The 48,476-nt window shown below is 69.2% G+C and carries 86 protein-coding genes, 1 tRNA gene and 1 pseudogene (2 of these 88 running past the window's edge); 74 read left to right on the top strand and 14 right to left on the bottom strand.

What is annotated here, in order from left to right; all coding sequences use genetic code 11:
• The 5 genes from ACFV1J_RS17385 to fxsA all read left to right on the top strand — a co-directional run.
• Positions 1-27: the 3' portion of an Lrp/AsnC family transcriptional regulator gene (locus tag ACFV1J_RS17385; RefSeq protein WP_030412641.1), read on the top strand. 414 nt of this gene lie to the left of the window's left edge; 27 of the gene's 441 nt are visible here — the last part of the coding sequence; the start codon falls outside the window, past its left edge; it ends in the stop codon at positions 25-27.
• A 66-nt stretch (positions 28-93) separates the two neighbouring features.
• Positions 94-1,764: an amidohydrolase gene (locus tag ACFV1J_RS17390; RefSeq protein WP_385858911.1), complete on the top strand. Its 1,671-nt coding sequence runs from the start codon at positions 94-96 to the stop codon at positions 1,762-1,764.
• Positions 1,765-2,275: 511 nt separating this feature from the next.
• A complete protein-coding gene (lnt, locus tag ACFV1J_RS17395) occupies positions 2,276-3,952 on the top strand; it encodes an apolipoprotein N-acyltransferase (RefSeq protein WP_385859211.1) in 1,677 nt (558 codons plus the stop codon).
• Positions 3,949-4,704 carry a polyprenol monophosphomannose synthase gene (locus tag ACFV1J_RS17400; RefSeq protein ID WP_385858913.1) on the top strand — a complete coding sequence of 252 codons (756 nt, stop codon included), beginning with the start codon at positions 3,949-3,951 and terminating at the stop codon, positions 4,702-4,704. Before lnt ends, ACFV1J_RS17400 begins: the two co-directional genes overlap by 4 nt.
• Positions 4,705-4,784: 80 nt before the next feature.
• Positions 4,785-5,369, top strand: a complete 585-nt coding sequence (fxsA, locus tag ACFV1J_RS17405; protein ID WP_385858915.1) for an FxsA family membrane protein — start codon at positions 4,785-4,787, stop codon at positions 5,367-5,369.
• Between the two features lie 177 nt (positions 5,370-5,546).
• Here fxsA and ACFV1J_RS17410 read toward each other — a convergent pair whose 3' ends face one another.
• The 4 genes from ACFV1J_RS17410 to ACFV1J_RS17425 form a co-directional block, all read right to left on the bottom strand.
• Entirely contained in the window at positions 5,547-5,924 is a 378-nt protein-coding gene (locus ACFV1J_RS17410; protein WP_026170122.1) for an RNA polymerase-binding protein RbpA, read from the bottom strand.
• Between the two features lie 258 nt (positions 5,925-6,182).
• A complete protein-coding gene (locus ACFV1J_RS17415; protein WP_385858919.1) occupies positions 6,183-7,592 on the bottom strand; it encodes an MFS transporter in 1,410 nt (469 codons plus the stop codon).
• Between the two features lie 147 nt (positions 7,593-7,739).
• Complete coding sequence (locus ACFV1J_RS17420; RefSeq protein ID WP_385858921.1) at positions 7,740-9,035, bottom strand: integrase; 1,296 nt, start codon at positions 9,033-9,035, stop codon at positions 7,740-7,742.
• A 417-nt stretch (positions 9,036-9,452) separates the two neighbouring features.
• Positions 9,453-9,815, bottom strand: a complete 363-nt coding sequence (locus tag ACFV1J_RS17425; RefSeq protein WP_385858923.1) for a hypothetical protein — start codon at positions 9,813-9,815, stop codon at positions 9,453-9,455.
• A gap of 249 nt (positions 9,816-10,064) precedes the next feature.
• On the opposite strand from ACFV1J_RS17425, the gene ACFV1J_RS17430 reads away from it, so the two are divergent.
• The 18 genes from ACFV1J_RS17430 to ACFV1J_RS17515 all read left to right on the top strand — a co-directional run bounded on the left by ACFV1J_RS17430 (position 10,065) and on the right by ACFV1J_RS17515 (position 19,072).
• Positions 10,065-10,310 (top strand): helix-turn-helix domain-containing protein, encoded by a 246-nt coding sequence (locus tag ACFV1J_RS17430; protein ID WP_385858924.1) that lies wholly within the window; start codon positions 10,065-10,067, stop codon positions 10,308-10,310.
• A 1-nt stretch (position 10,311) separates the two neighbouring features.
• On the top strand, positions 10,312-10,740 hold the full coding sequence (locus ACFV1J_RS17435; RefSeq protein ID WP_385858925.1) for a hypothetical protein: 429 nt from the start codon (positions 10,312-10,314) through the stop codon (positions 10,738-10,740).
• A gap of 105 nt (positions 10,741-10,845) precedes the next feature.
• Positions 10,846-11,286: a hypothetical protein gene (locus tag ACFV1J_RS17440; protein ID WP_385858926.1), complete on the top strand. Its 441-nt coding sequence runs from the start codon at positions 10,846-10,848 to the stop codon at positions 11,284-11,286.
• Complete coding sequence (locus ACFV1J_RS17445) at positions 11,279-11,884, top strand: hypothetical protein (protein WP_385858927.1); 606 nt, start codon at positions 11,279-11,281, stop codon at positions 11,882-11,884. The genes ACFV1J_RS17440 and ACFV1J_RS17445 overlap by 8 nt, the downstream gene beginning before the upstream one ends.
• Positions 11,881-12,285 carry a hypothetical protein gene (locus ACFV1J_RS17450; RefSeq protein ID WP_385858929.1) on the top strand — a complete coding sequence of 135 codons (405 nt, stop codon included), beginning with the start codon at positions 11,881-11,883 and terminating at the stop codon, positions 12,283-12,285. The genes ACFV1J_RS17445 and ACFV1J_RS17450 overlap by 4 nt, the downstream gene beginning before the upstream one ends.
• A gap of 170 nt (positions 12,286-12,455) precedes the next feature.
• Positions 12,456-12,707, top strand: coding sequence for a hypothetical protein (locus ACFV1J_RS17455; protein WP_385858931.1), 252 nt, complete (start codon positions 12,456-12,458; stop codon positions 12,705-12,707).
• A gap of 35 nt (positions 12,708-12,742) precedes the next feature.
• Complete coding sequence (locus ACFV1J_RS17460) at positions 12,743-13,072, top strand: hypothetical protein (RefSeq protein ID WP_385858933.1); 330 nt, start codon at positions 12,743-12,745, stop codon at positions 13,070-13,072.
• Positions 13,073-13,272: 200 nt separating this feature from the next.
• A complete protein-coding gene (locus ACFV1J_RS17465) occupies positions 13,273-13,626 on the top strand; it encodes a hypothetical protein (protein ID WP_385858935.1) in 354 nt (117 codons plus the stop codon).
• Between the two features lie 69 nt (positions 13,627-13,695).
• Positions 13,696-13,890, top strand: a complete 195-nt coding sequence (locus ACFV1J_RS17470; protein WP_385858937.1) for a hypothetical protein — start codon at positions 13,696-13,698, stop codon at positions 13,888-13,890.
• The gene (gene dnaN, locus ACFV1J_RS17475) at positions 13,890-15,002 is read left to right on the top strand and encodes a DNA polymerase III subunit beta (protein WP_385858939.1); all 1,113 of its coding nucleotides are present in this window, start codon (positions 13,890-13,892) and stop codon (positions 15,000-15,002) included. Before ACFV1J_RS17470 ends, dnaN begins: the two co-directional genes overlap by 1 nt.
• Positions 15,003-15,057: 55 nt before the next feature.
• Positions 15,058-15,384 (top strand): hypothetical protein, encoded by a 327-nt coding sequence (locus ACFV1J_RS17480; RefSeq protein WP_385858941.1) that lies wholly within the window; start codon positions 15,058-15,060, stop codon positions 15,382-15,384.
• A gap of 106 nt (positions 15,385-15,490) precedes the next feature.
• Entirely contained in the window at positions 15,491-16,324 is an 834-nt protein-coding gene (locus ACFV1J_RS17485; RefSeq protein WP_385858943.1) for a PD-(D/E)XK nuclease-like domain-containing protein, read from the top strand.
• A gap of 9 nt (positions 16,325-16,333) precedes the next feature.
• Positions 16,334-17,287, top strand: a complete 954-nt coding sequence (locus tag ACFV1J_RS17490) for an AAA family ATPase (RefSeq protein WP_385858945.1) — start codon at positions 16,334-16,336, stop codon at positions 17,285-17,287.
• A 70-nt stretch (positions 17,288-17,357) separates the two neighbouring features.
• Positions 17,358-17,723, top strand: a complete 366-nt coding sequence (locus ACFV1J_RS17495) for a hypothetical protein (protein WP_385858947.1) — start codon at positions 17,358-17,360, stop codon at positions 17,721-17,723.
• Positions 17,720-17,857, top strand: a complete 138-nt coding sequence (locus ACFV1J_RS17500; RefSeq protein WP_385858949.1) for a hypothetical protein — start codon at positions 17,720-17,722, stop codon at positions 17,855-17,857. The genes ACFV1J_RS17495 and ACFV1J_RS17500 overlap by 4 nt, the downstream gene beginning before the upstream one ends.
• Positions 17,854-18,702, top strand: a complete 849-nt coding sequence (locus ACFV1J_RS17505; RefSeq protein ID WP_385858951.1) for a hypothetical protein — start codon at positions 17,854-17,856, stop codon at positions 18,700-18,702. The genes ACFV1J_RS17500 and ACFV1J_RS17505 overlap by 4 nt, the downstream gene beginning before the upstream one ends.
• Positions 18,699-18,962 (top strand): WhiB family transcriptional regulator, encoded by a 264-nt coding sequence (locus ACFV1J_RS17510; protein WP_385858953.1) that lies wholly within the window; start codon positions 18,699-18,701, stop codon positions 18,960-18,962. The genes ACFV1J_RS17505 and ACFV1J_RS17510 overlap by 4 nt, the downstream gene beginning before the upstream one ends.
• 33 nt (positions 18,963-18,995) lie before the next feature.
• Positions 18,996-19,072: transfer RNA gene (locus tag ACFV1J_RS17515), tRNA-Leu, on the top strand.
• Positions 19,073-19,144: 72 nt separating this feature from the next.
• Here the strand turns inward: ACFV1J_RS17515 and ACFV1J_RS17520 are convergent.
• On the bottom strand, positions 19,145-19,360 hold the full coding sequence (locus tag ACFV1J_RS17520; protein ID WP_385858955.1) for a type II toxin-antitoxin system prevent-host-death family antitoxin: 216 nt from the start codon (positions 19,358-19,360) through the stop codon (positions 19,145-19,147).
• A 155-nt stretch (positions 19,361-19,515) separates the two neighbouring features.
• On the opposite strand from ACFV1J_RS17520, the gene ACFV1J_RS17525 reads away from it, so the two are divergent.
• The 19 genes and pseudogenes from ACFV1J_RS17525 to ACFV1J_RS17615 all read left to right on the top strand — a co-directional run bounded on the left by ACFV1J_RS17525 (position 19,516) and on the right by ACFV1J_RS17615 (position 28,648).
• A complete protein-coding gene (locus tag ACFV1J_RS17525) occupies positions 19,516-20,283 on the top strand; it encodes an HNH endonuclease (protein WP_385858957.1) in 768 nt (255 codons plus the stop codon).
• Positions 20,283-21,107, top strand: a complete 825-nt coding sequence (locus tag ACFV1J_RS17530; RefSeq protein ID WP_385858959.1) for a hypothetical protein — start codon at positions 20,283-20,285, stop codon at positions 21,105-21,107. The genes ACFV1J_RS17525 and ACFV1J_RS17530 overlap by 1 nt, the downstream gene beginning before the upstream one ends.
• On the top strand, positions 21,091-21,708 hold the full coding sequence (locus tag ACFV1J_RS17535) for a DnaA ATPase domain-containing protein (RefSeq protein ID WP_385858961.1): 618 nt from the start codon (positions 21,091-21,093) through the stop codon (positions 21,706-21,708). Before ACFV1J_RS17530 ends, ACFV1J_RS17535 begins: the two co-directional genes overlap by 17 nt.
• Positions 21,705-23,072 (top strand): replicative DNA helicase, encoded by a 1,368-nt coding sequence (locus ACFV1J_RS17540; protein ID WP_385858963.1) that lies wholly within the window; start codon positions 21,705-21,707, stop codon positions 23,070-23,072. The genes ACFV1J_RS17535 and ACFV1J_RS17540 overlap by 4 nt, the downstream gene beginning before the upstream one ends.
• Positions 23,069-23,374 carry a hypothetical protein gene (locus tag ACFV1J_RS17545; RefSeq protein WP_385858965.1) on the top strand — a complete coding sequence of 102 codons (306 nt, stop codon included), beginning with the start codon at positions 23,069-23,071 and terminating at the stop codon, positions 23,372-23,374. The genes ACFV1J_RS17540 and ACFV1J_RS17545 overlap by 4 nt, the downstream gene beginning before the upstream one ends.
• The gene (locus ACFV1J_RS17550) at positions 23,374-23,568 is read left to right on the top strand and encodes a hypothetical protein (protein ID WP_385858967.1); all 195 of its coding nucleotides are present in this window, start codon (positions 23,374-23,376) and stop codon (positions 23,566-23,568) included. The genes ACFV1J_RS17545 and ACFV1J_RS17550 overlap by 1 nt, the downstream gene beginning before the upstream one ends.
• A complete protein-coding gene (locus ACFV1J_RS17555; protein ID WP_385858969.1) occupies positions 23,565-23,870 on the top strand; it encodes a hypothetical protein in 306 nt (101 codons plus the stop codon). The genes ACFV1J_RS17550 and ACFV1J_RS17555 overlap by 4 nt, the downstream gene beginning before the upstream one ends.
• Positions 23,867-24,394, top strand: a pseudogene (locus ACFV1J_RS17560) (DNA cytosine methyltransferase); the annotation flags it as partial. The gene ACFV1J_RS17555 and the pseudogene ACFV1J_RS17560, both read left to right, overlap by 4 nt.
• A gap of 49 nt (positions 24,395-24,443) precedes the next feature.
• Positions 24,444-25,049, top strand: coding sequence for a hypothetical protein (locus ACFV1J_RS17565; protein WP_385859217.1), 606 nt, complete (start codon positions 24,444-24,446; stop codon positions 25,047-25,049).
• A gap of 20 nt (positions 25,050-25,069) precedes the next feature.
• On the top strand, positions 25,070-25,243 hold the full coding sequence (locus ACFV1J_RS17570; RefSeq protein ID WP_385859220.1) for a hypothetical protein: 174 nt from the start codon (positions 25,070-25,072) through the stop codon (positions 25,241-25,243).
• A complete protein-coding gene (locus ACFV1J_RS17575; protein ID WP_385858971.1) occupies positions 25,240-25,644 on the top strand; it encodes a hypothetical protein in 405 nt (134 codons plus the stop codon). Before ACFV1J_RS17570 ends, ACFV1J_RS17575 begins: the two co-directional genes overlap by 4 nt.
• Positions 25,613-25,783, top strand: a complete 171-nt coding sequence (locus tag ACFV1J_RS17580; protein ID WP_385858973.1) for a hypothetical protein — start codon at positions 25,613-25,615, stop codon at positions 25,781-25,783. The genes ACFV1J_RS17575 and ACFV1J_RS17580 overlap by 32 nt, the downstream gene beginning before the upstream one ends.
• Positions 25,780-25,917 carry a hypothetical protein gene (locus tag ACFV1J_RS17585; protein WP_385858974.1) on the top strand — a complete coding sequence of 46 codons (138 nt, stop codon included), beginning with the start codon at positions 25,780-25,782 and terminating at the stop codon, positions 25,915-25,917. The genes ACFV1J_RS17580 and ACFV1J_RS17585 overlap by 4 nt, the downstream gene beginning before the upstream one ends.
• A 100-nt stretch (positions 25,918-26,017) precedes the next feature.
• On the top strand, positions 26,018-26,272 hold the full coding sequence (locus ACFV1J_RS17590; protein WP_385858976.1) for a hypothetical protein: 255 nt from the start codon (positions 26,018-26,020) through the stop codon (positions 26,270-26,272).
• Positions 26,269-26,544 (top strand): hypothetical protein, encoded by a 276-nt coding sequence (locus tag ACFV1J_RS17595; RefSeq protein WP_385858978.1) that lies wholly within the window; start codon positions 26,269-26,271, stop codon positions 26,542-26,544. Before ACFV1J_RS17590 ends, ACFV1J_RS17595 begins: the two co-directional genes overlap by 4 nt.
• Positions 26,545-26,645: 101 nt before the next feature.
• Entirely contained in the window at positions 26,646-26,984 is a 339-nt protein-coding gene (locus ACFV1J_RS17600) for a hypothetical protein (protein ID WP_385858980.1), read from the top strand.
• A gap of 53 nt (positions 26,985-27,037) precedes the next feature.
• A complete protein-coding gene (locus tag ACFV1J_RS17605) occupies positions 27,038-27,367 on the top strand; it encodes a hypothetical protein (RefSeq protein ID WP_385858982.1) in 330 nt (109 codons plus the stop codon).
• Between the two features lie 26 nt (positions 27,368-27,393).
• Positions 27,394-27,564: a hypothetical protein gene (locus tag ACFV1J_RS17610; protein ID WP_385858983.1), complete on the top strand. Its 171-nt coding sequence runs from the start codon at positions 27,394-27,396 to the stop codon at positions 27,562-27,564.
• Positions 27,551-28,648, top strand: a complete 1,098-nt coding sequence (locus tag ACFV1J_RS17615; RefSeq protein ID WP_385858985.1) for a hypothetical protein — start codon at positions 27,551-27,553, stop codon at positions 28,646-28,648. The genes ACFV1J_RS17610 and ACFV1J_RS17615 overlap by 14 nt, the downstream gene beginning before the upstream one ends.
• Before the next feature lie 56 nt (positions 28,649-28,704).
• Here the strand turns inward: ACFV1J_RS17615 and ACFV1J_RS17620 are convergent, their stop codons facing one another.
• Complete coding sequence (locus ACFV1J_RS17620) at positions 28,705-29,184, bottom strand: GIY-YIG nuclease family protein (RefSeq protein WP_385858987.1); 480 nt, start codon at positions 29,182-29,184, stop codon at positions 28,705-28,707.
• A gap of 12 nt (positions 29,185-29,196) precedes the next feature.
• Complete coding sequence (locus ACFV1J_RS17625) at positions 29,197-29,478, bottom strand: hypothetical protein (RefSeq protein WP_385858989.1); 282 nt, start codon at positions 29,476-29,478, stop codon at positions 29,197-29,199.
• 166 nt (positions 29,479-29,644) lie between these two features.
• On the opposite strand from ACFV1J_RS17625, the gene ACFV1J_RS17630 reads away from it, so the two are divergent.
• The 16 genes from ACFV1J_RS17630 (at position 29,645) to ACFV1J_RS17705 (ending at position 35,682) form a co-directional block, all read left to right on the top strand.
• Positions 29,645-30,028 (top strand): hypothetical protein, encoded by a 384-nt coding sequence (locus ACFV1J_RS17630; RefSeq protein ID WP_385858991.1) that lies wholly within the window; start codon positions 29,645-29,647, stop codon positions 30,026-30,028.
• Positions 30,029-30,042: 14 nt separating this feature from the next.
• Positions 30,043-30,399, top strand: coding sequence for a hypothetical protein (locus ACFV1J_RS17635; protein ID WP_385858993.1), 357 nt, complete (start codon positions 30,043-30,045; stop codon positions 30,397-30,399).
• A gap of 78 nt (positions 30,400-30,477) precedes the next feature.
• Entirely contained in the window at positions 30,478-30,744 is a 267-nt protein-coding gene (locus ACFV1J_RS17640) for a hypothetical protein (protein ID WP_385858994.1), read from the top strand.
• Positions 30,741-30,863: a hypothetical protein gene (locus ACFV1J_RS17645; RefSeq protein ID WP_385858996.1), complete on the top strand. Its 123-nt coding sequence runs from the start codon at positions 30,741-30,743 to the stop codon at positions 30,861-30,863. Before ACFV1J_RS17640 ends, ACFV1J_RS17645 begins: the two co-directional genes overlap by 4 nt.
• Before the next feature lie 54 nt (positions 30,864-30,917).
• On the top strand, positions 30,918-31,205 hold the full coding sequence (locus tag ACFV1J_RS17650) for a hypothetical protein (protein ID WP_385858998.1): 288 nt from the start codon (positions 30,918-30,920) through the stop codon (positions 31,203-31,205).
• The gene (locus ACFV1J_RS17655; protein WP_385859000.1) at positions 31,202-31,447 is read left to right on the top strand and encodes a hypothetical protein; all 246 of its coding nucleotides are present in this window, start codon (positions 31,202-31,204) and stop codon (positions 31,445-31,447) included. Before ACFV1J_RS17650 ends, ACFV1J_RS17655 begins: the two co-directional genes overlap by 4 nt.
• 51 nt (positions 31,448-31,498) lie before the next feature.
• Positions 31,499-31,894: a hypothetical protein gene (locus ACFV1J_RS17660; protein ID WP_385859002.1), complete on the top strand. Its 396-nt coding sequence runs from the start codon at positions 31,499-31,501 to the stop codon at positions 31,892-31,894.
• The gene (locus tag ACFV1J_RS17665; RefSeq protein ID WP_385859004.1) at positions 31,891-32,157 is read left to right on the top strand and encodes a hypothetical protein; all 267 of its coding nucleotides are present in this window, start codon (positions 31,891-31,893) and stop codon (positions 32,155-32,157) included. The genes ACFV1J_RS17660 and ACFV1J_RS17665 overlap by 4 nt, the downstream gene beginning before the upstream one ends.
• Positions 32,158-32,159: 2 nt before the next feature.
• Positions 32,160-32,390 (top strand): hypothetical protein, encoded by a 231-nt coding sequence (locus tag ACFV1J_RS17670; protein ID WP_385859006.1) that lies wholly within the window; start codon positions 32,160-32,162, stop codon positions 32,388-32,390.
• Between the two features lie 353 nt (positions 32,391-32,743).
• Entirely contained in the window at positions 32,744-32,959 is a 216-nt protein-coding gene (locus ACFV1J_RS17675; protein ID WP_385859008.1) for a hypothetical protein, read from the top strand.
• Positions 32,956-33,456 (top strand): hypothetical protein, encoded by a 501-nt coding sequence (locus ACFV1J_RS17680; RefSeq protein WP_385859009.1) that lies wholly within the window; start codon positions 32,956-32,958, stop codon positions 33,454-33,456. Before ACFV1J_RS17675 ends, ACFV1J_RS17680 begins: the two co-directional genes overlap by 4 nt.
• Positions 33,453-33,869: a hypothetical protein gene (locus tag ACFV1J_RS17685; RefSeq protein ID WP_385859011.1), complete on the top strand. Its 417-nt coding sequence runs from the start codon at positions 33,453-33,455 to the stop codon at positions 33,867-33,869. The genes ACFV1J_RS17680 and ACFV1J_RS17685 overlap by 4 nt, the downstream gene beginning before the upstream one ends.
• Positions 33,866-34,621, top strand: coding sequence for a 3'-5' exonuclease (locus ACFV1J_RS17690; RefSeq protein ID WP_385859013.1), 756 nt, complete (start codon positions 33,866-33,868; stop codon positions 34,619-34,621). Before ACFV1J_RS17685 ends, ACFV1J_RS17690 begins: the two co-directional genes overlap by 4 nt.
• 131 nt (positions 34,622-34,752) lie before the next feature.
• Complete coding sequence (locus ACFV1J_RS17695) at positions 34,753-35,034, top strand: hypothetical protein (RefSeq protein ID WP_385859015.1); 282 nt, start codon at positions 34,753-34,755, stop codon at positions 35,032-35,034.
• Between the two features lie 17 nt (positions 35,035-35,051).
• Positions 35,052-35,294 (top strand): hypothetical protein, encoded by a 243-nt coding sequence (locus tag ACFV1J_RS17700; protein WP_385859017.1) that lies wholly within the window; start codon positions 35,052-35,054, stop codon positions 35,292-35,294.
• A gap of 52 nt (positions 35,295-35,346) precedes the next feature.
• Positions 35,347-35,682, top strand: coding sequence for a hypothetical protein (locus ACFV1J_RS17705; protein ID WP_385859019.1), 336 nt, complete (start codon positions 35,347-35,349; stop codon positions 35,680-35,682).
• A gap of 57 nt (positions 35,683-35,739) precedes the next feature.
• Here ACFV1J_RS17705 and ACFV1J_RS17710 read toward each other — a convergent pair whose 3' ends face one another.
• The 7 genes from ACFV1J_RS17710 to ACFV1J_RS17740 form a co-directional block, all read right to left on the bottom strand.
• Complete coding sequence (locus ACFV1J_RS17710; RefSeq protein WP_385859021.1) at positions 35,740-36,048, bottom strand: hypothetical protein; 309 nt, start codon at positions 36,046-36,048, stop codon at positions 35,740-35,742.
• Between the two features lie 182 nt (positions 36,049-36,230).
• On the bottom strand, positions 36,231-36,632 hold the full coding sequence (locus ACFV1J_RS17715) for an NUDIX hydrolase (RefSeq protein WP_385859022.1): 402 nt from the start codon (positions 36,630-36,632) through the stop codon (positions 36,231-36,233).
• A 26-nt stretch (positions 36,633-36,658) separates the two neighbouring features.
• The gene (locus ACFV1J_RS17720; protein ID WP_385859024.1) at positions 36,659-37,450 is read right to left on the bottom strand and encodes a phosphotransferase; all 792 of its coding nucleotides are present in this window, start codon (positions 37,448-37,450) and stop codon (positions 36,659-36,661) included.
• A gap of 220 nt (positions 37,451-37,670) precedes the next feature.
• On the bottom strand, positions 37,671-38,486 hold the full coding sequence (locus ACFV1J_RS17725; RefSeq protein WP_385859026.1) for a hypothetical protein: 816 nt from the start codon (positions 38,484-38,486) through the stop codon (positions 37,671-37,673).
• A 134-nt stretch (positions 38,487-38,620) separates the two neighbouring features.
• A complete protein-coding gene (locus ACFV1J_RS17730) occupies positions 38,621-38,977 on the bottom strand; it encodes a DUF6907 domain-containing protein (protein WP_385859028.1) in 357 nt (118 codons plus the stop codon).
• A 105-nt stretch (positions 38,978-39,082) separates the two neighbouring features.
• Positions 39,083-40,285 (bottom strand): helix-turn-helix transcriptional regulator, encoded by a 1,203-nt coding sequence (locus ACFV1J_RS17735; protein ID WP_385859030.1) that lies wholly within the window; start codon positions 40,283-40,285, stop codon positions 39,083-39,085.
• A gap of 136 nt (positions 40,286-40,421) precedes the next feature.
• Positions 40,422-40,712 (bottom strand): hypothetical protein, encoded by a 291-nt coding sequence (locus tag ACFV1J_RS17740; protein ID WP_385859032.1) that lies wholly within the window; start codon positions 40,710-40,712, stop codon positions 40,422-40,424.
• 355 nt (positions 40,713-41,067) lie between these two features.
• Between ACFV1J_RS17740 and ACFV1J_RS17745 the strand changes: the two genes are divergently transcribed.
• The 16 genes from ACFV1J_RS17745 to ACFV1J_RS17820 all read left to right on the top strand — a co-directional run.
• Positions 41,068-41,262: a hypothetical protein gene (locus tag ACFV1J_RS17745; protein ID WP_385859034.1), complete on the top strand. Its 195-nt coding sequence runs from the start codon at positions 41,068-41,070 to the stop codon at positions 41,260-41,262.
• A 65-nt stretch (positions 41,263-41,327) separates the two neighbouring features.
• Positions 41,328-41,507 (top strand): hypothetical protein, encoded by a 180-nt coding sequence (locus tag ACFV1J_RS17750; protein ID WP_385859037.1) that lies wholly within the window; start codon positions 41,328-41,330, stop codon positions 41,505-41,507.
• Positions 41,508-41,521: 14 nt separating this feature from the next.
• Positions 41,522-41,740, top strand: coding sequence for a hypothetical protein (locus ACFV1J_RS17755; RefSeq protein ID WP_385859039.1), 219 nt, complete (start codon positions 41,522-41,524; stop codon positions 41,738-41,740).
• 101 nt (positions 41,741-41,841) lie between these two features.
• Positions 41,842-42,129, top strand: a complete 288-nt coding sequence (locus tag ACFV1J_RS17760) for a hypothetical protein (RefSeq protein ID WP_385859041.1) — start codon at positions 41,842-41,844, stop codon at positions 42,127-42,129.
• 51 nt (positions 42,130-42,180) lie between these two features.
• On the top strand, positions 42,181-42,384 hold the full coding sequence (locus tag ACFV1J_RS17765; protein WP_385859043.1) for a hypothetical protein: 204 nt from the start codon (positions 42,181-42,183) through the stop codon (positions 42,382-42,384).
• Positions 42,385-42,419: 35 nt separating this feature from the next.
• A complete protein-coding gene (locus ACFV1J_RS17770) occupies positions 42,420-42,626 on the top strand; it encodes a hypothetical protein (protein ID WP_385859045.1) in 207 nt (68 codons plus the stop codon).
• Between the two features lie 82 nt (positions 42,627-42,708).
• A complete protein-coding gene (locus ACFV1J_RS17775; protein WP_385859047.1) occupies positions 42,709-42,870 on the top strand; it encodes a hypothetical protein in 162 nt (53 codons plus the stop codon).
• 98 nt (positions 42,871-42,968) lie between these two features.
• Positions 42,969-43,307, top strand: coding sequence for a hypothetical protein (locus ACFV1J_RS17780; RefSeq protein WP_385859048.1), 339 nt, complete (start codon positions 42,969-42,971; stop codon positions 43,305-43,307).
• Positions 43,307-43,519, top strand: coding sequence for a hypothetical protein (locus ACFV1J_RS17785; RefSeq protein ID WP_385859050.1), 213 nt, complete (start codon positions 43,307-43,309; stop codon positions 43,517-43,519). The genes ACFV1J_RS17780 and ACFV1J_RS17785 overlap by 1 nt, the downstream gene beginning before the upstream one ends.
• A gap of 88 nt (positions 43,520-43,607) precedes the next feature.
• A complete protein-coding gene (locus ACFV1J_RS17790) occupies positions 43,608-43,811 on the top strand; it encodes a hypothetical protein (RefSeq protein ID WP_385859052.1) in 204 nt (67 codons plus the stop codon).
• Positions 43,812-43,868: 57 nt separating this feature from the next.
• On the top strand, positions 43,869-44,027 hold the full coding sequence (locus ACFV1J_RS17795) for a hypothetical protein (protein WP_385859054.1): 159 nt from the start codon (positions 43,869-43,871) through the stop codon (positions 44,025-44,027).
• Positions 44,028-44,113: 86 nt separating this feature from the next.
• Positions 44,114-44,275 (top strand): hypothetical protein, encoded by a 162-nt coding sequence (locus ACFV1J_RS17800; protein WP_385859056.1) that lies wholly within the window; start codon positions 44,114-44,116, stop codon positions 44,273-44,275.
• A gap of 99 nt (positions 44,276-44,374) precedes the next feature.
• On the top strand, positions 44,375-44,590 hold the full coding sequence (locus ACFV1J_RS17805) for a hypothetical protein (RefSeq protein WP_385859058.1): 216 nt from the start codon (positions 44,375-44,377) through the stop codon (positions 44,588-44,590).
• 34 nt (positions 44,591-44,624) lie between these two features.
• Entirely contained in the window at positions 44,625-45,932 is a 1,308-nt protein-coding gene (locus ACFV1J_RS17810) for a hypothetical protein (protein WP_385859060.1), read from the top strand.
• Positions 45,933-45,943: 11 nt separating this feature from the next.
• Entirely contained in the window at positions 45,944-48,139 is a 2,196-nt protein-coding gene (locus tag ACFV1J_RS17815) for a hypothetical protein (protein WP_385859062.1), read from the top strand.
• A 213-nt stretch (positions 48,140-48,352) separates the two neighbouring features.
• Positions 48,353-48,476 carry the 5' portion of a hypothetical protein gene (locus ACFV1J_RS17820; RefSeq protein ID WP_385859064.1) on the top strand. It continues 56 nt past the right edge of the window, so only the first 124 of its 180 coding nucleotides appear in the window; the start codon lies at positions 48,353-48,355; its stop codon lies beyond the right edge, outside the window.

Consider the following 48,476-nt stretch of genomic DNA (forward strand, 5'->3'; position numbering starts at 1 on the left):
TACGAGTCCCGTCCGCCGCGCATCTGACCGGACGGCACCCCGGGGCGCCCCCTGCGTGCGGAGCGTGTCCGCGCAGGGGCCAGACTGTCCGGTATGAGCGAGCACACCCCCGATCCGGAGACCGCCCGGCCGGCCTCGTCCCGTCCGGTCGAGCCCCGCACCGTCCTGCTGCGCGGCGGCGAGGTGCACAGCCCCGCCGACCCGTTCGCCACCGCGATGATCGTGGAGGGCGACCGCATCGCCTGGGTCGGTGAGGAGGGCGCGGCCGACTCCTTCGCCGACGGCGTCGACGAGGTCGTCCAGCTGGACGGGGCACTGGTCACCCCGGCGTTCACGGACGCACATGTGCACACCACGGCCACCGGGCTCGCCCTCACCGGCCTCGATCTGCTCGGCGCCACCTCGCTCGCCGACGCGCTGGCCCGGGTCCGGGCCTACGCCGACGCCCGCCCCGCGGACCGGATCCTGCTCGGGCACGGCTGGGACGCCAGCGCCTGGCCCGAGGGCCGCCCGCCGTCCCGCGCCGAACTGGACGCGGCCACCGGCGGCCGGCCGCTCTACCTCACCCGGGTCGACGTGCACTCCGCGGTCGTCACCACCGCCCTGCTGGACCTGGTCCCCGGTATCCGCGACCGCTCCGGGTTCCGCGCGGACGCCCCGCTGACCGGCGACGCCCACCACGCCCTCCGCCGCGCCGCCTTCGCCACCGTCACCCCCGCCCAGCGCGCCGAGGCCCAGGCCGCCACCCTGGCCCGAGCCGCCGCACTCGGCATCGGCAGCATCCACGAATGCGCCGGCCCGGAGATCTCCGGAGAGGAGGACTTCACCGCACTGCTCGCCCTCGCCCGGCAGGGGACCGGCCCCCGCGTGGTCGGCTACTGGGCCGAGGTGGTCGCATCCGCAAAGGGCGCCGAGCGGATCCGCGAGCTCGGCGCGATCGGCGCCGCGGGCGACCTGTTCGCCGACGGCTCGCTCGGCTCGCACACCGCCCATCTGCACGCCCCGTACGCGGACGCCGCCCACACCGGCACCGCGCAGCTCGACGCCGACGCGGTCGCCGCCCACGTCGCCGCCTGCACCGAGGCCGGACTGCAGGCCGGCTTCCACGCCATCGGTGACGCCGCCCTGACCAGCGTCGTCGACGGCGTGCGGGCCGCCGCCGAGCGGGTGGGCACGGACCGGATCCGGGCCGCCCGGCACCGCGTCGAACACGCCGAAATGCTCACCGACGCCACCCTCGCCGGCTTCGCCGAACTGGCCCTCACCGCCTCCGTCCAGCCCGCCTTCGACGCGGCCTGGGGCGGCCCCGACGGGATGTACGCCGCCCGCCTGGGCGCCGAGCGGGCCGCCACCCTCAACCCGTACGCGGCGCTGCTCAAGGCCGGTGTGCCGCTCGCCCTGGGCTCCGACAGCCCGGTCACCGCGCTCGACCCCTGGGGCACCGTGCGCGCCGCGGTCTTCCACCGCACCCCCGCCCACGGCATCTCCGCCCGCGCTGCCTTCACCGCCCACACCCGGGGCGGCTGGCGGGCCATCGGCCGGGACGACGCGGGCGTCCTGGTGCCCGGCGCGCCCGCCGACTACGCGGTCTGGCGCACCGGCGAGCTGATCGTCCAGGCGCCCGACGAGCGGGTGGAGCGCTGGTCCACCGACCCCCGCTCCGGCACCCCCGGCCTGCCCGATCTCACGCCGGGCCGGGACCTCCCGGTGTGCCTGCGCACGGTCGTCGGCGGCCGCACGGTCTTCGGGCCGCCGAACGAGTGACATCGGGCGGGCAGGTCCCCTCGCGGCCCGCGCTTGCCGCTACTTGCCTCATCAGGGGCCGCTCGTTGCTGACCTGGGGCGACGCGAAAACGACGCAGGCGGAGCACCTGTTGACAGCAGGCGGTCGGCGGCCGGTAGGTTCGGCCGAGTCCACCACAGGACGTCCGACCGGGAGACTTCCGCGTAGTCGTCGAACGCAGCTGGGCCATGGGGCGGTGCGCCACCGGCACTCCGCCACTGGGAGCCAGGTCCAGCACCAGCGGTACGGGGCGACGGAGGGTTTCGGCTGGTCGGCAGGTGCGACCCGGGTGGGGCCCGGACGCTCAGTAGACAACGGCTCTCGGTCGACCCGCAGCCAGCGGGTCCCAGGTCGGCCCGAAGGGCGCCCGGGCCCCGATCCGCACCCGTTTCCGTGTTCTTCACGTTGTGCGCACCCCGCACCCACGATTCCGGTCATCCGATGTACGGTCAGCTCACATACGCATGACCTGCTGCAGGAAGGCCCGTGACCGTGCCGTCGGGTTCCGACACCACCCAAGAAGCCGTGCGCGGCCGCTCGCCCGGCGGCGCGGTGCCGCCCACCGCGGCCGACGCCCCGGTCGCCGCCCCCGCACGCCCGGGACGGGCCCGCCGCCTGCTCTCCCTGGCCCGCCGGGAGGCGCTGCGCTCCGGCCTCGCGGTCGTCTCCGGCGTCGCGCTGGGCCTGGCCTTCCCGCCGTACGACCTGTGGCCGCTGTCGCCGGTGGCGGTGGCCGCGCTGGCGCTGCTGACCCGCGGCCGGACCGCCCGCCAGGGCGCCTGGACCGGCCTCGTCTTCGGGCTGCCGTTCTTCCTGATCCTGCTCAAGTGGCTGCACGTGGTCGGCTGGGACGCGGTGGTGGGCCTCTCGATCGCCGAGGCGCTCTTCGTGGCACTGCTCGGTGCCGGGCTCGCGCGCACCTCCCGGCTGCCGGCCTGGCCGTTGTGGGGCGCCTGCCTGTGGGTCGCCGAGGAATGGGCCCGCGACCGGCTGCCGTTCGGCGGCTTCCCCTGGGGCCGGCTGGCCTTCGCCAACACCGGCTCGCCGTTCACCCCGCTCGCCGCGCTCGGCGGCGCCCCGCTGGTGACCTTCGCGGTCGCGCTGGCCGGCACGCTGCTGGCGGCCTGCGCCGCCACCCTGTGGGGCCTGCGCGGCAACGCCTCGGTGCGCCGGGCGGTGCCGGCGCTGGAGGCGTTCGGCCTGGCCGCCGCCATCACCGCGGCCGGGGTGCTGGTGCCGGTCCCCACGAAGGCCGACGACACCGTCGACATCGCCGTCGTCCAGGGCAACGTCCAGCAGGCCGGGATGGACTTCCTGGGCCGCCCCATGAAGATCCTCGACAACCACGCCACGGCCACCGAGAAGCTCGCCGCCGACATCAAGGCCGGCCGCGCGAAGAAGCCGGACCTGGTCATCTGGCCGGAGAACTCCTCCGACCTCGACCCGTTCCAGTACCCGCAGGCGTACGACCGGATCGACGAGGCGGTCAAGGCGATCGGCGTGCCCGTGCTCGTGGGCGCCCTGGTGGACCATCCGTCCAAGAAGGGGTACGTCTTCAACGAGGGCATCGTCTGGGACCCGAAGAAGGGACCGGGTGCCTCGTACACCAAGCAGCACCCGGTGCCGTTCGGCGAGTACGTACCGTTCCGGGAGCAGCTCAGCAAGATCATCACGCGCTTCCAGCGGGTGCCCCGCGACTTCTACCCCGGTGACCACACCGGTCTGCTGCACGTCGGCCCGGCCAGACTCGGCGACGTCATCTGCTTCGAGGTCGCCTACGACGAGATCGTGCACGACACCGTCGGCGCCGGCGCCCGGGCCCTGGTCATCCAGACCAACAACGCCACCTACGGGCGCACCGGCCAGCCCGAGCAGCAACTGGCGATGTCCAAGCTGCGCGCCGTCGAGCACGGCCGCGCGGTGGTCACCGCGGCCACCAGCGGGATCAGCGCGGTGGTCGCCCCGGACGGCACGGTCACCCACCGGATCCCGGAATTCACCCAGGGCGTGGTCTCCGCCCGCATTCCTCTGCGCGACGAAACGACGCTCGCCGACCGCGTCGGCGCCGCACCTGAATGGGTGCTCGCTATCGTGGGCCTTCTGTCCTGTGCCGCCGCGGTGATCGGCGGCCGGCGCGGGCGTACGAAGGACGAGAAGGGGCAGCAGTGACAGACGGTCAGCGGCGGTACGGTCCGCTCGGCACCACCTTGGTGATCATCCCGACGTACAACGAGGCGGAGAACATCAAGCCGGTCGTCTCGCGGCTGCGGGCCGCCGTCCCCGAGGCGCACGTCCTCGTCGCGGACGACAACAGCCCGGACGGGACCGGCAAGCTGGCCGACGAACTGGCCGCCGAGGACGAGCAGGTGCACGTCCTGCACCGCAAGGGCAAGGAAGGGCTCGGCGCCGCCTACCTGGCCGGCTTCCGCTGGGGCATCGACAACGGCTACGGCGTGCTCGTCGAGATGGACGCCGACGGCTCGCACCAGCCCGAGGAACTGCCCCGGCTGCTGACCGCCCTCAAGGGCGCCGATCTGGTCCTCGGCTCGCGCTGGGTGCCCGGCGGCCGGACCGTCAACTGGCCCAAGTACCGCCAGTTCATCTCCCGCGGCGGCAGCACGTACTCCCGGCTGGTGCTGGACCTGCCGCTGCGCGACATCACCGGCGGCTACCGCGCCTTCCGCGCGGAGACCCTCGAAGGGCTCGGGCTCGACGAGGTGGCCTCCCAGGGCTACTGCTTCCAGGTCGACCTCGCGCGGCGCGCCGTGCAGGCCGGCTACCACGTCGTCGAGGTGCCGATCACCTTCGTCGAACGGGAGCACGGCGACAGCAAGATGAGCCGGGACATCGTCGTGGAGGCGCTGTGGCGGGTGACCGCCTGGGGTGTCGGCTCCCGGGTGGACAAGCTCCGCCGCCGCTGAGCCCGGCGCCCGCGTCCGTACCTGATCCGTTCCCGTCGTCCGGGGGCGGTCCGGCGGGACCCGCCAGGCACACTTGAGGCATGACGTTCGGAGCCATGCCCCCGCCGAGTACCCGCCCGCCCCAGCGCTCGCGCGCCCGCAGGTTCGTCCCCTTGGGCATCGCCGTCTGGATGGTGCTGGAGATCTGGCTGCTGACCCTGGTCGCCGGGGCCACCAACGGTCTGACCGTCTTCCTGCTGCTGGTCGCCGGGGTGGTCGCCGGCGGGTACGTGATCAAGCGGGCCGGCCGCCGCGCCTGGCAGAACCTCACCGAGGGCCTGCGGGCGGGCGCCGATCCGGCCGCCGCGCAGCCGGCGTCGCCGGGCAACGACCGCCAGGGTGGCGGCAATACGCTGCCGATGGCCGGCGGTCTGCTGCTGATGATCCCCGGGCTGGTCTCCGATGTCCTGGGGCTGCTCTGCCTCTTCCCGCCGACCGGCCGGCTGATCCGGCGGCGGGCCGAGAAGCTGCTGAACCAGCCGGTCTCCTACACTCCGGGGTCGTTCGGTGACGCGTTCCAGCAGGCCCGGATGCACCGGCCGGACGGCAAGGTCGTCCAGGGCGAGGTCATCCGCGACGACGAGCCGTCGCCCCCGCGCCGCCAGGACCCGCCGCTGACCGGCTGACGGCGACCGGCTGACGGCGACCGGCGCCGCCGACCGGCCGGGGAGCCGATCGCCCGGGGAGCCGATCGCCCGAGGAGCCGACCGGCGCATGCCGGGGAACGCCAAGGGCCGGGGCCACTGCAGTTGCGCAGTGGCCCCGGCCCTTACGTGCTGGTGTTGCGGCCGCAGGTCGTGCCGTCAGGCGGACTTGCGGTTGCTGTCGCGCGGGTGCACCGCGATGTTCATGGTGCCGGAACGAAGGACCGCCAGCCGTTCGGCCAGCACCTCCTCCAGCTCCTCGCGGGTGCGCCGCTCCATGAGCATGTCCCAGTGCGTACGCGCGGGCTTACCCTTCTTTTCCTCAGGGCCGTCGCCATCCACCAGAAGCGAGGGCGCACCGCACACCTTGCACTCCCACTCCGGCGGAATCTCGGCCTCAACCGAGAACGGCATCTCAAATCGATGTCCGTTCTGGCATGCGTACTCCACCGCCTGGCGCGGGGCCAGGTCGATGCCGCGGTCGGTCTCGTAGCTGGTCACCACGAGGCGCGTGCCGCGGAGAGCTCGCTCACTCATGAATCGTGCCTCCCGGGCTTGTCGCCCACAGGACAGGTGTCGCTGTCGTCGTCATCCGGTCAACGTCCGGTCGGCGGTGAAGATTCCCGTATTCGGGACATGTGCGTCGCCCGTCGTGCCGCCCCTTGTTGTACCCACCGGCGCCCGGTTTGTCACATCTGGCAGCAGATGTCACCCAGCGCCTTCCATGCTTGAGCGCGCAGTAACGGTCCGCCTGGTGAGCCAAAGGCGTATACTACCGGCCCGCACGCCCTGGGGCTAAATCCGGTCAGGTATCGGGTTCCCGGCCGCCGCGATCGCCCGCCTGACCGGCACCCTCGCCAGCAGGACGAACCCGATCACGAAGAAGGCCGCCAGGGACACGATGGCGGCCCGGTAGCTCCCGGACAACTGGTAGGCCACCCCGAACACCAGCGGCCCCAGCCAGCTCACCCCGCGGTCGCTCAACTCGTACGCGGAAAAGTACTCCGCCTCCTTGCCGCGCGGGACCAGATGCGAGAACAGCGACCGGGACAGCGCCTGGCTGCCGCCCAGGACCAGCCCGATGCCGGCGGCCAGCGCGAAGAACCACACCGGTGCCCGCGCAGGCAGGAAGCAGCCGGCCGTGACCGTCACCGTCCAGGCCGCCAGCGAGCCCAGGATCGTCCGCCGGGCACCGTACCGCCGGGCCAGCCGGCCCATCAACAGGGCGCCCGCGGCGGCCAGCACCTGCACCAGGAGGACCGCCATGATCAGCGTCGTCTGGTCCAGCCCGAGCTCCTCGGAGCCGAAGACCGACGCCTGGGTGATCACCGTCTGCACGCCGTCGTTGTAGATGAGGTAGGCCAGCAGGAACGACAGCGTGAGCGGGTGGCGGCGCATATCGCGCAGCGTTCCCCGCAGCTGGCGCCAACCCTGGCCGAGCGAGCCGCCGCTCCTCTCCGTGAGGCCGGGACCGGGGCCGGGGCCGGAGCCGGGGGCCGCAGCCGCCCGCCGGTCGCGCAGCCGCCGCAGCGGGATCAGCGAGAACGCGCCCCACCACAGCCCCGCCGACGCCAGACAGATCCGTACCGCGGTGCCCTCGGAGACACCGAAGGAATCGTGCGCGCCGTAGAGGACGAGGTCCGCGACGAGCACCAGCGCCCCGGAGGCGTAGCCGAACGCCCAGCCCCGCGAGGACACCGCGTCCCGTTCGTCGGGCGTCGCGATCTGCGGGAGGAAGGAGTTGTAGAGCATCGACGACACCACGAACCCGACGTTCGCGACGACCAGCAGCGCCCCGCCCAGCAGATAGCGGTCACCCCCCAGGAAGAACATCCCGGTGGTCGCCGCGGCGCCGATGTACGCGCAACCGCCCAGCAGTGGCTTCTTGCGGCCGGTCCGGTCGGCCAGCGCCCCGGCCAGCGGCATGACCAGCACCGACACCAGCAGTGACACCGACACCGTGTAGGCGTAGAAGGAACCGGCACGCACCGGGATGCCCAGCGGATGCACGAAGCCGTCCGGGCCGGCCGCGGCCCTGGCCACCGACGTCAGGTAGGGGCCCAGGAAGACCGTGAGCACACTCGTCGAGTAGACGCTGTTCGCCCAGTCGTACCAGTACCAGCCGCGTTGCTCGCGGCGCCGGGCGGCCGTCTCGTCGACGCCCCCGGTCACGGCCTCAGCGCTGTGCACGCCCACCCCCGTCATACCGTCCCCGTTTCCACCGGGACGGTACGGGGGCGTCAGACCCAGCTCCCCCGCTCGGTCAGCACCGTCCGCAGCGTCTCTATGTGGTCGATTAAGTGACGCCTACTTCAGCATCGCCATGAGCTGGAAGAACAGCCCCCTGCAAGATCAAATGGGAGACTCCTGGGAGAAGCGACGCTCTCGAAGTATTCTGCGGGCCGCTTCTACCTCCACCTCGTCTCCCATCAACTTCTCCCACCGCTCCTGCAACGCCTCGACGATACGGTGCTCCATCGGCACCGTCACCTTCGAGTACGTACCCTCCACGCCCTGCAGTCGATGCCCCAGTCGCTCCTCGGACGCGACTCTGCTGTGCCCGTCCTCGTCGAGCCAGTGCTTATGGGCATGACGCAGGCCATGAGGAACCATCCCCTCAAGGCCCTCCACCGCCCGCACAGCGGTCCTCGCCCACCGGCCCGAGCGTTCCTCCACCCCGTCCACCGCAGGGCGCCAGTAGCACGGATAGAACCTCGTCCCCAGTAGATGGCCACCCGTGCTGGACGGAAAGACCCATTCGCTGCCGTGTCCCTCCAGCAGCTGGACATGCAGCGCGTGCAGGAACGGGGGGATTACCAGGTTGCGCCGGGACCCGTACTTGGGCATCTGCAGCGTCGGCTTGCCCCTGGCGTACTGGTGCTGCCACTGCACGCGCAGCGCCGGCATGTCCGCGTAGCGAGCCAGGAGCTTCGGCGTGCGTCGTTTCCGGTCCGGGTCGGACCTCGGCCAGGTGGGTGAGGCGAACTCCCGTCTCAGGCCGTACATCTCACGCAGCCGCATCCCTGTAAAGGCCTTGGTGAGGACGAAGACGTAACCAGTGAAGCCCCAGATGTCATAGGAGTTCACGGCGAGCTGGAGCACCTGCTCAGGGGCTGGAGTCAGCCGCTCGACTTCCTCGGGAGGCTCATACCGGCCCCGCCGACGATCTGGGCGGGGCACCGGCGTCTCTGGGATGAGGGGGGGCTTATGGTCGACGGCGTCGCGCATGAGTAGTCCGAAGACCCCCAAGATGCTGGATGCGTAACTGGCCGATCGTTCAGCGCGGATCATCTTTGCCCACTGCTGATAGCGGGTTGTAGTGATCTTCCGGAGGGGGGTCTCTCCCCAATGTGGGATCAGCTGAGCCTTAATGATCGACTCATAGGTGATGAAGCTGGTATCGGCAAGATCCAGATTGTTCAGCCACAACTTCGCCCAGGCGTCGAACGGCACGTTTCCGTCGCTGCTGCTGACGTAGCGGTCGTTGCGGACGTCCGACTCGCGATCTAGGCCGTACTCGTAGGCTTTTGCCTCGTCAGTGAACCCGGATTTGCTGTCGTAGAGCTTCTTGCCGGTCTCTGGATGAACCTTGCCGGTGTCCCATCTGACTCGGCACTTCGAGCCCCGCCACTCGACATACGGCATCATGATTCCTTCGGCGTTCTTCGCGGTGGCCCGGCAGGACCCGAAGGCCGCTGCCGTGGCCGCCACGTGGACTGCTAGTCGTCGTGTCGTCCCACTATGCAGGCACGGCACTCACCGCAGTCTCCTCCCTGACGCCTCACCAGGTCCCGCACGATGCGACGCTCGGTCGCGTCGTGCAGGGCTCTTGGCGTCACTATGCACACGAGCTTGCCATCGACCAGACCCCGGAGCGCGTGGAAGTTCGGTCCGTGATCTGCGGTGACCATGTCGTGCATGGTCCCCCCTTCCGGGACGAGGGACCTCCCAAGTGGCTACTGATAGTCGCACATTGAACGACTTTCGTGACCGGGTTTGCGCAAGTTGATCTGCCATATGACGGTAACGGCCCGGAAAAAAGCAATGGTTGTACCTATGGAGGGATCAGTTCCCAACATTTCGGGACTGCCGAAGTCGCCGCAGCTCGTCGATTACGCGCTGTTTCAGTTTGCGGATGTCGGCCGCTGACATGCCGTCGGCCACGGCGATCGCCGCGTTGGTGACGGCCTGCTCGACGTCACCTTCCAGGTCGTCGCTCGTCACGGGGGAGGACACAACCCCCTCCGTCAGCCTCTCGGCGACGGTCGGGTCGCCGCCGCGTAGCACCTCATGACAGGAGCCGGGGGCCCACTGAAGCACGGTCTCGATCTTCCCGTAAGTGAGATCGCGGACGGGCTTGGCGTCTTCCACCTTCATGAAGGTGTTGATCGTGATGTCCGCGGCCTTGGCCACGTCGATCTTGTTCATGCCCAGCTCAACGCGCCGACGCCTGACGTGGTCGGCGAGCCGGCGGAGCGCATTGTCGCGTGTAGGGGGAGGCATGACGTACATCGTCCCAGGAACTCGCAGGAACAGCTAGGAACACCCAGCTTATGGCTGGAACCTTCACGCCGCCTTAACTCTGGCCAAAGCTTAACGCGAAAGTATCTACAAGTTTCTGCATGTTACTGCGTGGTACTGCTAGTTTCTACGAGTGCGAACTCGTACAGTCTCTTCATGCACAGACCCCCAGCCACCTTCCAGGTGAACGGGGCGGCGATACGAGCGACGCGTAAGCGCCAGGGCCTCGGCATCCGTGAGACCGCAGAGGCAGCAGGGATCAGCCGCAGTTACCTGCAACGGCTGGAAACCGGCACCCGGCAACAGATGCGCCCACCCAAGTTCGCCGCACTCCGCAAAACGCTCCACGCAGACGAGGACGAACTCCTCATCCCCCACGAGGAGCCCAACGAGAAGAGGTGACATGCCTAGTCCCGAGGACACCCCCACGACCGCAGACCCGGCCATCGTCAAGGCGGTTCGCGAGGCCCTCACCACCGGCGAACTGCGCGAGATCGTCGTGGCTGCCGCCATCGAGTCGTTCAACAGCGGCGACCTGACTTTCACCCCGAAGGAGGCCGCTGCCGCCCTGGGGTGCGGCGTCCGGTTCCTCCTGGATGGGTGCAACAAGCACGGCTTCCCGTACATCGACATGGGCAAGTCGAAGCGCTTCGGCCCCCGGGAGCTCCGGGAGATCCAGAACATGCTCCGAGTCCCGGCAAAGCCGTCCCGTCTGGCTGCCGCGCGCCGCAGGTCCGCATCCCAGAAGTCGGAGACGAGTAAGCAGCCGGCCAGCCGTAAGCGGCAGAAGCCCACCGACGAGAGGCACTTGGAGCTCGCCCTCACGGGCTGAACCTCCCGCGCCGCCTAGGCGGCAATCGGCCCCACCAGCCGGGCTCTCACACACCGGCAGCGGGGCCTAGACGCACCACCCACACCAACCAGAAGGGCAGGCGTCATGAACGCCATCATCTCATCTCCCGCACCTGCAACCGACACCCCTCCTGCCAAGAAGGCCGCGCCGTCGTGCACGCCGCTGATCGAGCTCCGGCACATCGCTGACCCGCTGGACCGGGCGTTCATGCGCCTAGCCGCCGAGCACGGCGACCGGGTGTCCACCCTCGCCGACTACCCGGTGTTCGCCGCCCAGTTCGCCGGCGGGACCTCCGAGCTGCTGGCCTCCCTGTCTGGCGGTGACCTGCCTGCCACGGCGGCGCGTGAGGGCCGCTGCCTGATGTCGCCGATCGGCTGCGGTCGGCCCCTCGGGGAGATCGCCGACACCCGGGTCTTCGGCTCCCAGGCCGAGGCCGCGCGGTACGAGGCGGAGTGGCGCATCACCGGCCTGTGCCCGGACTGCCAGGACCGCATCGACGCCGACGAGGAGGCCGACCGTGGCTGACGACTACCCGGAGATCGCGGCCCGGTTCGCCCGCGAGACAGCCCAGCACAAGATGAATGTCCTGCACGAGGACGGCCTCTACCGGCACCTGCGGTTCGAGCGGCCGAACCGCCAGTACACCTTCGAGCTGATCACGTGGCCGTACAACCTCGTCGTCAAGTCAGGTTGGACGTTCCACTTCGACATCGACGCGACCCCGGACATGTTCGACCTGTTCCGCAACACCGCGTTCCCCGGCGAGATCAACCCCGGCTACTGGTCGGAGAAGGTCCGCGCCGGCCGCGACGAGATCGAGGGCTTTGACCCGGACCTGTTCGAGCGGCAAGTGAAGCAGTACGTCGTCCACTCCATCCGCGAGGGGGAGGCTCCGCGCGGCATCGGCGCCGAGGTTACCCGGGAGATCTTCGAACTGGGCGACATCAGCCACGAGGCGGGGGCTCGCGCGGAGCTGGCGGACTTCCGCTACGACGGCTGGGACTTCGGTGACCTGTCGGAGTGGGACTTCAGCGACTACACGCCGGGCTTCCTGCACTCCTGCCACGCGATCCGCCACGGCGTCGACCTGTACGACGCCGCCCGCAAGGCGGTGGCGGCATGAGCGACCGCCTGACCGAGATCGCGGCCCGCGCGGCCGCCAAGCAGCTCACCCCAGGCCCGTTCCGCCTCGGCTACGAATCGTGCGACTGCGGTGGCGACTACCCCTGCGGCCACGGCATGTGCGTCACCGGCGTGTACACCTCGACGCCGACGCCCGCAGCCACTGACCGGTACGAGCGCACCGGTGAGAAGCCCCGTGACTACGACTTTCACCGCGGCGAGATCTGTGATTTCAGTCGGGACGACTGGGAGCTGATGGCCCACGCCCGCGAGGACGTGCCGTGGCTGCTGGAGCAGTTGGAGCAGGCCCGCGGCATCGCCGTCGAGCTGGAGAACGAGAACGCGCGGCTCACTGCCGAGTTGGAGCAGCACGGCCATGCTGAGGACGGGGGCGCGTCGTGAGCCTCGAACTCCGCAGCTATCGGACAGCGCGCACCGTGAAGCGCTGTGGCATGCACGGTTGCCATCGGACCATCGAGCCTGGTGACCGGTACCTTCGCACGTCGCTTCCGCCGCTGGTTGACGTCAACTCCAGCGAGCACTGGTGGTCCCTGAACGTCTGTACCGAGTGCATGCGCGACGAGACGTCCGACGAGGAGCACGCTGCCGCCCGCTTCAACAAGCAGCACCCGATCGGCACCCCGGTCCGCGCCTACCCCGGCTTCCGGCCGGAGGTCGACCCGTCCGCGCGGCGCCTCGACACTCGCACCCGCAGCGTCGCCAGCGTTCGTGGCCACACCGCCGTTGTGTGGGTCGAGGGGCACGGCGCCTGCATCGCCCTCACCCACATCGACGTGGTCGACACCACCGAGGCCGTCTCGTGACCGCCACGCTCACCCCAATCCGCCCGGGAGGCGACATGTCTCTGACCGCTTTCGACCAGGCCCGCGGGCACCGTCTCATCGCCGAGGTGGGGGAGTCCCACCCGCATCTGCCCGCCGCCGAGGTGCATGTGCACCGGCAGATCTCGCTGGTGGCCGAGCTGACCGTCGACGTCGTTCTCCACGGTGATGAGGAGGGCTTCGGGCAGTGGCAGCGGGCCCTCGGCATCGCTGAAGTGACCAGCCGTCGAATTGACTTCGGTGGCTGGGTCACCTCCGGCCACGTCACCCGGGACGGCATCACGGTCATCCTCACCGTGCACCACCGGCAGGACGCCCCGCCGGCCATGGCGCTGGTCGCGGCATGACCGCCCGGAAGGTCACTCCGCGAGCTATCGATTCGAGGCGTACTGCAAGCGGCTCGACGCCCCCGGCCAGCCGGCCGCCGAGCCGCCTGCTGAAGAGGCCGCCACGTGACCGCCCCCGAGTGGATCGCCGCACTGTGCGGCATCGCAGCCGCAGCAATGATCGCCGCCTCGCAACGAGGCAACCGGAAGGAGGATGGGCAGTGAGGCTCTTCGCCAGCCGCAAGACACGCCGGCACAGCAATCCGGAAGCGGAGCTGGCCAAAGTGCAAGCCGAGAACGCCTACCTCCGACGCGAACTCGCCGAGGTGCAGGGCAAGTACCTGCGCACCCTCGAATCCATCGACCGAAGTGTCGGTGACCGCGCTGAGCTCGCCGAGCGGTACGCCACCGCCACTCAGCGTCAGTTCGAGGCTGAACTCATCGTCAAGTGCGTCAGCGACGAGAACACCAGGCTCAAGGCCGACAACGAACGCCTCCAGCGCCAGCTCGCGGCCGCCACCAAGCCGATCGCCCGCGTGATCCCGTTGCAGAACCGCGGCCCCGAGGCCGCCTGAAAGCCGCCGCCCCGCACCCCGATCCCGCGCCGCGGGGCGGCCCCCTACACACCTCTGGAGGGCACAGCCATGCCTGAAACCGCCTCCTACCCCCACCCTCAGCTCTTTCCCGACGACGCCGTCACCGGCAGCGGCCGACTCCTCGGCGACTGGCCGATCACCACCCCGACGCTCATCGAGGTGCCCGTCACCGACGAGCCCGCCACCGCCCCGCAGGCTGAGCAGCTGCCGACCGGCAGCGACGAGATGCGGTGGGCCGCCTGATGAAGGTCCGCATCCCGCGGCGTGCGCTGGCCGACGCCACCTCGTGGTCGGCCAGCCACCTCGCAGCCAAGCCCACCGTCCCCGCCCGCGCCGGACTCCTCCTCGACGCCACCGATGACCACCTGACCGTTGCCGGTGCCAACTGGGACGTCACCACCCACAGCACCCTTGCCGCCGACATCCTCGAACCCGGCCGCATCGTCATCTCCGGCCGGCTCGCCGCCCAGGTCATCGCCACCTACCGCTCAGAACTCATCGACATCACCGTCGACGACGGTCGGGCGACCCTGTCCGCCGGGCGCGACCGGTTCATGCTGACGCTGCTGCCGGAAGCCGACTACCCGGCCATCGCCGGACGCCCGACACCCGACGGGACCGTGGACGGCGAAGAGTTCACCGAGGCCGTCCGCCAGGTGGCGGTAGCCACCGACCCCACCGTGGTCGCCGAGCCGTGGCGGGGAGGCATCCAACTCACCGCCGACGGCGACCGGCTCACCGTGTGGGCCACCGACCGGTACCGCATGGCCGAACGCAGCATCGCCTGGACGGCAGCCAACGGCAGCCGGGATCCGGTCGGGGCGCTCGTGCCGGCCCGCAGCCTCGCCGACGCCGTCAAGGGCATGAACGCCACCGGAGACCTCGGCCTGACCCTCCGCGGCAAGACGGCGGGCCTGAGCGACGACACCCGCTACACGACCCTGGTCCGCATCGACGAGCACGGACGCAAGGACCCGCACCAATACATCCCCGACGAATTCGTCACCGAGGCCATCGTCCCCGTCGACCAGCTGGTGGCCGCCGCCAAGCGAGCCTGCCTGGTGGCCACCGACCGCAAGCCGAAGATCCTCATCGGGTTCGGGACGGACGAGATCTCCGTTCGCGCCGCAGGCGAGGACACCGGCGCCGTCGCCATGGACATCGTCGACGGCCAGCACATCGACGGGCCCGCCATCCAGATGGCGTTCCAGCCGGCCGCACTCCTCGACGGGCTCCAAGCCGTCGGCACCGACGAGGTTTCCATCGGGCTCACCAGCAACATCCGCCCGGCCATGCTCCACGCCGTCAGCGACGACAGCGACTACCGCTACCTCGTCATGCCCGTCCGCCTCTGAACCGCCGGTCGCCCCGCGGGCAATGCGGGGCGACCACCACCAAGGAGAACACGCGATGAGCACATCCCGTATCCGCCTCTTCGGCCCCGACCGGCAGATGGTCGGAATCCCCGAGATCGAGTGGGCCGTCTGGATCCTCGGCCCCGACGACGTCCTCAAGCAGCCCGACCTGATCACCGCCCTCGAGGTGGCCGCCGAGCACAACGCCTGCTTCGTCGAACTCCTCGACGGCAGCCCGTACAGCCCCACCTGCTACGCCGTCGTCCTGCACCACGGCTACGCCTGGAACCGGGCCGTCGAGCACCAGCTCGGCAACGACTGCGGCCACCCCGATTGCGCACCCTGCACCATCAACCGCACCAGCCTCAAGGCGGCCGGCTGATGGACGACATGATCCGCTGCCACTGCGGCGACACCGACGGCCCCTTCGAGCGCCGGCCCGACGGCTCGTACCGCTGCGAAGGCTGCATCAAGACGGGCGGAGCATCGTGACCGCCGTCGCCGCCGAGACCGCGGTCGTGCCCGGCCTCTACGACATCGACGCCGAGCTGTACCACTCAGACCCCATCCCTGGCGGCAGCCTCTCCTCCACAGGGGCCCGCAAGCTCGCCACCGAATGCCCCGCCAAGTTCAAGTACTGGCTCGACCACGCCGAACCCACCAAGCCGAACCTTGAGTTGGGCACCGCCGCCCACAAGCTCGTCCTCGACGACGGCCCCGAACTCGTCCTCGTCGACGCCGCCCGATGGGACAGCAACGCCATAAAGGCCGAGGTCGCGGCGATCCGCGACGAAGGGAAGATCCCCCTCAAGCGGGCCGCGCTCGACCAGATCCACGCCATGGCCGCCGCCCTCCGCGCCAACCCGGAGGCCGAGGCCCTCCTCGACCCCGGCAGCGGAGTCGCTGAGCAGTCCCTGTTCTGGGAGGACCGCGGTATCTGGCGCCGGTCCCGCCTCGACTGGCTGCGCAACGAAGGCCAGATCGTCGATTACAAGACGACCAAGTCCGCCAACCCCGAAGACCTCGGGCGGATGTTCCACGACTGGGGCTACCACCAGCAGCAGGAGTTCTACACCGACGGCGGAATCGCCCTTGACCTGATCGACCCCGAACTCCCCTTCCAGTTCGTGATCCAGGAAAAGGACCCGCCGTACCTGGTCGTCGTCACCACCTGCGACCCGACCGCACGCGACATAGGCCGACACCTCAACGAGCGGGCCCTCCACACCTACGCCCACTGCCGGGAGACCGGCGAATGGCCCGGATACCTCGAAGCACCTCTCACCGCGCTCCCCACCTGGGTTGAGCGTCAGTACGCCTAGGAGCTACCCATGAGCCAGCTTCCCCCTCCCGTCCGCGCCGGCCGTCAGCAGCCGCAAGCCGACGAGTACGACGACGGCCCCTTCACCTTCCGGCCCGCAACCAAGGACGGTTTCAACGCCACCGTCGCCATTCAGGGGCCTTCCGGCTCCGGGAAGACGTGGACCGGGCTGTCCATCGCCAGCGGCCTGGCGGAAGGCCGACGCTTCGCCGTCATCGACACCGAGCGCGGCGCCGCCGCTCTGTACGTCAACGACCTCGACGTCGCCTTCGACACCCTGCCGATGCACCGGTACGACCCCCGCGACCTGCAGAAAGCCCTGGCCGCCGCAGCGCAGGCGGGATACCCGGTCGTCATGGTCGACTCCCTCAGCCACTTCTGGAAGGGCACCGACGGCACCCTCGACCAGGTCGAAAAGGCCAAGTCCAAGTACGGCGGCAACAAGTTCGCCGGCTGGAAGGACGGCACCCCGCTTCAGAACGAAATGATCGAAGCGCTCATGGCTTACCCGGGGCACGTGGTCGTGACGATGCGGTCCTACGTGCACTGGGTCCTGGAGAACGGATCCCCGGTCAACAAGGGGATGCGCGCCGAGCAGCGCAAGGGCATCGAGTTCGAGTTCGGTGTGGCTGCCGAGATGGACGAAGCCAATCGGCTCCGCTTCATCAAGTCCCGCTGCCCTTCCTTCCGGGGCCTCGTCCTCAACCAGCCCAACGGGGCGCGTGACATCGCCAAGCCCTACCTGGACTGGCTGCGCGACGGCGGCAAGGAGATCGACGCCACGGCGTGGATCGACTCCGCCAAGGATGCCGACGCCACCCCGGACAGTCTGCTCAACCTCTACCGCGAGGTCGAGGCATCCAGCGCCCTCGCGACGCCGCTGATGCACCCGCAGACGGGCAAGCCGACCAGCCTCGGCGCCTACATCAAGGAGCGCGGCACCGCGCTGAAGAACGCCGCCTAGCCGCCCCGGCCGGCCCGCGGGCAGTGCGGGCCGGCCACCCCACCAGCTTCTCACCTCTCAGGAGTCATCCATGCCCCGCAAGCTCACCACCGCCGAGCGCCTGGCATCTGCCGACAAGGACGAGCGGCTCACCGACATCGTCGACCGCGCCAGCAGTTGGGACCGGTTCCTCGTCCAGCAAGCCGTCTTCGCCTTCGGCCTCACCCGGGACACCTTTTCCGCAAACGACCTGCGCGACGTGCTGCCGGAGCTTTCCCACGGCCTTCTCGGCGCCGCCATCAACGGCCTGCGCCAGGGCGGGGTCATCGAGCACACCAAGCAGTACGTGCCGTCCACCTCGCCGGCCACGCACGGCCACCCCATCGCTGTGTGGCGCCTGTCGGTCAAGGGCCTGCTCATAGCCGAGACCCGCCGGCCGAAGAAGGCCGCCGCGTGAACCCGCTCCGGGCCCTCGCCGCCCGCCTCCGCCGCCGCGAACCCCTCGACCCCCACCTCGCCGCACTCGAAGCCATCTGGCGCCACCCCGCCGCCCGCCGCCGCAACACCCCAGGAAGGGGGACACGACCGTGACCACCGCGACCCGCACCGCACCCCACCACAACACGCTCACTTGCTATACCGACTACAAGTGCCGGCGCCCCGACTGCGTTACCCGCTACAACGACCGCAACAACGCCCGCCGCCACGCCCAGAAGGACGGGACCTGGGACCGGCTCATCGACGCCGCCCCGGTCCGGGAACACCTCCTCCACCTCCAGGCCAGCAACATCGGCCCCGGCGCAGTCGCATACACCACCGGCCTGTCCATCCAGACCATCCTCGAGTTCACCCAGGCCCGCCCAAACAAGGGCCGCGGACGCCGGCAGCGCACCTCACCCGAGATGGCAGCCAAGATCCTCGCCGTCACCGTCGACAACCACCGCACAGGCCGCGTCCCCGCCATCGGGTCCATCCGCCGCGTCCAGGCCCTCGTCGCCGCCGGCTGGCCCCTCCGACAGATCGCCGAACACGCCGGACTCAGCAGCGCAAACGCCAGCACCCTGCTACGACGCACAACCATCTTCGCGGCCACCGCCAAAGCCATCGCCGCGACCTTCGAAGACCTCAAGGGTAAGAGGCCGCTGCGGAACGGCGTCGACAAGGGGCAGGCCAAGCGGGCCCGGAACTGGGCCGCCCGCAATCGCTGGGCCACCTGCGCCTACTGGGCAGAGCGGATGGACGTCATCGACGACCCCGACTTCATCCCCGAGGACACGAAGCTCCGCGCCGAGATCGTCGCTGAAGAAGCCCACTGGCTCATGAGCGTCGGCGGTCTCGATCGCGACCAGGCCGCAGCCCGCCTTGGCATCGCCCGCTTCACCATCGACCGGGCACTCCGTGAACACCCCCAAGGTGAATTGGGGATGGCCGCATGAGCGCCCGCAACTGGCGCGACCAGGCCCTCTGCGCCCAGATCGACCCGGACCTCTTCGCCCCCGACGTCTGCAACGCCGCAACGGTTCGCGAGCCCAAAGTCACCTGCGGCAAGTGCCCCGTCGAGACGCGCTGCCTCGAGGAGGCCCTCGTCGAGGAGCAGGGCCTGCCGCCCCATATGAGGTGCGGAATCCGCGGAGGCAAAACGCCCCGCGAACGAGCCGCCATCGACAAGACGCGCCGCCGACCGGCCGCAGCCTGACGCAACAACGCCCCGCCCACTGGCGGGGCCCCGGCCCGGGTCGCGCAACGGCAGACGCAGCCGCCTTAAAAGCGGATCAAGTGCGGGTTCGAATCCCGTTCCGGGCACCACCGGCATCAAGCCGGCCACGCACACCAACGCCCCGCGGAAACCGCGGGGCGAGAAGGGAGGGGAGAGGGATGTCAGTCGTCGGTCGACTTGGTGACGAGCACGCGCTCTTCGCCGAGTGCTTCCAGGGCGCGCTCGTAGAAGTCCATGCCGACCAGGACGGCGACGCGCTTTCCGCGGGACGTCATCACCGTCGTCTCGTCGTAGTAGCGGGCTCGTTCGATCGCGTCGGCGAGCGCGTTGCGCACATCCGCGATCTTCTCCTGGTGCTCCTTCTTGGGCGCGGTCATGTCGGCAGTGTACCTCAGGAACATGATGTACATGAGCGCGTTGAACGCTATTATGTACACGAACTTCCGATGCGTCAGGGCCGCGAAAGGCGACCGCCCTGAGGGCCTGGTTCCGCGCGCCCTCCATCAACCGCACCGTCCGAAGGAACCCACCAATGGCCGTCTCCAAGCGCCTCCGCTACGAGATCCTCCGCAGGGACAACCACGCTTGCCGCTACTGCGGTGCCGCAGCACCCAGCGCGAAACTCAACGTCGATCACGTCATCCCGCAGACTCTCGGCGGAAACGACGCCCCGACCAACCTCGTCACCGCCTGCGCGGACTGCAACGGCGGCAAAACCAGCAGCATGCCGGACGCGCAGACCGTCGCCGATGTGGACCAGGCCACCTTCCGGCAGGCTGGTGAACTTAAGGAGGGGGCCGAGCGACGGCGCGTGACGATCTTCGTGCACCTCTCCATGGTGTGGGCGTGGGCATGGGAGAAGACCGGGCAGCCCATCAGCAGTCGCGACGAGGAGTTCTTCGCCGAGGAGACCCACAAGCTCCTCGAGTGCGGCTGGTCGGCACGCACGGATCTCACCGAGGCGGCGTTCTGCGCCGGCTCCCAGAACGCAGTCGACATTGCCTCTTACATCGGGCGCATCGTGCGGGCCTCCCCGGCGCCACCCTCCGTCGCGGACGAGCGGTTCGTGACCTGCGTAGACGCTATTAACGCATGGGAGAGCGCCTGGGACTTGGCGAGCAATCAGGGGACTCCGCCAGGGGCTCTCGTCAGCCGCTTCATTGATGAGGTCGGGGCAGCCTTCGACTCCGGCGCGGACCCCGAACACCTCGTAAGTGCGGCGGAATCGGCCGGTCGTTCGCTGAGTACTGACCTCGGCAAGCACCTCACTCAGCTGCTCACCGCGGGCGGTGAGAACTGATGGCTCGCATCCGTTCCATCAAGCCGGAGTTCTTCACGTCGCTCACCGTCGCCGACCTCACACCCGAGCAGCGCCTCACCTTCATCGGCTTGTGGACGCATGCAGACGATGAAGGCAGGTGCGTAGACGATGCGCGGCTCATCAAAGCGGCGGTCTGGCCTCTCGATGACCGCACTGCGGCTGACATCGAAGGCGATCTGGGAGCCCTCAGTGAGTCCTCACTGATCCTTCGCTACACCCTCAATCGCAAGCGTTACTTGGCCGTTCGAAGCTGGTCTGAGCATCAAAGGATCAACCGGCCGACCGCCAGCAAGCTTCCGCCACCCCCAGAGGGCCCTGAGCATGACCTGACCTGCCCGAATGACTCCTCATCCACCCCTCACGGAGACCTCACTGAGGACTCACTGGCGGAAAGGAAAGGAAAGGAGCAGGGAAAGGAGCAGGGAAAGGAAGGAGCGGAGCCTCCGGCATCCGCTGACGCTCCTCCCCGCCACGACGTCGAACGCGTCTGCAAGCACTTCGCCGACGTGATCGAAAAGGGCGGCGACAAACGCCCCCGCGTCACGGACAAGTGGCGCACCGACATGCGGCGCCTCATCGACATCGACGGGGTCACCCCGGACCAGGCCATCGCCGCCATCGACTGGGCCCATGCCAGTGACTTCTGGAACGCCATCATCCTCAGCCCGGCCAAGCTCCGGGAGAAGTACCCGACCCTCCGCCGACAGGCCACCTCCGGGCAACGCAAGCAGCAGCCCGCAGGCCCTCAGACGGCCCCCCGTCACCTCACCGAAGAGGAGAAGAAGCGTGCACTCCAGTTCTGACCACCCCACTCCCGCCGAAGGCGTGATCATCGAGCGTCGGGCTGTGGCCCTCCGCAAGTTCGACGACCGCATCCCGGCCATCTACCGCAAGCACATCGACCTCCCCGAGCAGGCCGCCGACTGGATCGCCGGCTGGGGCGGCAGCAGCCTGTTCCTCACCGGACCGATCGGGATCGGCAAGACGCTGACCGCGTGGCGGACCTGCCGCCGCTGGCTGGAGGCCCAGTACGCGCCGGGCACGCCGTGGCAGGGAACCCCGCTGATCCAGACGTGGCGGTCGACTGCCCTGTTCGACGCTCTGCGACCCGACGCGGCTGATGGCCAGGGCCGGGCCCTGCTGAAGGAACTTCAGCGCTGCGAGCTGCTGTTCATCGACGACTTGGCTGCGGCCCGAGCGTCGACGTGGACGCAGGAGCGGCTCTTCGAGCTATTCGACGAGCGGTACATCAACCGCCGCCCGGTGATCATCACGTGCGACGTGCTGCCCAACGAACTCGCCGAGGTGACCGGCCCGCGGGTTGCCTCCCGCCTCGCCGAGATGTGCCGCAACAGCGTCGTGCTGCTCGAGGGCAACGACTTCCGCAAGGGGGCTGCCGCGTGACCACCGACATCGACCTGTGGGCTGGCGACCAGAGCGCCCCCATCCCGACGATGCCCTCCGACCTCGAGGCCGAACAGATCCTCGTCGCCTCCGCCATGGCCAAGACGGACCTCGTCGACGACCTCGCCGCCAACGGCTTCGACCCCGCCGACATCAGCGACGAGCGCTACCGCTGGACCTGGTACGCCGTCGAAGACATCCGCGACCAGCTCACCGCAGGCGAGATCCGCTGGCAGGCCGTCGCCCGCAAGCTGCAGGCGTGGCACGCCGAGGGCCGCATGACCTCCCGGCCGCTCACCAGCGAAGAGCTCGCCGAGCTCTACAACCAGGCGATGCCCGGCTCGGCCGACTACTGGGCCGCGCGCGTCACGAAGGTTGCTATCGCCGCCCGTGCTGCGGCTCTTGGCGTCACGATGCGCGTCAAGTCCACCAGCCCTGCGTTCGACCCGGACTCGGACATCGCCGAGTTCCAGGCTGAGATCGACAACCTCGTGCGGCCGACCGCCGTATCGCAGGCATCAACTCTCGGCGAACTCCTGCCCGACGCGCTCGTCCAGGCCGTGACGCCGCCCAGCAACGAAAACCGCATCCCCACCGGTTTCGTCGACCTCGACGGCCTGCTGTGCGGGGGATGGGCGCCGGGCCAGCTCGTCGTCGTCGGGGCCCGTCCCGCCATGGGCAAGACGACCGTTGCCTCCAACTTCGCGCGGGCCGCCGCCGTCACCAACCACATCCCGACGTACTTCGCATCGCTGGAGATGGGCAAGAACGAGCTCGCGCAGAGCATCATGTGTGCGGCCGTCACCATCCCGCTGCACCACGTCAAGCAGGGCATCGTCGACGACACTGCCATGGCTCGCGCGGCGTCGATGGTCCCGTCCCTGTCCGCGGCGCCCCTGCACATCGATGACGCGCCGCTCGTCACCCTCCCCGGCCTGCGGGCCACGGTCCGCCACCTGGTCCGCACCGCCGGCTTGCGGCTGCTCGTCGTCGACTACCTGCAGCTGATGCAGGCCCCGCGGGCCGAGTCCCGGCAGGTGGCCGTGTCGATGCTGTCGCGTGGACTCAAGCTTCTCGCCAAGGAGTTCGGCATCACGGTCATCATGCTGGCCCAGCTCAATCGCGGGCCGGAGCAGCGCACCGAGAAGAAGCCGATGGTGTCCGACCTGCGCGAGTCCGGTTCGATCGAGCAGGACGCCGACATCGTGATCTTGCTGCACCGCGAGGACGCCTACGAGAAGGAATCTCCGCGGGCGGGCGAGGCTGACCTGATCGTCGGCAAGCACCGGGGCGGACCCACCGCAACGATCACTGTCGCCTTCCAAGGGCACTATGCGCGTTTCGTCGATATGGCCATGACGTGACCCACTTCGACCCGGCTGACATCGCCGCACTGCGCGCACAAGGCGACCTCACGGAATTCCTGCTCTCCCTCGGAGGCCGGACCGCCACCCCCAAGAAGGCCCAGGTCGAGGCCCCGGCCCCCGCCTACACGATCCCGCACGTGGGCGCTTGGCCCCTCGGCACCGCAGCCACCGGAGTCGCCTCTGCCGAGCACTCCTGCCCCCGGTGCCGGGCCCAGGCGCGACCGAACCTCGTCGCGCTCGACGGCGGCCTGCGTGACCGCCACCAGCACGTCACCAACGACGACCGGAAGGCGGCCTGATGAACGACTCCTGCCCGTCATGCACCGCCCGTGACATAGCCCCTGCCGAGTCCCGCACCCGCGGTGACCGGATCGTCGACGGCTACCGCTGCCCCAGCTGCGGCCACACGTGGGCGACGGTCCGCGATCTGACCGCCTACTCCGAACTGCACGCCCGCCGCGCCCAGCGCCGTAGCCGAAGGAACGCCGCATGATCCAGATCCTGCCGATCGGCACCCCCGTGTGGGTGGCGCAGGCTGCCCGCCCGGACGGTACTCGCCGCGCCCTGTGCGGTGACGGTGTGGTGTCCACCAACGTGCCGTGCGACGTGTGTCTCGCCCAGCAGAGCGGCCCGAGCCGCGAGATGACACCGGCCGCCTACGCCATAGCGGCCGTCGCCTGCGAGGAGCCGGTCGGGTTCGTGGCCATGGTCCGCGGCCTGCCGGTGACCGTTACTCCCGACGACAACACGGTGATCGCGGTGCCGATCACGTCCGACGAGCGGAGCGCGGCATGAACAACCCGCGCATCGGCTCCCTGTTCACCGGTACCGGCGCCCTCGACTTGGCCGTCCTGGACGTCTTCGGTGGCGAGGTGGCTTGGCATTCGCAGTACGAGCCGCCGGACAAGAACGGCAAGGAAGACACCAACCAGTACGCCGCCCAGATCCTGGCCCGCCACTGGCCCGGAGTCCCGAACCTCGGTGACGTAACTGGCATCGACTGGGCTGAGGTCCAGCCCGTCGACATCCTCACGGCCGGCTTCCCTTGCCAGGACGTCAGCACGGCTGGCCGCCGGGCTGGCCTCGTACCCGGTACCCGTTCCGGCCTGTGGGCCCACACCGCCCGCGCCATCCACGTCCTCCTACCCCAACTGGTGGTGATCGAGAATGTCCAAGGGCTCCTCTCAGCGAAAGCTGCCGGCGACATGGAACCCTGCCCGGACTGTGTGGGAGACGGATCTTCTGAACCTCCACTGCGGGCACTCGGAGCCGTTCTCGGGGACCTGGCCCGCCTCGGGTTCGATGCGGAATGGTGTGTCGTCGCCGCGTCGGAGGTCGGCGCTCCCCACCCCCGGAAGCGAGTCTTCATTGTCGCTTGGCCAGCTGCTGCCGACTCCGACTGCGGGCAACCCGAACGACGGGGAGTCGCTGGAATCCTGGGAAGCGCGGCGGCAACGGAATCTCGCGAAGGGGATCAACGGGAATGGGCAGGGCACGCCGCTGAATATCGCGGTGAAGCTGCTGCCGACGCCGATGGCGGGCGACGCGACGGGCACCAGGAACGCGACGGCCGGACGCAAGACGGACAACCCGAACGTGAACGAGGGCTGGACGCTGTCGGACGTGGTGTTCGCGGGACGGCTGTCGAACCCGGCTGCCCCACGTGTGGACGGGGAGAGTCCTTCCATGACGCAGGAGGCTTCTGCGCTGACTGCCGTGGCTGCACCGACCCCACACTCGGACGTCCCGGCGAAGCTCTTGCCCACACCGAGGGCGACGGATGGAGCGAAGGGCGGTCCGAACCAGCGTGGATCGAAGGGCGACCTGATGCTGCCGAGCGCCGTGTCGCACATCTCGAACTCCGAGCCGGAGACTGCGACATCGACTGGGGCCTCTACGGACCAGCCATTCGACGGTGGGAGCGGGTCCTCGGGCGACGGGCCCCATGGCCAACTGATGTTCGGGGACGCCTGAGCCCCGTCTTCACCGAGTGGATGATGGGCTTGCCCGCCGGCTGGGTCACGGAGACGCCGGGCCTGACGCGGGCAGCGATGCTCAAGGCGCTCGGTAACGGCGTCGTCCGCCAGCAAGCCGTTGCTGGGATCCGGCTGCTGCTCGAGCGGGCTGAGCTTCCGGTAGCCAGCCCGGTGCTGGAGGTGGCCGCATGACCGCCGCCGACCACCGGCCCCGCCAGTTCGTCGGCGAAGTGTCGAGCCGCGACGGCGGCCCGGACCTGGTGCGTGCGGTCGACGGGGAATGCGAGCTGCGATTCGTACTCACGGTGCCGCGATGGCGGAACGGCCGGCTGGACGGCCGGGACTATCACCGGATCGTGCTCCGCTCGCCCGGCACCAACGCGGCGATCAGCTACGCCGCAGTCCTGCGGCCCGGCAGGCGCCTGCACCTCCACGGCACCTGGCGAACCCGCGTCAGCCTCGACGGGCCGGTCGACGAACTCGTGGTCACCCGGTTGTGGACGCCGCTGGCGATACCTGCCGGCACGCCCGTCGGCCAGCCGCGCGTGGGGAGGTGGCGTGATGGCCAAGCCTTCGTCTACGCCTCGCGGTGAGCGCTCCGGCAAGCCCGGCGCCCGCTGGGAGACCGAACTCCGCTGGACCGGCGAGCAGATCGTCGAGGACGACCAGCCAGAGCCCCGACAGAACCGCGCCGCCCGCCGTGCCGCGGCCCGAGCCAGGAGGCGGCGGTGACGGGCCCGACTCTCGAGCAGCTGCTGAACCTCGCCGATCGCGCCGAGCGTCACCGCCTCACCGCCGCCGAGGCAGCCCGACTCCGCGCCGGCATCGAAGCCTTGGGTCGCCGCCCCACCCCCGCGAAGCGCTGAGTGCCCGCCTGAGTCCCGCAACCGACCGCGGGGCTCCCAGGGCCCACCCGTCCATCCCGAGGCCGCCACGCGGCCGTATAGCCCCATCGGAGACGCCGCCATGACTCACCGACAGAACACCCGCGAGACGGCCGCCAGCCGCCCGCAGACCACCGAACAGCCCGCCGGCGGCCCACCGGTCGCCGACACCCGCGAGCAGCCGCCAGACGGGCACACAGCCGCCCGTCTCATCCGCCAACTCCGCGCCGAACGCGACCTCCTCGCCCGCACCGTCGCCGTCTACACGATGCGGTCCACCGCCGACGTCCTTGCCGAAACCCGAGAAGCACTCAACGACCTGGAGACCAACCGATGACCGATCTGCGCCTGATCATTTCCCGCCCGGAGTCTGGCGAGTGGCTCGGCCGCCTTGACGTCGTCGAAGCCCTCGAAGCCGCGGGCTGGACCGGCGATGACGACATGCCGCTCAGCATCCTCCGGCACTCAGCCGGCGCCGTCTGGGCGGTCGTCGGGGACACCGGCGACTCGGGGCTCGACTGCCCCAACGGCGCGGTCATCGAGTTCCCCAGCGACACCCCGACTGTCGTCATCGTCGCTGCCTGCCTCGCCGCAGCCGCCACCCCGTGATCACGCAAGCGCACCGCCCGGGTCGTAGCCGGGCGGTGCTCGCCCAAGCATCTCACCCCCAACTGGGCAGCCGACCGCGGCGCCCGCAAGGAGCCCCGCCCGTGAGCTACGACATCCGCCTCGAGATCGCTGTCGACACCGGCGGCTCCGAACCCCACCGGATCTGCCCCGCCGACATCGGCAACATGACCTCCAACGTCAGCAGCATGTGGGACGACGCCCTCGGCTCCCCGCTCGCCAAGCTGGACGGCCGCACAGCAGGCAACGTCGCACCCGACCTGCGCCGAGCCGTCATCGACATGGAACTCCACCCGGCCATCTACCGGGCCATGGAGCCCGTCAACGGCTGGGGCAGCTACGACGGCGCCCTCGACTATCTGCGGCGCCTCGCCGACGCCTGCACGCGGCACCCGAAAGCCACCATCCGCATCTCCCACTGACCCGCCCCGCCCGGCCGCCGACCGCGGCCGGGCGCCGACTCCGGAGACACGTCATGACCGACATCCACGAGTACCAGCGCAGCCCCCACAGCAACGCCGGGAACTGCGTCTGCGGCCTCCACTACGAGTCCCACCGCCACCCCCACCCCTACACGCAGGCCAGCCGCAGCAACCTCTGCGTCTGCGCCAAGCCCGCCGCCGCCCCCATCCATGCCGACGCCGACACCGCCTGCCCGAACCCGGTCTACCCGGAGCCCCAGCAGACCCGGCTGCGGGGCATCGAAGCGGGCCGGGAAGCCATCCGGCAGGCGCGAGGTGACGAAGCCCACCCGCAGACACCGATCACCTTCGCTGACACCGAGAGCAGCGACCCCACACCCTGACCCGCCCGCCCGAACCCGGAGGACCCATGCCTGAGCCCCTGGACCTCGCCGCCTTGGCCGCCGCGGTTGTAGCCCTCGTCGTGGCCATTCGCTGCGCGATCGACACCCGCCGCTACCGGCGCCGCGCCGAAGCCTCCGCCAGTCGCGCCCGCCAAGCCCTCGCCGAGATCAAGGAGATCCACCGTGACCGCCACTGACACCCAGCCGATCAGCGACGCCGATCTCCTGACCTTTGCCGTGATCGGCGAACACCGGGCCCGGCAGCACCGCCAGGGCATCAGCACCCTGCTCTTCCCCTTCCCGCCTTGCCCTACCTGCGGCGCCCAGGTTCACGAACTCGGCGTCAGCGGAATGCCGATCGCCACCGGCCAAACCATGACCCTCCGCCCCTGCCTGCACCGCTACCGGATCACCGAAGACGCCATGCTCCACATCGGCCGGCCCGCCTGGGACATGCTCGAAGACCTTGAACGGCACGGCATCACCGGCACCCCCGTCGACATCGCAGCCGAAGCCCGCGCACGACTTGGCGAAAAGCCAGCTAACACCGTCCCCGACGACCTCCGCGAGCCCGACAATCCAGCCGCCAGTGCGCTCGCCCAGCGCATCGCCGACCACCCCATGTCCACGATCCAGGCCGCCTTCCGCATCCTCGGTATGCAACTTGCCGTCGATGCGCGTCCCGCCAGCCCGGACCGCGACTGCCCAGCCTGCGAAGCCAGCATCCCCCACGACGAGCACTGCCCCACCCCCGAGACCCACAACTGGGGGTGCGGATGCCCCACCGACGAGGCCCTGCGGGAGCAGTACACGCAGGCGATTAGCCGGACCTGTCCGGACGACCTGAACGAGGAGGACGCGCGGAAGCTCGCCGAGGCCGTGCTCGTCGTCCGTGACCGCCGCATGGAACAACTCGCCGCCGGCCGCGCGACGTGGAAGGCCAAGGGCGAGGAAATGGAACGCGACCGCGACCGCCTCGCCACACAGGTGGATCAACTCATCTTGCGACTCGGCCAGTACGCCAACCGCGGCATAGCTAACGGGGAGCGTGCAGAGGAGGCCGAGGCTACCCTCGCCCGCGTCCGGGCCTTCGTCGCCGACATGCGTGACTGGTGCTCGCCCCGCGGGATCGCCGCCGACTACGCCGACGAGATCCTCGCTGTCATCGACGGCCCCCAGGACGCCGCCGACCGGTCGTCTGCCGGGCAGCGCGCGGGGGACCCGTCTACCGCAGGCCCCGGCCCCGGCGACGCGTCGGGGATGGAGACCGGCCGGCCGTGACCGTGGCATGGGTGAGCCGCACGCTGCTGGGTGGCGTGCGGCTCGGGTGGGGCAGGTCAGGCGTCGGGCTGCTCGGGCTGGCTGCTGGCGAGTCCCGACCAGAGCTCGCGTGGCGGACGCTTCGGCAGCTTGGCGCCAGGCTTGTGGGTGCACCAAGCCATGAAGGCCCGGATCGCGGCGCTGCGGTCTGTGCCCATGAGGGCGACGGCCTTGCCGAAGTCGTCCCACTCGTTGAGTGCGACGCGAATGGGGCGAGTTGGAGTCTTCCCGCCGGCTGGCTTCGCTGCGGCGTCCGGCGTGCCGACGATGTTGTGGCGCGGCTTCTCGCTGGAGATTGCGGTGGCTTCGGCGGCTTCAGCCAGCAGTCGGGTCTCGTGCCAGTCGACCGTCCTCTTCGAGACTTGGGGCCACCACTCCTTGGTGAGCGAGTGCTGACCCCATCGGACGTCAGGGTTGTGGCTGACGCCGACGTACAGCAGCTGGTCGGCGGCGTCGTAGAGGCGGTAGAGCGCGGTGCGTCCTCGATGTTTCGGCAAGGGGTCCTCCCATCAGCCGGAGGAGCCTCCTCCGGCGGTGCGCTTCTTGGGCTTGATGGATTTGACGGTGGGCTTTCGCCTGCGGGGCACGTCGTATTCGCGGGCGATGCCTCGGACGGTCTCGCCGGACCACGGCAGATGGCTGGCGATGGCGTCTGTTGTGACGTCGTAGGTCTTGAGGTCTTCGGCGACTGCGGCTCGCAGCTTGTTGCGGGCGGCGTCTGCTGCTTCTTGGGCTTTGGTGAAGTCGTCGAGTGCGGCGGTGAGCTGGGGGCTTGGGGTGTAGGCGGTCATGTGGACATGTTTACACAACCAGTTTGGCCATGGCTATGGGGCTCAAGCGTATCGCTTTCAAAGATTCTTGGGCAAGTTCTGTTGTGCAGGTTGCTTTGCCCAAGTGGCTTGGGTAATGTTCTGAGTGTCGGCACAGACCGGCACGCGAACCACCGAGGGGGACTCCATGCACCGCACCGTCGCCACCATCCGCCGCACGATCGCCGCCGCCCTGGCCGCCACCAAGCCCCTCCGCTACGCGGCCTTGTCCGGGGAGATCGCCGCCCTGGTCGCCGCGGGCCGGCTGGTGCGCACCGGGGATGTTCTGGACCGACTTGGCGCGGACCTGCCCGACGGGCAGCGCAGCTGGTACGGCCGGCACGTAGCCAAGGCCTATTGCGCCGCTCACCTGGGCGCCGACGCGATCCGGGTGTGGGCGCAACACCGCACCACCGGCCGCTGGATCCACGTCCACGTCTACCGGCCCACGGACCCGGCCCTGTACGCCGGCCTCGCCAGCTACAAGGCCACCCGCCACCTCATCGCCACCGACTTCGAACTCGCCGCCTGATCAAGGAGATCCAGATGTCCGTCAACTTCTACGCCTTCGGCCCCTTCCCCGGTGGCGACGCCTCCGGCGAGGGCCTTCACATCGGGCAGCACGCCGCGGTTCACCGCTTCCTGTTCCGTGCGCACCCCGAGATGGGGCTCACCTCGCGTGCAGCATGGGCGGAGTTCATCCGTCGCCCCGACGTCCTCATCAAGGCGGAGCATGGCCGGGACATCTCCGTTGAGGAGATGGAGGGGACGTGGGCCCGCCGAGCCGACTCGCGATTCTGGCCGCTGAAGAGCCGGTTCGGCATCCGCCGCGGGAGCGACCTTCGCCCCGGCGAGCTCATCGACGCTGAGGGCTACGAGGTGTACGCCGGCGAGTTCTGCTGAAGTCCTCCCTCCCCGGCCAAGCCCCCACCGCGGGCGGCCCCCGCTTCCCGCCCGCTTTATCCCGAAGGAGGGTCCGTGATGGATCCGATGGATGTTCCGACCGAGGTCACGAAGCTGGTCTACACCGCGCCGCGCACGGAGGCCCGGTCCCAGAACGAGGTCGCCGAGCTGCTCGCCCACTACTGGCCCGCGATCGAGAAGCACGTGCGGGCGCAGGTCGGCCGCGAGCTGTGGGCCCAGCGCATCACAGAGGCGCCCCGGGGCTGGTCGGAGCGATACGTGGGCGGCTGGAACGACGCCTTGGACGCGGCCGTCGACAAGGTTCGCGATGGGGGCGCCGAGTGACCGCCCCGGTCCCGCTGTTCCCGGAGCCGTCGATACGGGAGGTCGCCCAGGAGGACTCCCGCTACTGGGACGACCTGTACAGCCACGACCCGGATCCCGACGACACCGAAGCCGCCTAAGCCCCCGCGCCCGCCCCGGTCTGGGGCGGGCCACCCACCTTGAGGAGGAGCACCGTGCCGCTGGATATGACCGGTGACGCGCGCTACGAGAGCGCTGTGCATTACCGCCGCTACCTGGACCGGAACGACGAGGTCGTCGTGGTCTGCGTGCAGGACTTCGACTACCACGACTACGAGCCGCACAGGTTCGTCGACCTCGCCGCGTTCAAGACCGAACTGGAGGCCGGTGCTGCGCCCCTGCGTCCGGACGACGTGGTGCAGCAGACCAAGGGGCTGAACGGTGACACTGTCGCCTTCGTGCAGGCCCTGCGCCTCCTCCAAGCCATCAGGGGGCAGCGATGACCGCCCGCCTCGAGCCCGGCACCCGTGTCTTCCACGGCGGCCAGATCTGGGCCCGCACCCTGCCCGGCGGCACCGGCCTCATCGTCCGTGTCGAGGGCCCGGACCTGCACGGCGACTACGAGTACCTGGTGCGCACCGCCGCCGACTTCTCCCGCCGGCCCGGCCCCGACAACCCTGAGGTCGACGAACGCTGGTGGTCATCCAGGCACACACGGCGGGCCTGGGAAGAACCTGCCTGGTAACCGCGCCCGCCGGCCCCCGCCCGCAACACCTAACCCGAAGGAGAACCCCCTGTGTCCTATCCCGAGTTGCTGACCCCCGAGGAGAAGCTGGCTGCCGCCAAGCAGCGCCTAGGCATCCCGCGCATCGTCGTCATCTGCGGCTCTACCCGCTTCATGGCCGAGATGGCCGACGCGGACAGTGAACTCACCTGGGCCGGCCACATCGTCGTCAAGCCCGGCTGCAACATGAAGACCCCGCACCCACTGTGGGCCGACCCGGCCGACGCCGAGGCCGGCAAGGCCCGCCTGGACGCCCTGCACCGGGCGAAGATCCGCCTGGCCGACGAAGTGCTGATCGTCGGCAATTACATCGGAGACTCCACCCGCGCCGAGATCGCCTACGCCCGCGAGTTGGGCAGGCCGGTGCGGTTCACCCATCCCGACGTCGACCCCGAAGGAGCAGCATGACCGCCCGCGACGACCTGTACAACTACGCCGACTATGCCCACCTCGGTGGCGACTACCTCGACGAGCTGCTGGACCGTGTCGAGGCCGAAGCCCGAGCTGACGAACGCAAGCGAGTCGCCGACGAAATCCACCGCGCCGACCGGCCCACCTTCCCGGACGGGGAACGCCCCGACCTGATCGTCTCCATCATGCGCAACATCCATGTCCGCATCGCCGAAGACGGATGGGCGGCCCCGTACTGGAAGCCCGAGAAGGAGAAGTGACCATGCACGGCATCACCCGCGACGACCACGGCCACACCTATCCCGAAGGAGTAACAGTGAAGACTCTCACCCTGGTCGTCGACGAAGCCCTACGCGACGCGCTCGACCACCTGGCCACCGGAACCGATGGCACCCCTGAAGAGACCGCCCGCAAGGCGATCATGGACGCCGCGCTTCAGACACGCGTCGACGACAACGCCTTCGAAGTCGACATGGCCAGGCACAGTGCGTAGCCACCTCTGGCTGATTCGTCCACGACACCAATGCCAGCCGCCATACCTCGCCCGCATCGGGAACTGCGACTGCTCCCGCTGCTGCGCGACCGGCCCCCATGAGCCTGGCTGCTTGTCCCTTGAGCGACCGGAACAGCCCGAATGTACCTGCCCCGAGGATGCCGACCTGCACAAGGCCGACTGCCCGGAGGCATAACCCCGGCCCGCCGCACCCCGCGGCGGGCCCACACCACAAGGAGCAGCAGCATGAACCCCACCTCGACGACGACTCGCCCCTCAACGCGATTCGCAGCGGCCACAGCACCGACGCACGCGCCGCCGCCCACGCCTACCTCAACGAGCGAGGAGCAGACGTGATCGACCTCAACGATGTACGCCGCGTGCGCCTTTACCGCGGCGCCGCCAATCACGCCATCGCTGACCCCGGCGCCCGGCCGCTGACCACCGCGTGTGGCTTGCCCGTCAAGCTGACCGGCCCCACCGGCCGGGCCTACGACCAGGCTCTCCCACCAACCCACAAGATCACGTGCATCCGCTGCAAGGCCATCGACACAGAGGAGCAGCGGTGACCGACGACCTGCGGCAGCGCATCGAAGGCGCCCTGACCGCCGCCGCCCACCAATGCGACGGAGCCTGCGGACTCGACGAACGCGCCTGCTACGACGCGCACCCCATCACCTGGTCCGCCATGGCCGCCGGCACCACCCATATCGACGGCCCGGTCACCGCCATCACGGACACGGTCCTCGCCATCGTTCAGCCCGAGTTGGACCGGCTCCGCAAGGACATGCGGCTCTGGTGTGACGCCGTCGCTAGCGCCGAGAAGCTCCGGCAGCACCAAGCGGCCGACGCCGACCGCTACGAGGAGCAGCTCCGCGCCGAGCGGGACGACGCCCTCGCAGACCTGTTCACGGAGCAGTGCAGGAAGGAGGACGCTCTCGCCACCATCGACCGCGTCCGTGCCCTGGCCTCGGACATGCGCACCTGGTGCTCGCCCCACGGTATCGCCACCGACTACGCCCAGCGCATCGACGACGCCGTCGACGGACCGGAGGCCGGACAGTGACCGACGACCGACGCCAGCGGTACGCCGACGCGATCGGCGACTTCATGGCACGCGAGTGCACGATCTGCAGAAGCGAATACGACGCCGCTGACGCCGTCATAGCCTTGGCGGACGAGGAGCAGCGGGAAGCCAAAGAGCGATACCGCGAAGGGCTTCGCCGTGCTGACGAGCACAACAACGCACTGATGGACGAAGTCCAGCGATACGCCGACGGAGACGAACGCCCCGTCCTGTGGTCCGTCTACAACCAGATGCACCTGCGCGCCGCCACCGCCGAGGGCGCGATCGAATGGGTCCGTGCACTGCACAAGCATAACGAGGACGCCGGCTACTGCGACCTATGCTCCGGCCACGGCGACATCACCTGGCCCTGCGCCACAGTTCGCGCGCTCGACGGGACGGGACAGCAGTGAGTGGCTGGCATCTCGGCCGGCTGGTCGGCTTCGACCTGGAGACGACCAGCCCGGACCCGCTGACCGCCCGCATCGTCACCGCCTGCGTCGTCAGCTGCGGCGGAGGCCAGCCGACGGAGAGCCGCACCTGGCTGACGGACGTGGACGGCGAGCCGATCCCGGACGGGGCCGCAGCCATCCACGGCGTGACTACCGAGAAGGCGCAGGCGGAGGGTGTCGACCTGTGGGCAGCAGTCGGTGAGATCCTCGATGCTCTCTCCGACGCGGCCATGGAGGGCCTGCCGGTCGTCGCGATGAATGCCCGCTACGACCTCACCCTGTTGGACCGTGAGGCGCAGCGGTACGGCATGACGCCGCTCTGCCAGCGGCGCGGCCGGCTCCGCGTCATCGACCCCTACGTGCTCGACAAGCACGTCGACCGCTACCGGCCCGGCCGGCGGACCCTCACGCACCTCTGCCAGCACTACCAGGTGCCGCTCGACTCCGCGCACTCCGCGGACGCTGACGCCCTCGCCGCATGCCGGGTCGCATGGCGGCAGGGCACCCTGTACCCGCAGTTGGCCGGCATGAGCCTCGACGAGCTCCACGAAGCCCAGATCGGATGGGCGGCCGAGCAGGCCGCATCCCTGCAGGCGCACTTCCGGGAGACGGATCCCGAGGCCACAGTGGAGGGGGCGTGGCCGATCATTCCACGACAAGCGGCGGGGTCCGCCGAGACCATTGGCTCGGGTCTCACAGCTCGCAGTGGGTAATGCCACAGGCATATGCGTTCGGGTGGCGCAATGCTCGTTGCGCTAGGGTGCGAACCAAATCACGGAAGTTACGTAAGAGCGAACTCAAAAACTCAAGATCCAAACAATGAACGATGCAGGTGGAGGCACCGATGACCGAGCCGTGGACCATCGAAACCATCCGCGACGCTCTCGGTAACCCGACCCTCGCCCAACGCTTCATCAGTGAGATCAACAAGGCGCCGGCCCATCAGTTGCTCGGAGTCTTCGCCAAGTGGGAGCGCATCGCCAAGGACATGCTCGATGCCGTTGAGCGTGGGCGAGAGATCGCCGCCGCCGAGGCGCGCGGCGAGGACCCCACCGCTGACTGGCCCGACATCACCGACCACGTTCGCACGGTGGCTCAGCGAAACAGGTCACGCAACGTCGCATGATGTGACAGTCTGCACCCGTGTATGAACTGCGCTGCGACCCCACCATCACCGCCATCTGGGACTCCCTCCCAGACGCAGCACGCACCCGCCTCGCCCACGCCCTCATGGCCGCCTGTGAAGACCCGCTAGGGGTCACCGAGCCCTACGGCATCGACGACGGCGTCACCCGACAGCTCGTCCTCGACGACATCATCGCCGTCCTCCTCGTCACCGCCGGCATGAAGCGCGTGCGCATCCTCCAGATCAACCACCTCGGGTAGGCACGGCGCGGCTTCGCTCGCCCGTTCGATCGGTGGAGTAAAATCCCGCGGAGTGAACGACTTCCCCGACGATCTGGTGCAACTGCAGCGAGACCTCCACGCCGCCACCGCCGCCCTCAAGGCATTCCTCGACGAGCACCCCCACTCCCCGGAACCCGTCGAAGGCTGGCACCGCAAGGTGGGCGAAGGCAGCTGGTACGAAAGCCGGCGCGACCCCTCACCCGGCTGGAGCGACGAAGAGAAGCAGACCGAGGTCGACCTCCGCGCCAAGCTCCTCGACCTCATCGACAAGGTCCACACCCACCCACACTGGGACACCCTCAGCGGACCCGACCTCGTCAAGGCGCGCATGGCGCTCAAGCACATCGACGACCCTGGCGAAGACTGACTCCGGTGGCGCGAAGAAGCCCTACCCAATCGGGGCGGGGCTTCTCTGCGTCCAACGTCAGACGGTCACCGCATCCTCCCGGGGGAACACCGCCGGGCACTGCCGGCAATACAGCGACCGCGTCCACCGGGCCCGCGCCTCATCCGCGGCCGACGCCTTCCGGTGCAGCCAGAAGCCGATGCCTGCCCCGCCGGCCAGTAGGAGGACCCCGGCAGCCACTGCGCCACTCACGAGGGCCGCGACGCCCAACACGACAGCGCCCAGCGGCAAGAACCACTGCGCGGCATACTCGGCCGGCTGCGCGTACTTCCCCCGCAACTCCGACTCATGCGGCAACGACTTCCAGAATTCCGGCAGATCCAGCACCTGGTGGTGGTCCTTACAGCGCGGACACGCGAGCGCCATCCATCCCCCTCGGTCAGAAGAGGGACAGCCTGCCAGCGGAACGCGGTATTCAGCAGGGGCGTACAGGGGTGAACGTGGGTGCGGGCGAACGAGTGAAGCCCCCGCCCAATCCCGGGCGGGGGCTTCGTCGCGTCACCCGGCGGCTACTCGGCCGGCGCCAACTCGCCATCCAGGTACTCCTGCACCGGCTCGTACAGCCCGTAGGGCACGTAGTCGGGGATCTCTGCAAGCGTCACCCATGCGACCTCGGCCAGCTCCTCCTTGTCGGCGACGTGCGCCTCGCCGGAGACCAGGGTGCAGGCGATGTAATGCATCTGCCGGCCGGTCTTCGGGTGGACCCGGTCGCCAAGCACCTTGACCGCCTCAACCGTCAGGCCGGTCTCCTCCTGGGTCTCGCGCACGGCGGCCTGCTCGACGGTCTCGCCGGCCTCGATCTTGCCCGCGGGAAACTGCCAGCGCAGATCGCCCTCCTCAACCGCTCGGCGCGCGAGCAGCACACGGCCATCCCGGACGATCACGGCTGCCGCTACGGGCCTCTCACTCATGCACTCTCCGTTCATCGCAGGGATGGCTACGGCACCGCGACCGGTGCCCCGAGAAGCGCTGCGAACCGTGCGTTGCTCCGCCGGGCACCCGCCGCACCCACAACCGACTCCCACTGACGGCACACCCCCGCCACGAACGCCTCCACCGCCACCCGATCCGCCGCCCGCCACGAAGGAAACTGCGCCGCCCAGTCGAGCGCCTCACGGGCAGCCACGTCAGCCTCCATCAGCCGCACCGCTGTATATGCCACATCCACCCAAGCCGGGCCGGCAGCAGTCATCGCCCAATCGACTAGCCAAGCCCTCCCCGCCCCGGTGAGCAGGTTGTGCGGGTTGGTGTCGGTGTGCAGCAGTGCACTGCCGGACAGCAGCGCCAGCTGCTCCGCGTCCAGAACATCCGCGAACCGGGCGGCGAACGAGGGCACCCCCGCGGGAGCCGCAACGCCCTGGACTGAACGCAGCACACGGGCAACCAGCGCACGATTCGATGGCCGCGACAAATCCGCATGCTCACCGTCAACATGATCGAAGACCAGCAGATCCCAGCCGCCGGCCACAACCTGCCAACGCAGCACAGGACTCGCCGGACCTACCAGCGGACTGACGGTGACCTCCCACCGCTGCGCCTCCCGGCCCCGCCCATCCTCGACCGGCACACCCTTCACGAAGAAAGCTCCGTCGCCCGTGACGAGACGCACCGCCACGGCGCAGGTGAGGCCATCGGCAATCGGCTCTGCCGCCAGCGCGGCCCCGGTGCGCGCCTCAACCGCTGTACGAGCAACGGCAGGTAGGTCGGGCCAGTCGATCCGCGGTGTCATCAGCGACCTCCTCGACGGTGGCGGGGCCGACTGTCGACCCCGCCACCATCATCCAGGTCTAGCTCTGCGTTGCCCCGCACTTGCGGCAGCGCGCAGCACCCGACCACTGCACCCACTCGTGGTCACACTCGCTCACAGCCAACGCTCCTTCGAGTTGATCGCGATTTGCGGCAGTTCCATTGTCCCGCATCCCACGCCTGAGAGGGCGCGTTTCAGCAGGTCAGCGCGGGAATCTTGTCAGCCAGTCCGGCACCGGCTTCCCCTCGCTTGTGTAGTGCTGCAGGGCGTACTTGTAGCTCAGCAGGTCAACCGCACGCGCCGAATCGGGACCCTTCAGGGTGGCCGGGCTATCCCGCTCCAACTGCCCCAGGGCGGACTGCCGCTGATCCCGATAGACCCGTGGCCGCTTCTTCTCGAACTGGAGGAGCAGCCGGCGTAGCCGGTCGTCGTCGAGTTCGTTCGCGGCCTCGTACAGCCGGTGAAGCTCATCGCGTCGCAGATCTTGCGGGGAGGCTTGCCGGCCCGCGCGAGCGCCAGCGAGTGCGGAGGAGTATTGCAAGCCTGCCTCTCCTCCGTCCGTCTTCTTGTCCGTGTTGTCGTCCGTCTTACAAGTACTTAGGGACTGGTCTGCCGAACGCCGGTCGGCCGAAGACGGGTCCGCCGAGTACTGGTCGACCGAACGCGGAGAACCCGTACTCGGCGGGACCTGCGGCAACCTCTCAGGGGCAGTGGAAACATAGGTCGTCGTCTCCCACCGCCCACGCTCCCCTCGCCGCCGTATATGCACGACATAGCCTTCACGCTCCAGCTCGCGCATCGCCATCTGCAGAGCCTCCCGACCCTCCGCCGTGAAGCCCTCCTTGCGCGACGTAGCGCCCCAGCCGGCCAGCTTCGCCAGCGTGATGTCGTTGTCCGGCGGATAGCTCAACAGCTCCAGCAGGAGCCCCTTCGCCCGCCAGCTGATCCGGCGGCTCCTCGCCACCGCGTTGTCCACCCCGGTCCAGCCGGTCTCCGGTAGAACCCTGACGACCTTCATCGCGCCCCCGCCCGCAGACAGGCAGGCGCGCAGCCCTGTGCACCCAAGGCCAACTCCTGGATCTCGCGGGACCGCACCCGCGGGTATGGGAACGGCCGGGCAGCTGAAGCTGCCCGGCCTGAGGGGTCTCGGGGTCAGCCCATCTGGGCGCGCCGCACCCGCAGGGCATCAAGGAACGCCTGAGCCTGAGAGATGAAGATGTCGGCATCCGGGCCGGCGAGCTCAAACTCTCCCTGGCCCTGGACGTAGATCACGGGGCCACTCGTCGTCGACATCTCGTCGAGCTGGAACAGTTCAGCTCGGACCAGCACTTCCCCGTTGGGGTCAGCGAGCATGAGCTCAGAGCTGCGGTGCGCGGTGTCCCGCTGTGAGTAGTTGTGCCGCTTGGGCTGGTCGCGATCCTTGCACCACGACGGGCACGCGGTCGGGTGTGAGACGACGCACTCGGCTGGGCTGGTCTGGGCCGGAACCGTGGGAGCGAGTAGAGTCATGGCAGAGCTCTCCTTCATTCACGTGTGGATCTCTACTGGTCAGCGGGTTGCAGCCCGCTGGTCGAACTGGCCGGGCGGGTGATGACCGCCCGGCCTTTCTGCTGCTCAGGCCCCGAGTGCCGCGATGGCCTCTCGGAGGTCGGAGGCGGCAGAAGACTGGTGGTAACGGGGTGCCGCGAGTATCGAGCCCACCCGATGCGCCCTCTTATTGATCCACGAGATCTGGGCTTCGGTAGGCAGGGCCAGGACCGGCGCCATTGCCTCCGCAGCCGCTTCGACCTCGCCCAGCTGCACCTCGGCGGTGGCCAGGTAGATGTGGCAGAGCCGCTCGTCGTCGAGGGACCGCTGTTCCGGCGGCATCTGCTGCCAGGAGGCAATAGCTGCCATGGCCTCGGCCGCTGCGGTGCGGGCATCGTCGCCGCCGTTCAGCCAGATCAGACTTGATGCGGCGTAGTAGCGCTGCTTGGTCTCGGAGAACTCGAACAGGCCGGCCAGTGAGTCGGGGCGGTTCGCTCGTTCCCGGGCCTGCTCGGCGAGACGGAGGGTCTGGTTGGCGGCGCGGGAGTCGCCGAGGTTTGCGAGGCACTGCACCTCGCCGCACAGTAGCCGCGCCTCGCCGGTGCCGGGCACATTGCCCGCGTACTGAAGGCCGTCGCGAACGTATTCAAGGGCGATGCCGTAGTCACCAGAGAAGCGGGCGATCAAGGACTGGGTGCCGCGCACCCACATCAGCAGCTCCGTGTCTCCGGCGTACTGGGCGCAGCGCCCGGCGGCACGCGCGTGCTCTAAGGCCGCATCGGCGTTGCCCAGGTCGAGCGCGGCATAGGCGAGGATCCCGGAAAGGCGTCCCGCGGCGACGTAGAGGTCGGCGCGCTCGTGCGGTCCGTGCCGGTAGTCCCGCAGCCGCTGGAGTGCATCCCGTCGCAGGGCATCGGCACGCATGAGCATCGGCGCGGGGGGAGCAGCCAGGTAGTCGACCGCGGTTTCCTCGACCCCTGCCTGCAACTGGTCGAGCTCCAGGTCGGCGAGCTCCATCAGGTCCCGAGACGTAGCGAGCGAAGCGGCGAGCGTCCTCCGAGTAGCAGCCTGCCGCTGCCGCTCGGTGTCCTCACTCTGGAACGCGGCAACCAGTCGACCGCCGGCCTGGAGTGTGATGTCAGACGCTTCGGCGAGGTCGCCGCTGGGGGCGCGCCGGCCAGTCTCGACGTTGTGCAGGTGGGCGCGGGTCACGTGGACCTGGGAGGCGAGGGCGCTGAGGGATAGGCCGGCGTCTTGCCGGCGTTGGCGGAGCTCCGATCCGAAGGACATGCCGCAATCCTGTCGCCGTTTTCGGGTGGTGCGGAGGGGGCTGGCGTTTTCAGATCCGCCTGCTGCCAATTGACAACAGGCTGGATCTGGATGCTGACCCGGCGTGGTGGTGCGCTGGAGTCATGACAACAAGTCGTCACTCGCTGTCGGGGGATTTGCTCTGCTCGCTCGGTTTGGCTGGCCCGCGACCGCGTCGGTTTCGCTCGCTGAAGAAGCGTTCGACGGGAAGCCAAGGCACCGCCAGGGCGTTTCCAATCTTCTGCCACTGCTCTCGGGGGATAGGCCAATCCGGGTCGGTCTTGGCGATGTGCATCACCCCCTGGCGGGTGATCGGCCGGGAGACCAGACCTCGGTCAGTGACACGTCTGGCGATCTCTGAGAAGTTCACCATCTCCGGGATTCCCCCCCTTTCTTCAGTGGCGGCCATGCAATCATCCTCCCACGATTTCGGCAGTACTTGTCAAGCAGTAAGAACGTGCTCTAGGCTCGAAGAGCACGAAGCCCCGGCGGTGGTTGCACACCAAACCGGGGCCATAGGGCGACCCTTCCTGGCGTCGGTGGTTGCACACCAATGCCAGGAAGAGCCAGCCCGAAGCCGGTGGTTGCACACCGGCTCGGAGTATCCGGAACCACCTGCGCTATCAGGAGGGCCAGACGTGTCTCATGGTACTTGCGTTACCGCCAGTGCTGAAAGCATCCCCACCATCCCGATGTCTGCGGCTGACCGTGCGGCCCACGAGGCCGGTTCTTTCGTCCGTGTCTCGCCGGAGACCGCCCGTGCTGTGACCCGCTTCGAGGTTGCCGCGCTGCGGGTCGCGGAACTGGCCGGCCTGGACGCCGGGGACATGACCGGCGCCCAGTTCGACTCGCTGGCTCTCGCCCAGGACACCATGGCCGAGTCCCGGTGGATGCTGGAGCAGGCCGGCCTGCTGCACCTGATCGACACTTCCACTGTGGTCCCGGCGGTGGCGAAGTGAGTACCGCTCCCGCCCCGTTCCCGGGTGACTCTGATCCGTCTCTTCCGGAGGCTGCTCGTCGCGCGATGCAGTCCGAGGTGTCGGCTGCTCTGGCTGAGCAGCGTGCTGGCGACCGTGTCGCTACCGTCCTCGATCTGCAGGCCCGTAAGGCTGATCCGCTGTACGTGCGGAAGATGCAGGCTCTGGCCCGCCAGTTGTTCGCCGAGGCGGCTGCTGCGACCGAGCAGCCGGTGTGGGGCTGGTGACGGTGTCGACTCCGATGGAGCGTCTGCTCCGCAACCTGGCCGAGTGGCTGGACGCCACGGCCCCGCTGGCCGGCCCGACTCCGACGATCGCCACGGTCGACGTCGGCGACTTCCCCCGCACCCGCATGACCGCCCATCTGATGGCGCCTGCACAGGTTGACCGGCTCTCTGAGCTCCTGGCTGTCGACGCAGCTGTGCTGGCCGCGAACCGGGCATCGAAGTCCGGTTCTTGATCGCCGTGCCCGGGGGCTGACTACTCCCGGCGCCCCCGGGCGCGGTCACCACTTCGCACCTCATCCCATTCGTGCATCACTCGCCGAGAGGCCATGCCGTCATGCCAGGAACCCCGACCGAGACCCACGTTCGCCGCGCCGAGAAGGGCGTCGATGGCAAGCACCCCATTCACGACTTCGTGATCAAGGATGGCTCTGCCGCGGCCGTGCCGCACGCCCTGCTCGCTCTCGTCACCGAGCAGCAGGCGACGAACGCCCACCTGGCCAGCATCGCCGACAGCCTCGGTCGCATCGCCGCCGCGCTGGAGGAGCTCGCCGTCAAGGAAGCGCCGACCCCGGAGCCCGAGCCCAAGCGTCGCCTGTGGCTCCCCACCCGCCGCACCGCCTGATCGCCACCCGATCCCACCCCACCGCCCGCTTCTTCCGAGAGGACCACCGCCATGTCGCTCCGCCTGATCTCCCGCCCGTCGACCAAGAACGACGCCTCCTACCGCGCCGACCTCATCACCCGCTACGTGCGGGCTGACGACTGGGCGGAGGAGCTGAACCTGCTCGCCGAGGCCACCCGCTACGACAAGGCCAACCCCGGCGCCCCGTCCCTCGTCGACGAGCTGCACGGCGCCCGCCTGGGCGACGTGGCATGACCGAGACCGACAGCCAACCAGCGAGGAGAACCGCTATGCAGACCAACCTGACCGGCGAGGCCCGCAATGCCCTGCACTGGGCGGCTGCCGCCCTCGGCATGAAGCAGATGAACGAGGCCAACGGCGACCCGCTCCGCGGCGACAGCCTCGCTGCCTACGAGCGCTACCAGGACAACGCTCGGGCCCACGGCCTCACCGACGCGGACATCCGCAACTACTACGCCCAGCTCGCCGCGACCTGACGGCTGCCTGTGGCCCCGGACTCAGCGCCGGGGCCACGGGGAGCCGGGGCAGTCCCGGACCACACATCGCGAGGAGATCCGCATGGCGATCCGCAAGAGCTACGTCCCCGGTCACGTCCACGGCTTTCTCGTCCCCGAGTACCGCGTCAATGGCGACGGGTGGGGCCGCAGCTACCGGACCGAGGAGGAGGCCAAGAAGCGCGAGGCCGAACTCGCCAAGAAGCGCGACGCCGAACAGGACTGACGGCTGCCCGCCGGGCCCGACACGTGCGGGCCCGGTCGAGGGGAGCCGGCCAGCCGGACCACCGAACACCCAGCCCTTCATCGATTAAGGAGAGAGCCATGCCCGAGTGGGAGCCCACGAGGCGCGGAGTCAAGGCATTCCTGGCGCAACTGGACCCGAACAAGACCTACTACACGGTCCACACCGAGTACCAGCCGTGGGGTGAGGAGAGGACCTGGCGGCCGTGGCGGTTCGACCAGAGGAAGCCCCCGTTGGGTGGCTATTGGTGCGGCGCGGTATCGGCTGAGGGCGCCCTCCGGCGCTTCGGGCCCATCTCGGACGAGCGTCCGGGCTCGCACATCCGGCCCATGTTCGCGTGTGACGACGATGGCTTGTACGCGACCCCGGAGGACGTGCTGAAGGTGCTCGCCTCCCGCCGTGCGGAGGCTCGCCGCTGATGGCCGCCGTCACCACCGCCACGCGCGACGAGGCACTGGTCGCCCGCACCCAGGCTTCTATCGCGCAGTACGAGGCCGACATCGCGGAAATCCGCGCGTCGATCGCTTCCGGGATCGCCTCGGGCCGGCTCGACAAGGCCGAGGTCTTCACGCTCGAACGGATCGCCGCCGAGCGCCAGCAGCGCATCGAAGGACTCAAGTCCCTGACCTGACCGGCTGCCTGTCCGCCCCGGGTCACCACGGCCGGGCCGGGCGGGGAGCCGGCCAGCCGGACGGCACCAGTCCAGGAGAGGAATCCACATGAGCTTCTGCACCGGTGATCGGGTCACCGTTACCAACCCCAGCCGAGAGAACCGTGCAGCGAAGGGCAAGACCGGCGTCGTCGTCGACGACGGATCTAAGTCCGGCGGCCTGCTCGGCGTCAAGGGCATCGATGGCCGCGTCGCCGAGGCGATCAAGGGCGTCCGCGGCTTCTACCCCGAAGAGCTCAGCCCCGCCAACTGAGGGCAACGCGGCCCGACATCTGATCGCCCCCACCCGACCAATCGAGAGGAACCCTGCATGCCCCTGTTCCGGAAGAAGCACGAGACCGAGGTCTACGACGCCGGCTTCGGCAACTGGAACTTCACCTGCTCCTGCGGTGCGCAAGGGCGCGCCGTCCGATCCCGCCAGGAGATGGAGACCAAGGCCCGCCTGCACCGCCAAGCGGCACGCCGCTGATCGGTAGCCCTCAGCCCGCGTCTCGCACGCGGTCCCCTGGGGGATCCGACGCAGCACCCACCCAACCCCACCGAGAGGAGCCCGCCATGGGCTGGAAGAAGACCCCGGAACAGAAGCAGGCCATCGCCGACCACGAGGAAGCCAAGCGCGACCTGGCCCGCCACACCGACCCCGACAGCCCCGAGTACCTGGCCGACCACGACCGCGTCGTCGCTGCCGAGAAGTCGGTGCCCTGGTACCGCCGCTGACCGCTCGCCGGTAGCCCTCGCCGCCGGTCTCGTACCGGTACCGGCGGCCTGGAGATCCGACGAAGCACCCCACCCTCACCCCTGTCGAAGGACACCACCATGCAGCTCAGTCTCCTGATCGGCCTGACCCGGGCCCGTGTCGCCCTGCTGATTGCCGGGCTGGCCTGGTTCATGGGCCTGTCCGTACCGCCCGGCATCCGTGTTGTGATCGCCGTCCTCATCCTGGCGGGCATCGCTGCGGACGGCGTCGTCGAAGACCAGCGCACGAAGACCTCCACCACCACGGCGTCCCGCGACTACGACACCGCGGCCTGACCCCTCGCCCCTCGCACGGAAAGGAATGATCACGATGGCCACCGCCATCAAGCAGGTCAACGGCACGCCCGTCGACCCCGTCGAACCGCGGTTCGACCCGGTAGCCCTCGCCGAGGCGGAGTCGATCCGTACCCGCGCCCAGGCGGAGGCGGAGGCACTGCGTGTCGAAGCTCAGGGCAAGGCCGACGCCGAGAAGATCACGGCGAAGGAGGAAGCCGAGCGCCTTCGCCTGGCCAACGAGCGGAGCCGGCTCAAACTGGAGAAGGACCAAGCCGCCCACGACACCTACATCGCCGAGCAGAGGCGGAAGAAGGAAGCCGCCGACGCCGCAGCCGAAAAGGCCCGCAAGGCGGTCGAGGCAGAGGAAGCCGAAGGAGCTGCGCGGGACGCTGAGCAGCAGCGCAGTGAGACGGTCTGGAGGTGGGGCGCCCGCGGCATCTACGCCGTCTGCCTCGTCCTTGCCGCCCCGGTGCAGTTCCTTGACTTCTGGGATGAGAAGCGGCCGTTCCTCGTCGCTGCGCCCGCCATGCTGGAGGGCATCGCCCTGGTGCTGGCGTGCGGTGCCGCCTGGGCGGTGGCCCACCGGCGGGACGTTGCGCCGTACCGGGTCGGCATCATGCTCGGCGCCGCGATCGCCGCGACGATCAACTTGCGTGGCGGGCTGACGAACCCTGCCATCGGAATCAACGCCGGCCTGGTCGGCGCCATCGCCTCCATGGTCGGCCCGATCGTCCTGATGGCCTACGAGCACGGCATCGCCCAGAAGGCCGACGGAATTCCGTCGTGGCGCGAACGGCGCGCGGCTGAGCGCGAAGAGAAGCGTGCGGCCGACGAGCGCCGGAGGGCTAGGCAGGAAAAGGCTGCGGCAGAAGAGCGGGCTGCAGTTCAGAAGGCCGCCCAGCAGAAGGCCGCGGAAGACGAGCAGGCGCGCAAGGACAAAGACCGCCGCGAACACCACCCGGACGTGTGGGAGGTTGCCGAAGCGCTCCGTTCCGCGCGCGGGTCCCAGTACGTCACCGAGCAGATTTGGGCGGACGCCTGGTACCGCGTCACTGGCTCGAAGGTGGTCGGTGTTCGGCCTGAAATGGAGGCCGAGAGTAGGGCCGCCCAGGCCCGCATGAAGGCCATCACCGAGATGCCGATACTGGGCAACTCGTCGCAGGTCGGATCCCAAAAGGCCCCCGCCGTAAAGAAGGCCTCCGGAGCCCCCGACGGGCGCCGCTTCAACGGGGGCACGCCGCCCGTCCGGCGGGCCGGTGACACGCAACCGTACTGCGATGCCGCAAAGAAGCAGGCGGCCCTCGAACAGGCCGGCACAACGTCAGCTAACAAGACCATCTGAGGAGGCAGACGATGGCAATTCACACCACACCCGCCGCCGACTCCGACCTTGACGTGCCGGAATTCATGCGGGCCGAAACGCCCGTCGAACCGCGAAAGCTGAGCCTCGTCAAGGACCAGCCCGAGCCAATCGAAGGCGCGGTCGTCGAGCACCAGGGCGAGACTCTACAGCCGACTGCGACCGGCGCGGCCCCCTTGGCGAAGCGTGCTTGTCAGCATGCCGGCGATCACCGTTTGTACGTCGGATGGTCCGTGCGCGGCTACCGCGAGTTGGGCCGCCGGTGGCTGGAGGCACGGCGGGACGACTACCCGCAGATGATCGCCTCCGCAGTGGCGGAACTGCGCGCGGCCAAGGGGGACACCGCAGCCGAGACGGACGCCAAGCAACTCGTCAAAGAGCGTCGCGCCGAGTACCGCCGACACAAGCTGCTCCACTGGGCCAAGACCGGCGGCTGGACTGCCGCAGCTGCTGCCGGCGGAGTGGCTGGGGTTGCCGCCGGCGGACTGTGGGTCGACCTGCTGATGGCCCTCAGTGCCTACGCCGTCGGCGTCTACCACGGCAAGCCCGAAGGGGACACGGGTGATGTCGCCGCCCCGCCTCTGTCCGTCATCGAGCGGGCTGGGGGTGGACTCGCGGTCGGTGAGGGGCAGGTGTACATGACCGCCGATCAGCTTTCCGAAGGCAAGCCGTTCCCGATCGTCGTGGCGCGTACCCCGATGCAACTCGCCGAGTGCGTGCTGCGGGCCCTGCTTGCCGAGGGCGTGCCGGTCGCTGAGGTGAGTGACGTCGTCCGCCTCTCGTGGGGCTGGCAGTGCATCGTCCGCGTCAGTGAAGGCACTCCCGAGGCGATCATCAAGGTGGCGGGTGACTTGGAGACCCGCTTCGACCTCGCGGCCAACGGAGTTCGGCCGACCCCCATGAAGGAGCGCCGGGCATGCGCCGTACTGCGGCTCGTGGACCGGGGCGCTGACCCGTTCGCGTCCGCTCCCGGCCTCCCGTACCGGGCCCCGAAGTCGATGTCGATCACCGACAAGTTCCGGATCGGCAGCTCCGTCGGGGGTGATCCACTGGAGTTGTCCCTGGCTGGCGTGATGGGCCTGTGGGTGGCGGCCTCGGGTGGTGGAAAGACCGGCATCTTGCAGGCACTCGCCGAGGGCACCACCGCCTGCTACGACAACATCACCATCGATCTTGACCCCCACGGCGACGGGCTCGAAGACCTGCACGACGCAGTGCGGATCACGGCGCGCACCAACGAGCAGATCGAGGCGGTGCTGCTGTTCTTCCTGATCATGTCGAAGGCGCGCGCCCGGCTCCGCAAGAAGCTGGGCATGGGACGGAAGTGGAAGGCGAGCCCCGAACACCCCGCGTTCACGATCTTCTTCGATGAGTTCCCGAGGGCCACCGATCTGGCCAAGCAGCTCGCGAAGGCTCTGCTCGACGTGGGACGCAAGGAACTCATCGTCCTGCAGATCGCCTCGCAAGGCGGCCAGAAGGGCTACCTGGGTGAGAACTTCGCGCAGATGGTCGCCCTTGCTGGCGTCGGCCCGTGCAAGGTCGGCGACACGCGGTCAGTCTTTGGTGACGGCTCGGTCAGTGAGGGCTGGCTGCCGCACCGGCTGAGCCCGGCCACCGAGACCGACCCGAAGGACGCCGGTCATCTCTACATCCAGGGTGTTCCCGGTATGCCCGACGAGCCGATCGAGTACAAGGTTCATGAGGTGCCGTCGGCGACCTTGCGGAAGCTGGCAGCCGAGCGCTTGGAGGCTGGGCTTGTCGAGCCCGACCAGGACAGCCTCGACGCGATGGCGGGTGTCGACCTGCCGGAGTACGTAGAGGCTGTTTACGACATCGAGGGGAACCTCAAGAAGGAGGCCCCCGTCGAGCTGCTGACCTGGGAAGCCCTGCTTCGACTGTGCGGCGCCGAGCCCGGCAGGTACGTGAAGCAGATGACGCCCGAGGAGCGGCATCAGCTCCAGTTCGCGGAGCAGGCGCTGAAAGCCATGGATCACTTCGGCCGCGACGTGGCGCAGCTGGACGAGATGGCCACACTCATCGGCGGCATCACCCCTGAAGGTCTCGGCGACCTACTCCGCGCGGCCGGGGCCGGCGGCACGGTCAAGGTCACGATCGACGGCCGGGGCAGGGTCAACGGATACCGGCGGGAGGACATCGCCGACGCCGTGAAGCTCCTCCAGGGCGGCTGACGGACCCCGGACACCCCCGGACGCTGCCCTAGTTCATCCCGATATATCCCCTGGCTAGAGGGCGGACAGGGGGCGGACAGCGCCCGGACGTGACCCGGGTCGCGTCCACCCCCTGTCCGGGCCCCGTCCGGGGCGCATACCGGTAGATATCGGGGCGCTGTCTGCCCCGCATAAGCCACATTTCACTCATCGAGCAAGGAGCCTTGGTTCGCCATGCCCAAGATCAGTACAACCCAGAAAGAGCGTGACCGCGACGGCCAGCGCAACATCTGCGCCGCCTGCGGCCACCCCGGCAGCGATGCCGCCGACCAGCTCCTCGTCGCCGACGGGTTCCGCA

It is taken from the genome of Streptomyces sp. NPDC059649, assembly GCF_042734445.1.
Classification (GTDB): Bacteria; Actinomycetota; Actinomycetes; order Streptomycetales; family Streptomycetaceae; genus Streptomyces.

What these genes read in the sequence shown, in the direction of transcription:
- ACFV1J_RS17765 (WP_385859043.1), top strand. Translation starts at nt 42,181, where the DNA reads ATGTCGCTCCGCCTGATCTCCCGCCCGTCGACCAAGAACGACGCCTCC.
- ACFV1J_RS17720 (WP_385859024.1), bottom strand. Translation starts at nt 37,450, where the DNA reads ATGACACCGCGGATCGACTGGCCCGACCTACCTGCCGTTGCTCGTACA.
- ACFV1J_RS17555 (WP_385858969.1), top strand. Translation starts at nt 23,565, where the DNA reads ATGATCCAGATCCTGCCGATCGGCACCCCCGTGTGGGTGGCGCAGGCT.
- ACFV1J_RS17795 (WP_385859054.1), top strand. Translation starts at nt 43,869, where the DNA reads ATGCCCCTGTTCCGGAAGAAGCACGAGACCGAGGTCTACGACGCCGGC.
- ACFV1J_RS17410 (WP_026170122.1), bottom strand. Translation starts at nt 5,924, where the DNA reads ATGAGTGAGCGAGCTCTCCGCGGCACGCGCCTCGTGGTGACCAGCTAC.
- ACFV1J_RS17635 (WP_385858993.1), top strand. Translation starts at nt 30,043, where the DNA reads ATGTCCGTCAACTTCTACGCCTTCGGCCCCTTCCCCGGTGGCGACGCC.
- ACFV1J_RS17800 (WP_385859056.1), top strand. Translation starts at nt 44,114, where the DNA reads ATGGGCTGGAAGAAGACCCCGGAACAGAAGCAGGCCATCGCCGACCAC.
- ACFV1J_RS17655 (WP_385859000.1), top strand. Translation starts at nt 31,202, where the DNA reads ATGACCGCCCGCCTCGAGCCCGGCACCCGTGTCTTCCACGGCGGCCAG.
- ACFV1J_RS17735 (WP_385859030.1), bottom strand. Translation starts at nt 40,285, where the DNA reads ATGTCCTTCGGATCGGAGCTCCGCCAACGCCGGCAAGACGCCGGCCTA.
- ACFV1J_RS17640 (WP_385858994.1), top strand. Translation starts at nt 30,478, where the DNA reads ATGGATCCGATGGATGTTCCGACCGAGGTCACGAAGCTGGTCTACACC.
- ACFV1J_RS17525 (WP_385858957.1), top strand. Translation starts at nt 19,516, where the DNA reads ATGGCCGTCTCCAAGCGCCTCCGCTACGAGATCCTCCGCAGGGACAAC.
- ACFV1J_RS17425 (WP_385858923.1), bottom strand. Translation starts at nt 9,815, where the DNA reads ATGAACAAGATCGACGTGGCCAAGGCCGCGGACATCACGATCAACACC.
- ACFV1J_RS17605 (WP_385858982.1), top strand. Translation starts at nt 27,038, where the DNA reads ATGACCGACATCCACGAGTACCAGCGCAGCCCCCACAGCAACGCCGGG.
- fxsA (WP_385858915.1), top strand. Translation starts at nt 4,785, where the DNA reads ATGACGTTCGGAGCCATGCCCCCGCCGAGTACCCGCCCGCCCCAGCGC.
- ACFV1J_RS17455 (WP_385858931.1), top strand. Translation starts at nt 12,456, where the DNA reads ATGCGCGACGAGACGTCCGACGAGGAGCACGCTGCCGCCCGCTTCAAC.
- ACFV1J_RS17750 (WP_385859037.1), top strand. Translation starts at nt 41,328, where the DNA reads ATGCAGTCCGAGGTGTCGGCTGCTCTGGCTGAGCAGCGTGCTGGCGAC.
- ACFV1J_RS17470 (WP_385858937.1), top strand. Translation starts at nt 13,696, where the DNA reads ATGCCTGAAACCGCCTCCTACCCCCACCCTCAGCTCTTTCCCGACGAC.
- ACFV1J_RS17670 (WP_385859006.1), top strand. Translation starts at nt 32,160, where the DNA reads ATGCACGGCATCACCCGCGACGACCACGGCCACACCTATCCCGAAGGA.
- ACFV1J_RS17740 (WP_385859032.1), bottom strand. Translation starts at nt 40,712, where the DNA reads ATGGCCGCCACTGAAGAAAGGGGGGGAATCCCGGAGATGGTGAACTTC.
- ACFV1J_RS17780 (WP_385859048.1), top strand. Translation starts at nt 42,969, where the DNA reads ATGCCCGAGTGGGAGCCCACGAGGCGCGGAGTCAAGGCATTCCTGGCG.
- ACFV1J_RS17570 (WP_385859220.1), top strand. Translation starts at nt 25,070, where the DNA reads ATGATGGGCTTGCCCGCCGGCTGGGTCACGGAGACGCCGGGCCTGACG.
- ACFV1J_RS17805 (WP_385859058.1), top strand. Translation starts at nt 44,375, where the DNA reads ATGCAGCTCAGTCTCCTGATCGGCCTGACCCGGGCCCGTGTCGCCCTG.
- ACFV1J_RS17760 (WP_385859041.1), top strand. Translation starts at nt 41,842, where the DNA reads ATGCCAGGAACCCCGACCGAGACCCACGTTCGCCGCGCCGAGAAGGGC.
- ACFV1J_RS17530 (WP_385858959.1), top strand. Translation starts at nt 20,283, where the DNA reads ATGGCTCGCATCCGTTCCATCAAGCCGGAGTTCTTCACGTCGCTCACC.
- ACFV1J_RS17665 (WP_385859004.1), top strand. Translation starts at nt 31,891, where the DNA reads ATGACCGCCCGCGACGACCTGTACAACTACGCCGACTATGCCCACCTC.
- ACFV1J_RS17755 (WP_385859039.1), top strand. Translation starts at nt 41,522, where the DNA reads ATGGAGCGTCTGCTCCGCAACCTGGCCGAGTGGCTGGACGCCACGGCC.
- ACFV1J_RS17435 (WP_385858925.1), top strand. Translation starts at nt 10,312, where the DNA reads ATGCCTAGTCCCGAGGACACCCCCACGACCGCAGACCCGGCCATCGTC.
- ACFV1J_RS17725 (WP_385859026.1), bottom strand. Translation starts at nt 38,486, where the DNA reads ATGAAGGTCGTCAGGGTTCTACCGGAGACCGGCTGGACCGGGGTGGAC.
- ACFV1J_RS17460 (WP_385858933.1), top strand. Translation starts at nt 12,743, where the DNA reads ATGTCTCTGACCGCTTTCGACCAGGCCCGCGGGCACCGTCTCATCGCC.
- ACFV1J_RS17575 (WP_385858971.1), top strand. Translation starts at nt 25,240, where the DNA reads ATGACCGCCGCCGACCACCGGCCCCGCCAGTTCGTCGGCGAAGTGTCG.
- ACFV1J_RS17595 (WP_385858978.1), top strand. Translation starts at nt 26,269, where the DNA reads ATGACCGATCTGCGCCTGATCATTTCCCGCCCGGAGTCTGGCGAGTGG.
- ACFV1J_RS17790 (WP_385859052.1), top strand. Translation starts at nt 43,608, where the DNA reads ATGAGCTTCTGCACCGGTGATCGGGTCACCGTTACCAACCCCAGCCGA.
- ACFV1J_RS17495 (WP_385858947.1), top strand. Translation starts at nt 17,358, where the DNA reads ATGCCCCGCAAGCTCACCACCGCCGAGCGCCTGGCATCTGCCGACAAG.
- ACFV1J_RS17775 (WP_385859047.1), top strand. Translation starts at nt 42,709, where the DNA reads ATGGCGATCCGCAAGAGCTACGTCCCCGGTCACGTCCACGGCTTTCTC.
- ACFV1J_RS17715 (WP_385859022.1), bottom strand. Translation starts at nt 36,632, where the DNA reads ATGAGTGAGAGGCCCGTAGCGGCAGCCGTGATCGTCCGGGATGGCCGT.
- dnaN (WP_385858939.1), top strand. Translation starts at nt 13,890, where the DNA reads ATGAAGGTCCGCATCCCGCGGCGTGCGCTGGCCGACGCCACCTCGTGG.
- ACFV1J_RS17440 (WP_385858926.1), top strand. Translation starts at nt 10,846, where the DNA reads ATGAACGCCATCATCTCATCTCCCGCACCTGCAACCGACACCCCTCCT.
- ACFV1J_RS17770 (WP_385859045.1), top strand. Translation starts at nt 42,420, where the DNA reads ATGCAGACCAACCTGACCGGCGAGGCCCGCAATGCCCTGCACTGGGCG.
- ACFV1J_RS17815 (WP_385859062.1), top strand. Translation starts at nt 45,944, where the DNA reads ATGGCAATTCACACCACACCCGCCGCCGACTCCGACCTTGACGTGCCG.
- ACFV1J_RS17390 (WP_385858911.1), top strand. Translation starts at nt 94, where the DNA reads ATGAGCGAGCACACCCCCGATCCGGAGACCGCCCGGCCGGCCTCGTCC.
- ACFV1J_RS17695 (WP_385859015.1), top strand. Translation starts at nt 34,753, where the DNA reads ATGACCGAGCCGTGGACCATCGAAACCATCCGCGACGCTCTCGGTAAC.
- ACFV1J_RS17810 (WP_385859060.1), top strand. Translation starts at nt 44,625, where the DNA reads ATGGCCACCGCCATCAAGCAGGTCAACGGCACGCCCGTCGACCCCGTC.
- ACFV1J_RS17550 (WP_385858967.1), top strand. Translation starts at nt 23,374, where the DNA reads ATGAACGACTCCTGCCCGTCATGCACCGCCCGTGACATAGCCCCTGCC.
- ACFV1J_RS17625 (WP_385858989.1), bottom strand. Translation starts at nt 29,478, where the DNA reads ATGACCGCCTACACCCCAAGCCCCCAGCTCACCGCCGCACTCGACGAC.
- ACFV1J_RS17580 (WP_385858973.1), top strand. Translation starts at nt 25,613, where the DNA reads ATGGCCAAGCCTTCGTCTACGCCTCGCGGTGAGCGCTCCGGCAAGCCC.
- ACFV1J_RS17730 (WP_385859028.1), bottom strand. Translation starts at nt 38,977, where the DNA reads ATGACTCTACTCGCTCCCACGGTTCCGGCCCAGACCAGCCCAGCCGAG.
- ACFV1J_RS17420 (WP_385858921.1), bottom strand. Translation starts at nt 9,035, where the DNA reads ATGATGCCGTATGTCGAGTGGCGGGGCTCGAAGTGCCGAGTCAGATGG.
- ACFV1J_RS17785 (WP_385859050.1), top strand. Translation starts at nt 43,307, where the DNA reads ATGGCCGCCGTCACCACCGCCACGCGCGACGAGGCACTGGTCGCCCGC.
- ACFV1J_RS17510 (WP_385858953.1), top strand. Translation starts at nt 18,699, where the DNA reads ATGAGCGCCCGCAACTGGCGCGACCAGGCCCTCTGCGCCCAGATCGAC.
- ACFV1J_RS17480 (WP_385858941.1), top strand. Translation starts at nt 15,058, where the DNA reads ATGAGCACATCCCGTATCCGCCTCTTCGGCCCCGACCGGCAGATGGTC.
- ACFV1J_RS17630 (WP_385858991.1), top strand. Translation starts at nt 29,645, where the DNA reads ATGCACCGCACCGTCGCCACCATCCGCCGCACGATCGCCGCCGCCCTG.
- ACFV1J_RS17610 (WP_385858983.1), top strand. Translation starts at nt 27,394, where the DNA reads ATGCCTGAGCCCCTGGACCTCGCCGCCTTGGCCGCCGCGGTTGTAGCC.
- ACFV1J_RS17590 (WP_385858976.1), top strand. Translation starts at nt 26,018, where the DNA reads ATGACTCACCGACAGAACACCCGCGAGACGGCCGCCAGCCGCCCGCAG.
- ACFV1J_RS17520 (WP_385858955.1), bottom strand. Translation starts at nt 19,360, where the DNA reads ATGACCGCGCCCAAGAAGGAGCACCAGGAGAAGATCGCGGATGTGCGC.
- ACFV1J_RS17490 (WP_385858945.1), top strand. Translation starts at nt 16,334, where the DNA reads ATGAGCCAGCTTCCCCCTCCCGTCCGCGCCGGCCGTCAGCAGCCGCAA.
- ACFV1J_RS17415 (WP_385858919.1), bottom strand. Translation starts at nt 7,592, where the DNA reads ATGACGGGGGTGGGCGTGCACAGCGCTGAGGCCGTGACCGGGGGCGTC.
- ACFV1J_RS17450 (WP_385858929.1), top strand. Translation starts at nt 11,881, where the DNA reads ATGAGCGACCGCCTGACCGAGATCGCGGCCCGCGCGGCCGCCAAGCAG.
- ACFV1J_RS17430 (WP_385858924.1), top strand. Translation starts at nt 10,065, where the DNA reads ATGCACAGACCCCCAGCCACCTTCCAGGTGAACGGGGCGGCGATACGA.